40 protein-coding genes are annotated in these 40,403 nt (G+C 68.5%); 25 read left to right on the top strand and 15 right to left on the bottom strand.

Annotation, left to right across the window (positions count from 1 at the left end):
* The 4 genes from HGG74_RS09575 to HGG74_RS09560 form a co-directional block, all read right to left on the bottom strand.
* Positions 1-977, bottom strand: a 977-nt coding sequence (locus HGG74_RS09575) for an NAD(P)/FAD-dependent oxidoreductase (RefSeq protein WP_168486123.1), incomplete at its 3' end; no start/stop codon positions are given.
* Between the two features lie 2 nt (positions 978-979).
* A complete protein-coding gene (locus HGG74_RS09570; RefSeq protein WP_168486122.1) occupies positions 980-1,300 on the bottom strand; it encodes a 2Fe-2S iron-sulfur cluster-binding protein in 321 nt (106 codons plus the stop codon).
* Positions 1,301-1,742: 442 nt separating this feature from the next.
* Positions 1,743-2,534, bottom strand: coding sequence for a 3-hydroxybutyrate dehydrogenase (locus tag HGG74_RS09565; protein WP_168486121.1), 792 nt, complete (start codon positions 2,532-2,534; stop codon positions 1,743-1,745).
* Entirely contained in the window at positions 2,531-3,952 is a 1,422-nt protein-coding gene (locus HGG74_RS09560) for an MFS transporter (protein WP_168486120.1), read from the bottom strand. The genes HGG74_RS09565 and HGG74_RS09560 overlap by 4 nt, the downstream gene beginning before the upstream one ends.
* 170 nt (positions 3,953-4,122) lie before the next feature.
* Here HGG74_RS09560 and HGG74_RS09555 point away from each other — a divergent pair, with 170 nt between their 5' ends.
* Positions 4,123-5,061: a LysR family transcriptional regulator gene (locus tag HGG74_RS09555; RefSeq protein ID WP_168486119.1), complete on the top strand. Its 939-nt coding sequence runs from the start codon at positions 4,123-4,125 to the stop codon at positions 5,059-5,061.
* 60 nt (positions 5,062-5,121) lie between these two features.
* Here the strand turns inward: HGG74_RS09555 and HGG74_RS21165 are convergent, their stop codons facing one another.
* The 3 genes from HGG74_RS21165 to HGG74_RS09540 all read right to left on the bottom strand — a co-directional run bounded on the left by HGG74_RS21165 (position 5,122) and on the right by HGG74_RS09540 (position 7,388).
* Complete coding sequence (locus HGG74_RS21165; protein WP_205761648.1) at positions 5,122-5,562, bottom strand: hypothetical protein; 441 nt, start codon at positions 5,560-5,562, stop codon at positions 5,122-5,124.
* Positions 5,559-6,491: a ParA family protein gene (locus HGG74_RS09545; protein ID WP_168486118.1), complete on the bottom strand. Its 933-nt coding sequence runs from the start codon at positions 6,489-6,491 to the stop codon at positions 5,559-5,561. Before HGG74_RS09545 ends, HGG74_RS21165 begins: the two co-directional genes overlap by 4 nt.
* Before the next feature lie 117 nt (positions 6,492-6,608).
* Positions 6,609-7,388, bottom strand: coding sequence for a TIGR03084 family metal-binding protein (locus HGG74_RS09540; RefSeq protein ID WP_168486117.1), 780 nt, complete (start codon positions 7,386-7,388; stop codon positions 6,609-6,611).
* A gap of 55 nt (positions 7,389-7,443) precedes the next feature.
* On the opposite strand from HGG74_RS09540, the gene HGG74_RS09535 reads away from it, so the two are divergent.
* On the top strand, positions 7,444-8,130 hold the full coding sequence (locus HGG74_RS09535; RefSeq protein WP_168486116.1) for a LysE family translocator: 687 nt from the start codon (positions 7,444-7,446) through the stop codon (positions 8,128-8,130).
* Between the two features lie 372 nt (positions 8,131-8,502).
* Here the strand turns inward: HGG74_RS09535 and HGG74_RS09530 are convergent, their stop codons facing one another.
* Both HGG74_RS09530 and pdxA read right to left on the bottom strand, forming a co-directional pair.
* A complete protein-coding gene (locus HGG74_RS09530) occupies positions 8,503-9,303 on the bottom strand; it encodes a DeoR/GlpR family DNA-binding transcription regulator (protein ID WP_168486115.1) in 801 nt (266 codons plus the stop codon).
* 19 nt (positions 9,304-9,322) lie between these two features.
* Complete coding sequence (gene pdxA, locus HGG74_RS09525) at positions 9,323-11,584, bottom strand: 4-hydroxythreonine-4-phosphate dehydrogenase PdxA (protein ID WP_168486114.1); 2,262 nt, start codon at positions 11,582-11,584, stop codon at positions 9,323-9,325.
* Positions 11,585-11,854: 270 nt separating this feature from the next.
* Between pdxA and HGG74_RS09520 the strand changes: the two genes are divergently transcribed.
* The 10 genes from HGG74_RS09520 to HGG74_RS09475 all read left to right on the top strand — a co-directional run bounded on the left by HGG74_RS09520 (position 11,855) and on the right by HGG74_RS09475 (position 21,588).
* Positions 11,855-13,429, top strand: a complete 1,575-nt coding sequence (locus tag HGG74_RS09520; RefSeq protein ID WP_205761647.1) for an ABC transporter substrate-binding protein — start codon at positions 11,855-11,857, stop codon at positions 13,427-13,429.
* Between the two features lie 3 nt (positions 13,430-13,432).
* Positions 13,433-14,368 (top strand): ABC transporter permease, encoded by a 936-nt coding sequence (locus HGG74_RS09515; RefSeq protein WP_168486113.1) that lies wholly within the window; start codon positions 13,433-13,435, stop codon positions 14,366-14,368.
* The gene (locus HGG74_RS09510; protein ID WP_168486112.1) at positions 14,365-15,273 is read left to right on the top strand and encodes an ABC transporter permease; all 909 of its coding nucleotides are present in this window, start codon (positions 14,365-14,367) and stop codon (positions 15,271-15,273) included. Before HGG74_RS09515 ends, HGG74_RS09510 begins: the two co-directional genes overlap by 4 nt.
* A gap of 1 nt (position 15,274) precedes the next feature.
* Positions 15,275-16,165: an ABC transporter ATP-binding protein gene (locus tag HGG74_RS09505; protein ID WP_168486111.1), complete on the top strand. Its 891-nt coding sequence runs from the start codon at positions 15,275-15,277 to the stop codon at positions 16,163-16,165.
* Positions 16,158-16,988: an ABC transporter ATP-binding protein gene (locus HGG74_RS09500; RefSeq protein WP_168486110.1), complete on the top strand. Its 831-nt coding sequence runs from the start codon at positions 16,158-16,160 to the stop codon at positions 16,986-16,988. Before HGG74_RS09505 ends, HGG74_RS09500 begins: the two co-directional genes overlap by 8 nt.
* A 17-nt stretch (positions 16,989-17,005) precedes the next feature.
* Positions 17,006-17,995 (top strand): aldo/keto reductase, encoded by a 990-nt coding sequence (locus tag HGG74_RS09495; RefSeq protein ID WP_168486109.1) that lies wholly within the window; start codon positions 17,006-17,008, stop codon positions 17,993-17,995.
* An 81-nt stretch (positions 17,996-18,076) separates the two neighbouring features.
* Positions 18,077-18,850, top strand: a complete 774-nt coding sequence (locus HGG74_RS09490) for an HpcH/HpaI aldolase family protein (protein ID WP_168486108.1) — start codon at positions 18,077-18,079, stop codon at positions 18,848-18,850.
* A gap of 20 nt (positions 18,851-18,870) precedes the next feature.
* A complete protein-coding gene (locus tag HGG74_RS09485; protein ID WP_168486107.1) occupies positions 18,871-20,070 on the top strand; it encodes a sialidase family protein in 1,200 nt (399 codons plus the stop codon).
* Positions 20,070-20,753 carry an SDR family NAD(P)-dependent oxidoreductase gene (locus HGG74_RS09480; RefSeq protein ID WP_168486106.1) on the top strand — a complete coding sequence of 228 codons (684 nt, stop codon included), beginning with the start codon at positions 20,070-20,072 and terminating at the stop codon, positions 20,751-20,753. The genes HGG74_RS09485 and HGG74_RS09480 overlap by 1 nt, the downstream gene beginning before the upstream one ends.
* 121 nt (positions 20,754-20,874) lie before the next feature.
* Positions 20,875-21,588, top strand: a complete 714-nt coding sequence (locus HGG74_RS09475) for a sulfite exporter TauE/SafE family protein (protein ID WP_168486105.1) — start codon at positions 20,875-20,877, stop codon at positions 21,586-21,588.
* 994 nt (positions 21,589-22,582) lie between these two features.
* Here HGG74_RS09475 and HGG74_RS09465 read toward each other — a convergent pair.
* The 4 genes from HGG74_RS09465 to HGG74_RS09450 are packed head-to-tail and all read right to left on the bottom strand — an operon-like array spanning position 22,583 to position 26,120.
* Positions 22,583-22,981 carry a universal stress protein gene (locus HGG74_RS09465; protein ID WP_168486104.1) on the bottom strand — a complete coding sequence of 133 codons (399 nt, stop codon included), beginning with the start codon at positions 22,979-22,981 and terminating at the stop codon, positions 22,583-22,585.
* Positions 22,978-24,606: a tripartite tricarboxylate transporter permease gene (locus tag HGG74_RS09460; RefSeq protein WP_246262785.1), complete on the bottom strand. Its 1,629-nt coding sequence runs from the start codon at positions 24,604-24,606 to the stop codon at positions 22,978-22,980. The genes HGG74_RS09465 and HGG74_RS09460 overlap by 4 nt, the downstream gene beginning before the upstream one ends.
* The gene (locus HGG74_RS09455) at positions 24,607-25,110 is read right to left on the bottom strand and encodes a tripartite tricarboxylate transporter TctB family protein (protein WP_168486103.1); all 504 of its coding nucleotides are present in this window, start codon (positions 25,108-25,110) and stop codon (positions 24,607-24,609) included.
* Positions 25,107-26,120, bottom strand: coding sequence for a Bug family tripartite tricarboxylate transporter substrate binding protein (locus tag HGG74_RS09450; protein WP_168486102.1), 1,014 nt, complete (start codon positions 26,118-26,120; stop codon positions 25,107-25,109). Before HGG74_RS09450 ends, HGG74_RS09455 begins: the two co-directional genes overlap by 4 nt.
* Positions 26,121-26,362: 242 nt before the next feature.
* Between HGG74_RS09450 and HGG74_RS09445 the strand changes: the two genes are divergently transcribed.
* The 7 genes from HGG74_RS09445 to HGG74_RS09415 all read left to right on the top strand — a co-directional run bounded on the left by HGG74_RS09445 (position 26,363) and on the right by HGG74_RS09415 (position 32,999).
* Positions 26,363-27,937, top strand: coding sequence for a sensor histidine kinase (locus HGG74_RS09445; protein WP_168486182.1), 1,575 nt, complete (start codon positions 26,363-26,365; stop codon positions 27,935-27,937).
* Positions 27,937-28,611 carry a response regulator gene (locus HGG74_RS09440; RefSeq protein WP_168486101.1) on the top strand — a complete coding sequence of 225 codons (675 nt, stop codon included), beginning with the start codon at positions 27,937-27,939 and terminating at the stop codon, positions 28,609-28,611. Before HGG74_RS09445 ends, HGG74_RS09440 begins: the two co-directional genes overlap by 1 nt.
* Positions 28,612-28,766: 155 nt before the next feature.
* Positions 28,767-29,432 (top strand): fasciclin domain-containing protein, encoded by a 666-nt coding sequence (locus HGG74_RS09435; protein WP_168486100.1) that lies wholly within the window; start codon positions 28,767-28,769, stop codon positions 29,430-29,432.
* 35 nt (positions 29,433-29,467) lie between these two features.
* The gene (gene sigK, locus HGG74_RS09430; RefSeq protein ID WP_376766129.1) at positions 29,468-30,079 is read left to right on the top strand and encodes an ECF RNA polymerase sigma factor SigK; all 612 of its coding nucleotides are present in this window, start codon (positions 29,468-29,470) and stop codon (positions 30,077-30,079) included.
* Positions 30,079-30,864 (top strand): anti-sigma factor, encoded by a 786-nt coding sequence (locus tag HGG74_RS09425; protein WP_168486099.1) that lies wholly within the window; start codon positions 30,079-30,081, stop codon positions 30,862-30,864. The genes sigK and HGG74_RS09425 overlap by 1 nt, the downstream gene beginning before the upstream one ends.
* A 95-nt stretch (positions 30,865-30,959) precedes the next feature.
* Entirely contained in the window at positions 30,960-31,400 is a 441-nt protein-coding gene (locus HGG74_RS09420) for a DUF4383 domain-containing protein (protein ID WP_168486098.1), read from the top strand.
* A 33-nt stretch (positions 31,401-31,433) separates the two neighbouring features.
* Positions 31,434-32,999: a molybdopterin-dependent oxidoreductase gene (locus tag HGG74_RS09415; RefSeq protein WP_168486097.1), complete on the top strand. Its 1,566-nt coding sequence runs from the start codon at positions 31,434-31,436 to the stop codon at positions 32,997-32,999.
* Positions 33,000-33,018: 19 nt separating this feature from the next.
* Here HGG74_RS09415 and HGG74_RS09410 read toward each other — a convergent pair whose 3' ends face one another.
* A complete protein-coding gene (locus tag HGG74_RS09410) occupies positions 33,019-33,948 on the bottom strand; it encodes an AraC family transcriptional regulator (RefSeq protein ID WP_168486096.1) in 930 nt (309 codons plus the stop codon).
* A gap of 178 nt (positions 33,949-34,126) precedes the next feature.
* Between HGG74_RS09410 and HGG74_RS09405 the strand changes: the two genes are divergently transcribed.
* The gene (locus tag HGG74_RS09405; protein WP_168486095.1) at positions 34,127-35,134 is read left to right on the top strand and encodes a carbon-nitrogen hydrolase family protein; all 1,008 of its coding nucleotides are present in this window, start codon (positions 34,127-34,129) and stop codon (positions 35,132-35,134) included.
* Between the two features lie 228 nt (positions 35,135-35,362).
* Positions 35,363-36,433 carry an alcohol dehydrogenase catalytic domain-containing protein gene (locus HGG74_RS09400; protein WP_168486094.1) on the top strand — a complete coding sequence of 357 codons (1,071 nt, stop codon included), beginning with the start codon at positions 35,363-35,365 and terminating at the stop codon, positions 36,431-36,433.
* A gap of 15 nt (positions 36,434-36,448) precedes the next feature.
* Here the strand turns inward: HGG74_RS09400 and HGG74_RS09395 are convergent, their stop codons facing one another.
* Positions 36,449-37,237 carry an IclR family transcriptional regulator gene (locus HGG74_RS09395; RefSeq protein WP_168486093.1) on the bottom strand — a complete coding sequence of 263 codons (789 nt, stop codon included), beginning with the start codon at positions 37,235-37,237 and terminating at the stop codon, positions 36,449-36,451.
* A gap of 178 nt (positions 37,238-37,415) precedes the next feature.
* Between HGG74_RS09395 and HGG74_RS09390 the strand changes: the two genes are divergently transcribed.
* From HGG74_RS09390 to HGG74_RS09375, 4 genes are all read left to right on the top strand, one after another.
* Positions 37,416-38,132 (top strand): CoA transferase subunit A, encoded by a 717-nt coding sequence (locus HGG74_RS09390; protein ID WP_168486092.1) that lies wholly within the window; start codon positions 37,416-37,418, stop codon positions 38,130-38,132.
* Between the two features lie 27 nt (positions 38,133-38,159).
* Positions 38,160-38,813 (top strand): CoA transferase subunit B, encoded by a 654-nt coding sequence (locus tag HGG74_RS09385; RefSeq protein ID WP_168486091.1) that lies wholly within the window; start codon positions 38,160-38,162, stop codon positions 38,811-38,813.
* Positions 38,810-39,979 carry an acetyl-CoA C-acyltransferase gene (locus HGG74_RS09380; protein ID WP_168486090.1) on the top strand — a complete coding sequence of 390 codons (1,170 nt, stop codon included), beginning with the start codon at positions 38,810-38,812 and terminating at the stop codon, positions 39,977-39,979. The genes HGG74_RS09385 and HGG74_RS09380 overlap by 4 nt, the downstream gene beginning before the upstream one ends.
* A 66-nt stretch (positions 39,980-40,045) precedes the next feature.
* The coding region (locus HGG74_RS09375; protein ID WP_168486180.1) for a transposase at positions 40,046-40,403 on the top strand (358 nt) is incomplete at its 3' end.

Here is a 40,403-nt window from a genome sequence, read left to right as displayed (position 1 = left end):
TCGACCGCGTTCTGCACGCTCTCCAGCCGGATCCGCCCGGCGCCGTAATCCCGCACAAACGGGTTGGGCATGTTCGCGCAGTCCCCGGCGGCCACGGTCAGCCCGTCCGAGGCCAGCGTGCGGGAATCGACCACGATCCCGTTCTCCACCGCCAGGCCCAGCTGCCCGGCCAGTTCGGTGCGCGGAACCGCGCCCACGCCCACCAGCACCACCTCGGCCGGCACCACCGTCCCGTCCGCCAGCTCCACCCCGGTCACCCTGTCGTGCCGGCCGGTGATCCGCCCGACGGCGGCACCCAGGATCACCTCGGTGCCGCGGCGCCGGTGCGCGTCCAGGTAGAAGCCGCTGGTGGCCTCGGACACCGCCCGCCCGATCAGCCGGGGCGCCGCCTCGATCACCGTCACGTTCCTGCCCTCGGCCCGGGCGCCGGCGGCGACCTCCAGGCCGATGAACCCGCCGCCGACCACGGCCACGTGCCGGGCACCGCGCAGCTGCCCGGCCAGGATCCCGGCCTCGTCGGCGCCGCGCAGGTAGCTCACGCCCTCGAACTCGGACCCCTCGAAGGGGATCTTCCGCGCCGCCGCCCCGGTGGTCAGCGCGAGCCGTTTGAACGGGAACACCCGCCCGGACTCGGCCACGGCCTCACCGCCGCCGTCATCCCGGGCGACCTGGACGATCCGTTCGCGCACGGCCAGCCCGATGCCCTTATCCGCGTACCACTGGTGGGTGCGGAAGGTGAGCATATCGGCCCCCGCCTCCCCCTTGAGGTACTCCTTGGACAGCGGCGGACGCTGGTACGGGGCGTGCGGCTCCTCCCCCACCAGCACCACCTGCTCCGTATCCCCCAGCTCCCGCAGGCTCGTGGCCAGCTGCACCCCCGCCTGGCAGGCACCAATGATGAGCGTGCCACGGGGTTCGGGGTGTCCCCCCAGGGCAGCATCTTCATCCGGAACTCCCGGGAAAGTCTCGCTGGCCATGGTCAAATCTGCGTTTCCGGCGTCTGCACGTGCAGGTCCACGCCATCCTTGAGCTTGATCTGACAGGACAACCGCGAGTTCTCCTGGCGGTCCACGGCCGCGCCGTAGAGCATGTCGTCTTCGACCTCCCCCATCGGGTCCACTGCGTCCTGGCTTTCCGGAGAGACGAAGACGTGGCAGGTGGCGCAGGCCAGGTTGCCGCCGCATTCGGCAACGATCCCGGGAACGCCATTGCGGACCGCCGTCTCCATGACTGAGTCCCCGGCAAAGCCTTCGACGGTGATTTCGCTGCCGTCGAAGGCCGTGAACGTGACGCTGGGCATGGTGCCCACCTCCCTAAGCTCTCCTTCGGCAGTCTGCCGGCAGACCGCGAGCCTTGGAACTATCTAACGCATGACCGGTCGGTATGCCAAGGCTTGGGTTCCGCAGGACTCACTCCGGAAACACCCCTGCCCGGCTGGCGTGGAGCTGCCGGTCAGCAGCGTAGTGGAGCCCCCGGCCGCCGGGACCGCGGGTTGCCAATGACGAAGCCGAGCAGCATCAGCAGGGTGGGGCCCAGCCGGAATGGTGACAATGTGCAGCGCATTGGCAATGCCAAACGTGAGAAAGGTAGCAAAGCTGCTGATCGCAACATCCCGGCCGATGCCGGGACCGAGGTCTTGGTCGTTGCCGTGCCTTCCGTGCTGAGCCTCATCCCGCACAAGGGAGGTGGTCCTTCCCAGTTGGGAAGGACCACCTCCCTTGTGCATCCGGCAGGACCGCGGGTCAGTGCGCTGTCCAGCCGCCGTCCATCGTGTAGCTGGCCCCGGTGACCATCGCGGCGTCGTCGGAGGCCAGCCAGGCAATCAGCGAGGCGACCTCCTCCGGCTCCACCAGGCGCTTGATCGCGTTGCCGGTCAGCATGATCCTGCCGAGCACCTCGGCTTCGGGGATGCCGTGGACGGCGGCCTGCTCCGCGATCTGCTTCTCCACCAGCGGGGTGCGCACGTAGCCGGGATTAACGCAGTTGCTGGTCACCCCGTGCTCCCCGCCTTCCAGGGCGGTGACCTTGGACAGCCCTTCGAGCCCGTGCTTGGCCGAGACGTACGCGCTCTTGAAGGCGGACGCCCGCAGGCCGTGGACGGAGGAGACGTTGATGATGCGGCCGAAATTGTTCGCGTACATCCCCGGCAGGGCGGCGCGGATCAGCAGGAACGGGACCTCGAGCATCAGCGTGAGGATGCGGCGGAAGTCCTGCGGATCGAAGTCCTCGATGGGGCTGACCCGCTGGAACCCGGCGTTGTTGACCAGGATGTCCACGCCGTCCAGGGCCTCCGTGAGCCGGGCCGGCTCCAGCTGGGCCGGGTCCAGCAGGTCGACCTCCCAGCTGGAGCCGCCCACCTCCCCGGCCACCGCGGCGGCCGCAGCCCCGTCCAGGTCGGCGACGACGACGTCGGCTCCGCGCGCTGCGAGCGTCCGGGCCGTCGCGGCGCCGATGCCGCCGGCGCCTCCGGTGACCAGGGCACGCCGGCCCTTCAGCGGCAGGTGCTGCTCGCCCACGGATGGTGCGCCGGTCATGCGTTCCCCCGGGCGGCCGGCGCCAGGCCGTGCCGCCGCGCGTCCGCGGCGTCGACGTCGTGCAGCGAGATGCCCCGGGTCTCCTTCAGGGTGAGGACGGCGACGAGGGTGACGACGCAGGCAGCCACCAGGTAGAGGGCCACCGGCACCCAGGACCCGGACTGCTGCAGCAGCGCCGTCGCGATGATCGGGGCCAGCGAACCGGCCAGGATGGACGTCACCTGGTAGCCCAGCGAGACCCCGGAGTAGCGCATGCGGGTGGGGAACATCTCGGACATGATGGCCGGCTGGCCGGCGTACATCAGGGCGTGGAAGCACAGGCCGATGGTGACTGCCAGGATGATGATCACGGGCTGACGGGTATCGAACATCGGGAAGGCGAAGAACGCCCACACCGCGCCCAGGACCGCTCCGGCCAGGTAGACGGGCCGGCGGCCGAAGCTGTCCGAGAGCCGTCCCACCAGCGGGATGACGGCGAAGTGGACCACGTGCGCGATCAGCAGGGCGAGCAGCAGCTGGCTGGTGTCGTACTGGTGCACGGTCTTCAGGTAGACGATCGAGAAGCTGACGATGATGTAGTACAGGATGTTCTCGGCAAAGCGCAGGCCCATCGCCCCCAGCACGCCGCGGGGGTACTTCCTGACCACCTCGAGCACGCCGTAGCTGACGGCCTTCTCCGCCTCGACCTGGGCGCGCGCTTCCAGGAAGATCGGCGCCTCGGACACGTGGGTGCGGATGTAGTAGCCGACGATCACGATCACTGCCGAGACCCAGAAGGCGACCCGCCAGCCCCAGCCGAGGAACTGGTCCGCCGGCAGGATCCAGGACATGCTCAGCAGCACCAGCGTGGCGAGCAGGTTGCCGACCGGCACCGCGGCCTGCGGCCAGCTGGACCAGAAGCCGCGGGCGTTCTTCGGGCTGTGCTCGGCCACGAGGAGCACCGCGCCGCCCCATTCGCCGCCGACGGCGAAGCCCTGGATGAAGCGCAGGATTACCAGCAGGGCCGGCGCCCAGTAGCCGATGGAGTTGAAGCCGGGCAGGCAGCCCATCAGGAAGGTGGCGACACCGACCAGGATGATGGTCACCTGCAGCGTGTGCTTGCGGCCGAGCTTGTCGCCGATCTGGCCGAAGACGATGCCGCCGAGGGGCCGGGCCACGAACCCGACGGCGTAGGTCAGGAACGCGGCGATGATGCCGTCCAGTTCGGTGCCGGCGTCCGGGAAGAAGAACTGGCCGAACACCAGGCTGGCCGCGGTCGCATAGAGGAAGAACTCGTACCACTCCACCACCGTGCCGACCATGGAGGCGGCGACGATCTTCCGCAGCCCGGTCGGTTCTGCCCCTGCCGGCTCCCGGCCTGCCGCGGCGCGGCCCGGCCCGGCGGTGCCGCCCGCATCGTTGCGTTGATTGACACTCATGGCTCTCCTTCGCGGCGTCCACAGCGACGCCTGACATGACATTCCGTTGCTGCCCACCTGCGGTTCAGCGTATGTGACCGGCAACACGGCCGGGCTCCCCCGAGTATGTCCGGCCGGCTGCCTGTGCATCAATGGCCACTTGTGCACGGAAGGAGTGCACAATTGCAGATATGAGCCTTCCCAGCATTCCGCCGGCCCAGCTGCCCCACCCCGACGACCTGCTCGTGCTCCTGGCCGTGTCCCGTACCGGAAGGTTTACGACGGCGGCGGAGAGCCTTGGCCTGAACCACACCACCGTCTCGCGGCGTATCGCCGCCCTGGAGAAAACGCTCGGCGGCCGGGTGCTGGCCCGGACCGTCGGCGGCTGGGAGCTGACCGATCTGGGGCGCCGGGCGGTCCACGCGGCGGAGGGCGTGGAGGCTGCCGTGGCGCTGCTGAACCGGCAGGAGGAAAAGGCAGACGCCATCTCCGGAGTCGTCCGGATGTCGGCCACGGACGGCTTCAGCGCCTATATCGTGGCCCCGGCGGTCGCAGCCCTGCAGCGTGAGCATCCGCGGCTGAGCGTGGAGATCGTGACCGTCACGCGCCGGGCGCTGCAGCACCGCTCCGGCCTGGACATCGAGGTGGTGGTGGGCGAACCGCAGGTGCACCGGGCGGAGGCATTCCAGCTCGGCTCCTACGTGCTGGGCATGTACGCTTCGCGGGACTACCTGGCCGCGCGGGGGACGCCGGCCACGGTGAAGGAACTCGTGCAGCATCCGCTGGTGTATTTCGTGGACTCCATGCTCCAGGTGGACGACCTCGACGCCCCGCGCCGGCTGGTGCCCTCCATGCGCGACGGCCTGAGCTGCACCAACGTCTTCGTCCACGTGGAAGCGACCCGCGCGGGCGCCGGGATCGGCTTCCTGCCGTGCTTCATGGCGGACCGCCACCCCGACCTGGTGCGGCTGCTGCCGGACGACTTCGCCGAAGAGCTCCCGTACTGGATGGTGCTGCGCCCGGATTCGCTCCGCCAGCCCGCCGTCGCCGCGGTAGCCCAGGCGCTGCGCCGGCAGACCGCCGCCATGCAGCCCACCCTTTTGGGCCAGAAGCCGCCGTCGGACGGGTGACACGTGCCGGCAGCGGCCGGCTTCCCGCGGGGAAGCCGGCCGCCGTTACTGCAGGTTCCGCTACGTGCCGGGCGTCCTCGGTTCCAGGCCCAGGCTGGCCGCCAGTTCTTCCTCGGTGGTCCCCTCGAGCTCGTCCGCCCGGGTGAGCAGCAGGTCGATGGCCAGCCGCAGCAGGGTGTTGTCGGTGATCCTCTCCCCCGTGGTTTTTCCGCCGGGCAGGCGCCTGCCGTTGTTCAGGCGCCGGGCGAGCACGGTGAGCGCGTCGGCCTGGTCGTCGTAGACCCGGGCTTCCCGGCGCCGCAGCTGCAGGTACTTCGGCACTCTGTCAGTCGCGGACTCTGCCGGCTCCGCGGTGGGCAATCCCCCCGCGGGCATCCCGGTGTCAGATGCTGGTTCCGGCGCGGCGTCCTCCCGGTTGGCCCGGATGAGCCGGCTGAGGCCCTTATCCCCCGCCGTCCGCGGCGCCAGCCCGGTCAAGGTGCGGCGTGCCGGCGCGGTCATCGAGCTGCCCCCGCCTTGGCAGGGGCCGCTGCGGGCGCTGCGGCTTCACTGGCGGTAATGCGCGCAATGATCTCTTCACCCAGGGCCTGGAAGTCCTCGGCCACGCCGACGGCGCTTTTGGACCGCGGCCCGTCGTGCTGGACGTTGTTGCGCCGCAGCTCCCACCACTTGGGTGCGGCCAGGAGGGCTTCTTCGAGTTCGAAGGCGAGCAGTCCGCGCTCCCGGCTCTCCTGCGCGGCGGCCTCGGCGTGCCGGATGGTCGCCGAAAGAATGGGCGCGCCCTGGCCCAGGTCCTCCTGGATGCCGTCCCGTGCGGCCTCCACCACGCGGTGCGCCGAGCGGTTGACACCGAAGAGGACCACGCCCAGGAGGTCCAGGTTGGGGTTGATGTCGATGACCGCGTCCAGCCGGCGGGCCACGTCCCGCAGCCCCTTCCGGGAGGAGGCATCCGTCTTCACCGGGATCAGGGCCCACCGCGCGGCTGCGAGCGCGGCCTGCTGCAGAGTTTCCTGGCCGGGCGGGCAATCGACGAAGATGAGGTCGTAGTTGGCAGCCAGCGGAGCGAGCGCGTTGGCCAGGGCCGACTTGGCAGCGGACGGATCCTTGCGGGCCTTCATGGTCAGCCCTGCCGCGGCCTTGTCCAGGTGGGCTCCGCCCATGAGCACGTCGAGGTTCCCGCGGATGCCGGTTGCGGGCTTCGCGGCGCTGCCGGAGGCCAGGGTGCGCGACAGCGCCAGTCCGTCGTCGTTGACGGGCTTGTTCGTGTAGCCGAGTTCCTCGGCGAGGTTGCCCTGCGGGTCCATGTCCACCAGCAGGACCCGGTAGCCGCTGGCGGCCAGCATGCCGCCGATGTTGGCGGTAATGGTTGTCTTGCCGACCCCGCCCTTGCCGTTGACGACGGCGACGACGCGTTCAAGGCCCTGTCTCATGATCCCTCCTCGGTCATGAGCGTTACCTTTTCACGCGTTTGGCCGGAATTGCCGGAGGCGCGCCGGAAGTCTGTTAGTTGGTGATTGTGCCACTTCCGGACTCTGGAAGTCTGCGGGTCAGTGGCTGCCAAGCGGCCGGCGTCCCGGCCCGGGATCGCCCGCGTAGGCTTGGGCGATCTCCAGCCAGCGCTGCGCGTCCGCTCCCCGGGCCTCGAGCCGGCAGTCGGCGCGGTGGCGCCGGCGCGTGGCCAGCAGCGCGAAGTCCAGCGCCTGGCCCGCCACGCGCTGCGCCGCGTCCTCCGGCCCCCAGCCCCAGGATTCGCCGTCGTACGCCAACTCGATCCGGAACGGTTCGGCCGGTGCCGGCAGTCCGCGCCCGCGAAAGGAGAAGTCCCGCGCGGCGACGGCCAGGTGCGCCACGTGCCTCAGCCGCGGCGAGGCAACCGGCGGCAGCCCGAGCGCGTCGCGGATGTCCTGCCCATGGGCGAAGGTCTCCATGATCCGGGCACTGGCAGCCATGGCGGCCCCCATGGGCGGGCCGATCCAGGGGATCCGCCGCCCCGGCGGATGTCCGGCCAGCGCCGCGGCGAGCACTTGCCGGCCGGCGGCCCAGCGGGCCAGCAGCGCGGGCACCGGGACAGCCCCGCCCTCGTGCGCCGCAGTGTCTATGAGAGCCGGATCGGCGGCGGCGAGCCGGGCAAAGCGCTCCGGCTCGCGCAGCGCGGCCAGCAGCGCCTCATCCGTCCAGTCCAGGTGGGCGACCTGGTGGCGTACGGTCCAGTCAGGGGCGGGGGTGGGCAGGTCCCACTCCCTGGGCCCGATCCCCCGGAGCACGGCCTCCAGCCCGGTGCTCTCCTGTTCCAGGTCCCGGAGCAACTCCTGCAGGTCAACGGCCACTGGATCCCACCTTCCATCGTTAGATCTTGAGGAGTCGGACTCTTACTATGTCTCAGTGACCGTACTTGATGCCGTGCCGGCCTTCGCCGTGGTGGCCGGGGTGCTGACTCTCGTGCCGGGGCTGGACACCGCCTTGGTCCTGCGGTCCTCCTTCACCCGCACCCGCACCTATGCGTGGGCCACCGCCACCGGGATAGCCACCGGAGCCATGGTCTGGGGCATCGCTGCAGCCGGGGGAGTTTCGGCCCTGCTGACCGCTTCGGAGACTGCCTATCGGATCCTCACCACTGCCGGAGCAGGGTACATGCTCTGGCTCGGGGTGTCGATGACCTGGAAATCCTTCCGGGGCCGGCGGCAGCTGGACGCCCCTGTCGACGCGCCCCCGCCGGCATTGGCCGGTTCGGCCCGGCAGGGGTGGTTGACCGGAGTCTTTACCAACCTGCTCAATCCCAAGGTCGGCGTCTTCTACATCGCCACCATCCCGCAGTTCCTGCCCACCGGGACCTCACCTTTGTTGATGGGAGCGGTACTGGCCGGGGTGCACTGCCTGCTGACCCTGGCGTGGTTCGCAGTGCTGATTCTCGGCGGGAGCTACGCCAAACGCTGGATGGGCAATCCGCGGGCACTGGCAGTGATCGACCGGCTGACCGGGTTGGTCCTGGTTGGCTTCGGCGGCAAGCTCATCACTGAGTCATTGCCGGCCGGGCCAGTGGCCTTCCCGACGGCGCCCCGCCTGGCTTGACCTCGCAACGGCACCTGCTGTCCTGACGGCTACAGCTGCTGCCAGGATGTCCTGCTGGTGTCGGGCTACACCCGGGAACTGCCCGTTCCGGACATAGTCACGGTTATCGGCAGATAAGGGTCGACGGGCCGTTCGGCTTCGCCAGCCGCATCTAGAGATGTACGGTCCGCTGGCGGATGTCCGTGGCGTTTACCTCAATCTCGACCTTATCTGCGGGGCATCAAAGACAGAATTCAAGACAGGACTTTCCCGGGTGCCTGTCAGAGTCGGCATTGCCCGGCTCCTGCCCGATGAAGCATCACGATCTTTTCGGGCAGCCTCGCCCACGAAGAGGATGTCCTGCAGCGTCCGCGACACGCTGCTGTCTTGTCCTCAGGCGACTTCGTCCGAGGCGCGGCCCGTCCATTCAGCCAGGCGGACGTCAACGCCTGCGTCAAGGAACGGACGCAGCGACTCCTGGGCGGCGCCCGGGTCGGTTACCAAGATCCAGCCGGCGGGCAATCGCGCCCAGGCATGGAAGGGGGCGCGGCCCAGCTTGGACGCGTCTGCCAGGACAACGACCTCCCGGGCCCGGCGGCACATGAGTTCCTTGAGCCGGGTTTGCTGCAGGTCGGCTTCGCAGATGGCGCCGTCGGCTGTAACGCCGTCAGCCCCAAGGAAGACGCGGTCGTAGGTCATGCGCTCAAGAGCCGCCTCGGTCAAGGGTCCGACGAATCCCTGGCTGGGGTGCCGCAGAGTGCCGCCCAGGCATTCCACGTGCACTCCGTCAGCCTCTGCAAGTTCCTCCAGCACGGCCAGCGAGGTCGTGGCGACGGTCAGGGAGATGTCCTCCCGTAATTCGTGCGCCAGGGCTGCCACTGTGGACCCGGCGTCCAGAAGCACTGTTTCGCCGTCGTGGACCAGTGTGCGGGCATAGCGGGCGATTGCGCGCTTCGCCTCGGCGGCTTCCTGGTGCCGTTGCCGGAAGGTCGGTTCGGGTATCTGGGCGTTGATCGCCATGGCCCCGCCGTAGGTCCGTGCGATCTTGCCTTCGCTGGTCAGACGGGCAAGGTCCCGCCGGATGGTGGAGGCGGTCACCTCGAAGCGGCGGGAGAGTTCCTCGACGCTGGCCAGGCCACTGGTATGGGCCAGCAGGACGATTTCGCTCCGGCGCTCCCGTGCACTGGCGGTCATGGCATCCTCCCTGATGGTCCTAGGCAGCCGGGCTGGGAGACATTTCCACGGCCTGGCGCAGTGCTTCAATCATGCTACCGATCTCCACGGTGCCTTTGCCCGCGATGTCGAAGGCCGTGCCGTGGTCCACCGATGTGCGGATCACCGGCAGTCCTACGGTGATGTTGACGCCGGCCTCGATACCGAGCACCTTGACCGGTCCGTGACCCTGGTCGTGGTACATCGCCACGATCAGGTCATAGTCTCCCCGGCCGGCCAGGAAGAAGGCCGTGTCCGCGGGCAGCGGTCCGACGGCGTTGATTCCGTCGGCGCGGAGTTTCTCCAGGGCGGGAATAATCTTTTCCTCTTCCTCCCCGTGGCCGAAAAGCCCGTTCTCCCCGGCATGCGGGTTGATGGCGCAGACGCCGATTTTCGGATCAGGTACCCCGGCCCGCTGCAGCGCTTCATATCCGCGGCGCACGGTCCGCTCCACCAGGCCCGGGTTGATCTTGGCGATGGCATCAATCAGCCCGATATGGGTAGTGACGTGGATGACCTTCACCTTCGGGGTGGAGAGCATCATGGACACTTCCTCTACGCCCATGAAGTGGGCGAGCAGTTCAGTGTGGCCCGGATAGATGTGGCCGGCTTTGTGCAGGGCAGCTTTGTTCAGCGGGGCGGTGCAGATCCCTTGGACTTTTCCTGCCATCCCGAGTTCGCAGGCTATGCGGATGTAGTGGTAGGCGGCGTTGCCTGCGGCGGCGGACTCCTGTCCCCAGGGCAGGTCTTCGGGCAGCAGTTTCGGGTCGATGACGTTAATGCGGCCCGGCTCGAAGACTGCCTCGGAGACGTCGCCGATTTCCACAATCCTGGCGGTGACGCCGAGGACGGCTGCTGCTAGTTGCAGCCGGTGGACGTCACCGATGACCACGGGCCGGCCTGCCCGGTACGCGGCGCTGTCCAGCAGCGCGCCGACGGTGACCTCGGGTCCGACGCCGGCGCCGTCCCCCATGGTGACGGCGATATAGGGGCGGGTGTCGGAGGGATTGTTCATGGAGGCTCCAGTTTCTTGGGTGGCGGATTCCATGCTGCGCATTCTGCGCAGCATGGTGGTCAGTTCAAGCAGGACGGCTGGCGTGCCGAAGCTGCCGGGTTTGGAAGCGATGAGCCGGCCGTCCGACGCCAGGCTGACGACGGCGCCGTGCTGGACCTGGCCCAGAGGTCGCAGGAAGGTAAGGCCGAGGCGGTCCAGCACCTCGCGGGCCGTTTCCCCGCCGGTCAGGACCAGGTCTGTCGACGGAACACCGGACAGCACGGCCGCGGCGGTGTCAGCCAGACGGGCGACCACGAGGGCGGGATCCGCCTGCACACCGGGCTGGACGGTCAGAGCCGCGGTGCTGCCGCCGCGCAGCGTGTGCTGAATCTCCTGCACCGTCTCTGGTCCCGTTTCCGCCGTCTGGACGTCGAAGACTGCAACGGATGCTCCGCGCAGCTGCCCTACCTGTTCCACGGCGGCACCGGAGGCGGACCCGACGACCACAAGAACAGGCCGGGGTCCCGTGCCTTGCACGCCGCGGGCAGGAATCTGCGGAGCAGCCTCCGGCCGGCAGGCAGCCGGTGCCAGCTGGGCTGCCAGCGCCCCGGCCAGGGCACCGGTTCCCACCAGGACCAGGCGGTCCCCGCCGGCACGAAATCCGAGCTGCCGGACGGCGGCCGCGACCGCCGCAAGATCCTGCTCCGTTTCCCCGTCGACGATGACCGCCTCGGCTGTCTCCAGCGCTTCACGCAGTGCCGGAGCCAGGCCCTCTTGCCTGACCTTCTGCAACGGCAGGACTGCGGTGCTCAAGCCGGGCAACAGGTCGGAGATGCTTTGTGGGGCGCCTGCCGGTTCCAGCGCCCAGGTTCCTGACTGCCCCAGCGGGACTCCGTCCACGTAGGGGGCACCGCCGGAGACCGTACGCCGCAGCGGCGGAAGGGCACCGGCAATGACCGGGCGCCATCCGGCTTCCCGCAGGGCCAGCAGTTCCGGGCCGATGTTGCCGCGCCAGAGGGAATCGATTTTCTTGAACAGCATGGTTTTGGCGTCTGCATTCCGGCTAATGGCCCTTGCAACGGCGGCCTTGGCGCGCTCGGCCGGGAGGTTGCGGCTGTGCGTATCCCGCACGATCACCTCGACGCTCCCGCCCGCGAACTGTCCGTCTTCCCCTGTAAGGATCGCGGTGGCCAGGCCGTGTCGCCGGAACTGTTCGGCAACTTCGGCGGCACCGGAAAAATCATCGGCGAGGACGCTGATGCGGTTCATGATCGTGTTGCTTCCATAACGGGAAACTCCTGGCATTGCAGGTTCGGCGCTGCGTTACGCGGACCGGCTCGGTAAGGGAAGAGTATTCGGGGGTCTGCCACTATGGTGCCACGGTTGCGCGAAATGCGCTAGGAGCGTTGCGCGAAACGCGCATCTATGGGAGAGTGATCCACACAACATCAGTCGAGCCGTAGTGGTCCAGCCTGCTCAATGCGCCCGCTCTTGCCGGACCTGCTGATCCGCTACGAACCATCAATCGAAAGGTCGATGATGACCGCTCCTTTCGCAGGGCACGAGATTTCCCGCCGGAGCCTGCTGCAGTTCGGAGCTGCCGCCGGGTTCCTGCTGGGTACCGGTGCGCTGACAGGCTGCGCCGGCCCCACCGGACTTCCCGGGGCGGATACGCTGACCCTGGCGCTGAACCGCTCGCTGGTCAGCCTGGACAACAAGCTGAACCAGTTCGACGCCGCCGTCACCGTCCAGCGGGCCGTGCGGCAGGCACTAACCGCCATCGGGCCCGAGATCAAGCCCGTGCCGGTGCTGGCGGACCGGTTCGAAATGACCGGAGATACGCAGTGGACCGTGCGTCTGCGCGAAGGCATCCGGTACTCCGACGGGTCCCCCGTAACCATCGAGGATGTCTCAACTGCGCTGAAGATGTACCGGCAGGTACAGGGTTCCTTCGTGGCAGGCTTTTTCCCGGAGTTCCCCACTGTCGTCCCGGTGGACGGACGTACCTTCACCCTCGAGTCCGAAAAGCCCATCCCCATCCTCGATGCTTTGATGAGCATGATCCTGATTACGCCGGCGGCGCAGAACAAGCCGGAGGAACTGCAGACCGGTGTCGGGACCGGACCCTACGTGGTGAAGAAGTTCAACCGCGGCGCCGGCACTTACAGCCTGCAGCGCAATCCCAACTACTGGGGCGAACCGGCAGCCATCGAAAACGTTGAGGTGCGCTTCCTGCCGGAGGAGTCCAGCCGTGTCATCGCGCTGCGCAGCGGCGAAGTGGATGTCATCGACACCATTACGCCCGATTCACGCGAACAGCTTGCGGGACTGCCCGGCGTTGTCCTGAAAGAGGCTTCCAGCCTGCGGTTGAACCAGATCTTCTACAACTTCCGCAAGCCGGCCGGCCACCCGCTCAGCGACGTGCGCGTGCGCCAGGCACTCAGCCATGCGGTCAACGGTGAAGCCCTGGTCAAGGACGTCATGGTGGATTCAGTAACCCAGGCGGAGGGGGTGACTCCCTCCAGCCTGTTCGGTTACACCAGGACCGGAAGCTATGTTTACAATCCGGCCAAAGCCAAGCAGATGCTCAAAGAGGCCGGCGTCACCGACCTCAAACTCAAAATCATCTGGGAAACGGGTGAATTTCCCAGCGACACCTCCGTCATGGAGGCACTCGTCGAGATGTTCGGCGACATCGGAGTAGCGGCCGAACTCCAGCAGTTCGAGCCCGGCGGCAATATCCTGGCCTGGCGCCAGGGCAAGGCCGGGGACTGGGATCTGCTCGGCAACGGTTTCCCCAGCCCGACGGGTCTGGCGATCACCATGCTCCAGGGCATGTACGCGGGTACCGCCGAGAAGGAAAAAACGCGGGACACCTACCAGGGTTACGTCGTGCCCTCAGTGACGGCCAAAATCACGGCCGCTTCGTCCGAAGTAGACCCGGTCCGCCGCGAAAAGCTCCTGGCCGAGGCCCAACAGGCAGTGTGGGATACCTGGCCGTGTGCCTGGGCCTTCGTCCCCAAGTCGGTGCTCGCCCACACGGACCGGGTCCAGGGGCTGACCCTGTCCGCAAACAATTCCTATCCCTTGGCCGATGTTCGGTTGGAGAGCTGATCAATGACCACTTACCTGATCAAACGCCTGGGCCAGGGACTGCTGACGGTCTTCCTCACGGTCTCCACCGTCTTCATCCTCATCCGCCTGGCTCCCGGCGACCCGGCCGTCGCCTACGCCGGCCCGCTGGCCACCACCGAGCAGCTTGCCAAGGTGCGCCAGCAGTTCGGCCTCGACCTGCCCGTGCTGGAACAGTACTGGATCTTCCTCCAGCAGCTCTTCACCGGCAACCTGGGCACTTCCTACTCCTTCCAGGCCCCGGCACTGCAAGTAGTCCTCGAACGCATGCCCTACACCCTGACCCTGGCCACGTCCGCGATTCTCGTGGCGGCCATCGTCTCGATCCCCTTGGGCGTCTGGATGGCAAAGCGCACCGACACCGGGAAGGAACTGGGCGCCAACATCCTCACCATCGCCGGCCAGTCCATGCCGGACTTTTGGACCGGAATCATGCTGCTGACCGCCTTCGCCGTGCTGATTCCGGTCTTCCCTGCCTCCGGCTTCGCAACCTGGGGCGGGCTGGTCCTGCCAACCATCACCATCGCCATCCTCCAGGTCGCACTGATCTCCCGGATGGTCCGGCGGGAGATGGCCTCGAACTTCGCCGCCCCCTACCTGACGGTGGCGCGCTCCCGGGGCGTATCTGAACGAACCCTGACCTGGCGCTACGCAATGGGGAATTCCGCCATACCGGTGTTCACGGCCCTGGGCACCCGATTCGCAGCGATGCTCAATGGCGTCGTCGTCGTCGAGGTTGTCTTCGCCTGGCCCGGCGTCGGTTCACTCATCGTCCGAGCATTGGAAACCCGGGACTACCCGCTGATCCAGGCCACGGTCCTGGTCACCGCGCTGCTGGCCGTTCTTGTCCAGCTGCTCATCGATCTGGCCTATCCCCTGCTGGATCCCCGCGTCCGACTTGGAAAGGCAGGCTCCGCATGAGCACCACCAACACCCTCCCCCCGGCCGCCCTCCGGCCTTCGGCGGTAACGCCCCGCGACATCGCGCGCTCGGCTGCTGTCCGCCGGGAACGGGCTGCCAAACTGAAGCTGTGGATAGGCGCTGCCTGCACCCTCCTCGTGGTTCTGCCCATAGCCCTGGCCCAGGTCCTGCCGCTGGCGGATGCCAATGCCCAGGACCTGTCGCAGCGGCGATTGGCTCCGCTGGTGGCCGGGCACCTCTTCGGCACCGACCAGTTGGGCCGGGACCTGCTCTCCCGGGTGTTGCACGGAGGCCAGGTCTCCCTCACCATTGGCCTGCTGGCGGTTCTGGTTTCCGGCGCCATCGGCATCATCCTCGGGGCCGCCGCCGGCTTCTACGGCAAATGGATCGACACCATCGTCTCCCGCCTGCTCGAAGCACAGATGTCGCTGCCCCTGTTGATGATGCTGCTCCTGGTGGTCGCGCTCTTCGGTCCGTCCATTCCGGTGATCACCTTCGTCATCGCCATTGCCCAGTGGCCCGAAGTTGCACGGCTGACCCGTTCCCTGGTCCTGGTCGAACGCGAGAAGCCCTACGTGGCTGCCGCCCGGGTGCTCGGCCTTCACAGGATCAACATTCTGCTCCGCCATGTCATCCCGAATGTGTTCAAGCAGGCCAGCCTGGTAGTGCTGCTGCTTCTGGCCCAAGCCGTACTGCTTGAAAGCGCACTCAGCTTCCTTGGCGCCGGCCCGCAAAGGCCCTTCGCCACCTGGGGCCGGATCATTTCCGACGGCCAGGATTACATCACCACCTCGTGGTGGATGGTCACATTGCCCGGCCTGTTCATCGTTCTGCTGGTGATCGGCGTGAACCTTTTGGGTGACGGCCTGCGGGACCGTTCCCGCCGCAAGAAGAAGGAAGCCTGAGATGACCCTGACAGACCAGGCGGCTGCCCGCCGAAGCAGCGCAGCGCCTCTGCTGCACGTCGAAGACCTTCAGATTGAACTGATCACCCCGAACGGCATCGTCCGGGCGGTCGACGGCGTCTCGTTCAGCATCGGACGAGGTGAGACCGTGACCATCATCGGCGAATCCGGTTCCGGTAAGTCGACGACGGCGATGGGCGTGCTCCAGCTGCTACCGCCGGACCTGGCCGTGCTCTCCGGGCATGTCTCCATCGCCGGCCGCGACGTCCTGTCCGACCGCAAGGCCATCACCTCCGTCCGTGGGCGCAGCATCGCCCTGATCCCGCAGGACCCGATGACGGCCCTGAGCCCCGTGCATTCGATCGGACGGCAGATGACCGAGGCCATCCGCATTGCCGGCGCCGCCGACTCCACCCAGGCTGCCCGGGAGCGCGCGGTCCTCCTCCTGCAGCAGGTCCATATCCCGGACCCGGCCTCTCAACTGAAGAAGTATCCACATCAGCTCTCCGGCGGCATGCTGCAGCGGGTGCTCATAGCCATCGCCCTGGCCAGCGAACCGGAACTTCTGGTGGCAGATGAACCCACGTCCGCCCTGGACGTCACGGTTCAGGCAGGCATCCTGGACCTGCTGCTGGAACTGCAGGAACAGCGCGGTATCGGAATCCTCATGATCACGCACGACCTCGGAGTCGCCAGGCTGGTCTCGGACCGGATCCACGTCATGAAGAACGGCGTCTTCGTCGAATCCGGGGACGTGCGCCAGATCGTGGACGCACCGCAACAGGACTACACCCGCAAGCTGCTCGCCGCCGTACCCACCCTCGGGGAATGGGACGAGACCGATTCCCCCACGGTGCCGGAGGCAGCCGGAAAGGACCCGCGCCATGTCTGAACCATTCCTCTCCGTACAGAACCTGGTCGTGGAATACCACGTCCACGGCGGCAGCGTTCGCGCCGTGAACGACGTCTCCTTCACCGCGGACCGGGGCAGCACACTGGCCATCGTCGGCGAGTCAGGCTGCGGCAAATCCACCGTCGCCAAAGCCCTTATGCGCCTGCTCCAGCCCGCGGGCGGAAAAATCCTCCTCGACGGCACAGACCTCGCATCCCTGCCCGAGTCCCGGCTGCGCCCCCTGCGCCACAAATTCCAGATGGTCTTCCAGGACCCGTACGGATCCCTCGACCCCCACCTGTCCGCGCAGGACATCGTGGCCGAACCCCTCAAGCTGCGCGGCGTCAGATCCAAGACCGAGCGCAGCAAGGAAGCCGCCCGCCTCATCGACCGCGTCGGCCTGCCCTCCTCCGCCCTGGACCGCCGCCCGGCAGAGTTCTCCGGCGGTCAGCGCCAGCGTATCGGCATCGCACGCGCACTCGCCTCCAGGCCTCAACTGCTGGTCTGTGACGAAGCCACCAGTGCCCTGGACGTCTCAGTCCAGGCCCAGGTTCTGGAACTCCTCCGTGAAATCCAGGCGGACACGGGCATCACCTATGTCTTCATCTCCCACAACCTGGGAGTCGTTCAGGAGATCAGCGACCATGTCCTGGTCATGCGCCGCGGGGAGGTAGTCGAGAACGGCACCACATCGCAGGTCCTCACCAGGCCGCAGGCTGACTACACGCGCCGGCTGCGCCGGGCCGCCCTGGACCCTGCAACCATGCACGGGATCAAACCCCGCCACGTCGTATCCTCGCTCGCCCTCAAGACCCCGGCCTAAGCCAGACAAGGACACTCATGACCATCCCACTCAACCAGACCGCCCCGTCACGGCAGCTGCCGGGGATCTCCAAGCTCGTCCTGGGCACCATGACGTTCGGAGACACCGCCGACGAAGCCACCGCCGCCGAGATGCTCGACACCGCCCTCGCCGCCGGCATCACCGCCGTCGACACCGCCAACGCCTACGTGGGCGGAGCCACCGAGGACATGCTCGGACGCCTGCTCCGGGGCCGCAGGGACAGCGTATTCCTTGCATCCAAGGCAGGCATGCCGCACGCCGATGCAGGCGGCCGGCCCTTGCTGTCCGCCCCGGCATTGCGCGCCTCGGTGGAAGGCAGCCTCCGGCGGCTGCAGACCGACCGGCTGGACCTGTTCTACCTCCACCAGCCGGACCGCCAGACTCCCCTGGAGGAAACCCTCGGCACCGTCGCGGAACTGGCCGCGGAGGGCAAGATCCTGGCACTTGGCGTATCCAATTACGCCGCCTGGCAGATCGCTGACGTGGAGCACACCGCCGCCGCCGTCGGAGCCCCCCGTCCCGTCGTGGCCCAACAGCTCTACAACCTCGTCGCCCGCCGCGTCGAAGAGGAATACCTGGAATTTGCCGCCCGCCACAGCCTGCACACCATGGTCTACAACCCGCTCGGAGGAGGGCTGCTCACCGGCCGCCACAACTTCAATGAGAAACCTGCAGAGGGCCGTTTCGGCGACTCCAAGCTGGCCGCCATGTACACCCAGCGCTACTGGGACCGTCAGCTGTTTGACGCCGTCGAACAGCTGACCCGGATCGCCGGCGAAGCCGGCGTCAGCCTCGTCGAACTGGCCCTGCGGTGGCTGGCCCACCGTCCGGGCGTCGATTCCATGCTTCTGGGCGGCTCCAGGGCGGCACAGCTGCAGGCCAACCTGGAGGCCGTGGCGAAGGGACCCCTCGCCCAGGACATCGTCGCTGCCTGCGATGAGGTCGGCTCCGCGCTGCGCGGCCCGATGCCCGCCTACAACCGCTAACCCCGTGTCAAACTTCAGGCGGCTCCCAGAGTTTGCCGTCCTGTTCCAGTACCGGACCGATCCGAGAAGAAAGCAGCACTGATGACATCCCCCGTAGCTCTGGAATTTGCCCGAAAGATCCGTGCCCGTGAACACGCCGTCGGATACTGGATTGTCATGGACGCGCCGGTGGCAACCGAACGCATTGCCCGGCTGGGCTATGACTACGTCGCCGTGGATGCCCAGCACGGCCTGCTGGGCTACTCCGGCGTACTCAACGGCATGCTCGCCATTGACGCCGGGAACACGTCAGCGGGAGTCGTCCGCGTCGAATCCAACGACCTGACGGCCATCGGCAAAGCCCTTGACGCCGGCGCCGCGGGCATCATCGTGCCCCTCGTGAACACTGCAGCCGACGCCGCGGCAGCGGTCTCGGCCGCGAAATACCCGCCGCTCGGCGGCCGCTCCTACGGCCCCATGCGGTCCGCCTTGCGAATCGGGCCGGTCCCGGCAGAAGCCAACGACACAACGCTGGTTTTCGCGATGATCGAAACCCCCGACGGACTGGCAAACGTAGAGCAGATTGCCGCGACCCCGGGACTCGACGGCGTCTACGTGGGCCCCTCCGACCTGACCCTGGCGGTCGGCGGCGCCTTCCCAGGCGACCCGGCCGTAGCCGGCGAATTCGAAGAGGCGCTGGAGAAGGTGGCAAAAGCCGCCGAAGCCGCCGGCATCGCCGCCGGCATCCACACCGCCGACGGCGCCCTGGCCAGCAAGCGGCTCAGGCAGGGCTACACGTTCGCCACCGTCGCCTCCGACCTTGTCCACCTGGAAGCCGTAGCACGGCAGCACCTCAACGCCGCACTCGAAGACTGAACCCGGAGACCGTCCTGACCATGAACTCCTATGACACCATCACCCCTGACGGCAAGCTTCACAATGACGGGGACCTGGCCTACGCCTACCTTCCGGCACCCACGGTGCAAAGCCATGCCGCGAACCTGATGACCCTGCCGGACGGCCGCCTTGGCTGCGTCTGGTTCGGCGGCACGCAGGAAGGCGTCCCCGACATCTCCGTCTGGTTCTCCACCCTCTCCCCCGGCAGCGCGGCCTGGTCAGAACCGGTCCGCCTCTCCGACGACCCCGCCCGGTCCGAGCAGAACCCCATACTCTTCAACGCCCCCGACGGACGGGTCTGGCTGCTTTACACCGCCCAACTGGCCGGAAACCAGGACACAGCCGAGGTGCGCCGCCGCATCTCAGAGGACAGCGGAGCCACCTGGGGCCCTGTCGAAACCCTCTTCCCCGCGAACGAAGACGGCGGAATCTTCGTCCGCCAGCCACCGGTCGTCCTCTCCTCCGGCCGTTGGATCATTCCCGTTTTCCGGTGCCTCACCACGCCCGGGGAGAAATGGGTGGGCAACAATGACGACAGCGCCATAATGGTCTCCGACGACGCCGGCACTACCTGGTCCCAGCAGGTACTGCCCGGCAGCACTGGCTGCGTTCACATGGACATCCAGGAGCTTGAAGACGGATCCCTGCTCGCCCTGTTCCGCAGCCGCTGGGCCGATAGCATCTACGAATCCCGCTCGACCGACGGCGGCGGCACCTGGAACGAGCCCGTGCCCACCGAACTGCCGAACAACAACTCATCCATCCAGTACATCCGGCTCCGTGACGGCCGTCTGGCACTCGTCTATAACCACAGCCGGGCCGACGCGCATACCGAGCGCCGGCTCTCCCTGTACGACGAGATCGACGACAACGGCCTGGCCGCAGAGCAGGCAATCCTGTCCGAGCCCGATCCCGCCGCGCGTGGCGGGCGTACGGCGTTCTGGGGCACCCCCCGGGCACCAATGACCCTGGCCATCTCGGAAGACGGCGGACGCAGCTGGCCTGTCCGTCGGGACCTGGACGTCGGCGACGGATACTGCCTCTCCAATAACTCCAGGGACGGGTTGAACCGGGAATTCTCGTATCCAAGCATCCACGAAGGCCCTGACGGAAAGCTGCATATCGCCTACACATACTTCCGCCAAGCCATCAAGTATGTGCGCGTCGATCCGCAATGGGCCTACCAGGGCACCCGGTGATGACAGCAGCGCATCCGCACGCTCTCGTCACCGGGTGCAGCTCCGGCATCGGGCTCGCCATCACCCGGCACCTTCTCGACAACGGCTGGCAGGTCACAGGGCTCAGCCGGACCCGCCCGCAACTGGAGGCAGGGTTCGAGTGGCTCCAGGCGGACCTGTCCAAGCCACAGGAACTCCCCGCCGCCGTCAAAGACGTCGGGAACATCCGCGCCTTCGTTCATGCAGCCGGTTTCCAACGTGCCGAAATACTCGGCCGGTTGGACGGAAACGCCTTGAGGGAGATGTTCGCAGTCCACGTCGACGCCGCCGCAACCCTGGCAGATGCCTTGGTGGAACGGCTCGAAAACAACGGCCGCATCCTGCTCATCGGCAGCCGCACCATGTCCGGCAACCCCGGCAAGAGTCAGTACGCGGCGACCAAAGCAGCCCTCGTCGGACTCGGCCGCAGCTGGGCCATGGAACTGGCACCCCGGGGAATCACCGTAAACATCATCGCCCCCGGCCCCACGGACACGCCAATGCTCTCCGATCCAGGACGTGCGTCGGTGCCTCCCCGTATCCCGCCGCTGGGATCGCTGGTCGATCCAAGGGACGTGACAGCGCTGGCAGGGCTAGTCCTGGGTCCTCACGGGAAGTCCATCACTGGCCAGCAGCTGACTATCTGCGGGGGCGCATCCCTGTAGCCCGCCGTGACACCGCCGGCCCGCGTGCCTCATGCCGCGGGGCCCGGCGGGCTTCCTGCCCAGCGCCTCAAGGAAGCAAGCCCGACCCGAGTTACCGTATCCAGCCTGAGAAAGTGCAAACGTGAGTGGAGCAGAGCTTGTCATCATCGCGACGGTGATCGTTGTTGCCTCATGCTTGCAGGGAGCAATCGGATTCGGGCTGGGGCTGATGGCAGCCCCGGTGATCGCACTGATCGACCCCACACTGCTTCCAGGGTCCCTCGTGCTGCTCGCTGCCGGTGCCACCACGCTCGGTGTCATTCGTGATCGCACCACCATAAACTTCGCCGGGGCCGGCTGGGCTCTCCTAGGACGCGTCCCGGGAACGGCGCTCGGCGCTCTATTGGTCGTTATCCTGCCCGCCCGCGGACTGGCGCTGACACTTGCAGGCGCTGTGCTTTTCGGAGTCATGCTCAGCATCTGCGGTTGGCGCCCAAAGCCCCGCCCCCTCACTGTTGCAGCCGCGGGTGCGGCTTCAGGGATCCTCGGGACAGCCACATCCATCGGCGGTCCCCCAATGGCCCTGGTATGGCATGGCTCGTCGAAGTCCCAAATGCGAGGCACCATGAGCGCCTTCTTCCTGGTGGGTGCCATCATGTCCCTGACCGCCCTTGCCTGGGTGGGCGCGTTGGACCACCGCACGCTGATATTCGCCGCGCTGCTGGCGCCGGCAATGATTTTGGGATTCGCCCTATCGCGCATACTCAACCGGCGTTTGAACCGACGCCGCATCCGGCACGTAGCCTTGAGCGCGTCCACACTGGGAGCCATCCTCGTTCTTCTCCAAGCGCTGTAAAAGCACAGTGCCCGCGCGGACGACTCCTCCGATGCTTAATTGGCTGAGTCACGTCCATGCACCGACGTGTTCGGGAGTGCAGACGCCGACGGCGACCCACGGCAGAGCTGGTGTGAGGCTCTTTCCCAAGGCTCAATGCGTGAGCCCTGCTACCCCACACGGTTCCATCTACTGTCCGGATGCTGAAGGCACGCCTGTCGCATAAGCCGGGTGCTCCACCGACTCGCTAAGATCTGAAAGTTTATGCATGCGGCGGAATGACGGCTGCTCCTTAAACCAAAGCTCTATCGCAGCTCGTTCGTTCCGCCTCATGCTGATAGAGCATCGCTTTTATTCAGTCATCCACACAACTGATTGTCATGGTCACGGTTATCGGCGAAACAGTAGCCCGCCAGAAAGCGGTCTTATTCACCTGCGAGGTGATTGCCAAGAGCATGAGGACGCAGTTTTCATGGTCGAGATCTTTCCCTTGGAGGACCGAGTGCACTTCTAGGAGCAGGGACTGGCCAAGATTGAACTTTTGAAGTGCCTGGTCATCTGCAAAGGCCTCGGGTGGAGCGGGTGTAGCTCCACCCGCGACAGTTACTTGCGCACGATGACCTTAGGGCATCACGTCGCCGAGTTCGGTCCCAGGGTTTGGCCGACGTACAAGTTCCCGTCCGGGTCGCTGGCCAGCAGGACCGCTGTGGGTGCCATCTCGTCCGGATTGCCGAACCGCCCCAACGGCAGCTCAACAGCCTTTTGGGTTTTCCACGCGTCGCTCATCCGCTGGGTCAGTGGGGGTATTGATCGGTCCCGGGGCGATGGCGTTGACCAGCACGCCGTGCCTTGACACTTCAAATGGCCGTGATGCACTTGTTTGACCCGAAAACGTCCGCAAGCCTGGTGGACCGCTGCTTGCCCGGTGCCTTGGGAAAGGCGCCGGACGGTTCGGCGGCGGCCCCGTTATGGAGTACCGCCGCCGAACCGTCCGGGGTGGGCCGTTGCGGGCCGGTCAGCCGGCCGCGGCCTTGACGGCCAGGACCGGGCATTCTGCCTGCAGCAGGATCCGCTGCGCCGTGCTGCCCATGATCAGCTTGCCCACCGGGGTGCGCCGGCGCAGGCCGATCACGATGAGCCCGGCACCGTGGGATTCGGCCGCGTCCAGGACTTCGTCCGCGGCGTCGTGGCCGCGCAGCGGCTGCAGCAGCACATGGTCGACCCCTGCCGCTTCCAGCCGGCGGGCCAGGGCCTCGGCCCCGTCGGCCTGGACGAACCGCTGGTCCACATAGGCGTCGCCGCGGGAGGAATTGATGACCACCAGCCTGTCCTGCCTGTTCCGCGCTTCCGCGATGGCCCGTTCCAGGGCGGCTTCGCCCTCGGGGGTGGGGATGTATCCGACGACGACGCTCATGGCCTCTCCTTAATGCGCTCGTCAACGTGCTCGTCCTGAGGGGAAGCAACAGGGCGCAGGTTCTGCCCGCCGGCAGGGGCATCCAGGTCCGTGCCGGGCACTGCCGCGGGCTGATCCGCAGCCGCCGTTTCCGGACGCGGACCACGGGTTTTCCGCAGCACGAAGGCGAGCAGCGGCCAGGCCAGGACCAGCGCCGCAACGATGTAGACACCGACGGCGATGGGCTCACTCCACAGGCCGGACACGTCCCCGCCGCTGAGCTGCAGGGCCTTGCGCAGCTGCTCCTCGGCGCGCGGGCCGAGGATGACGCCGATGATCAGCGGCAGCACGGGCAGCCCGTAGCGGCGCATGGCGAAGCCGAGCAGGCCGAGCACCAGCAGGATGACCAGGTCGAACGCCTGCAGGTTCACCGCGTAGGCACCCAGCGTGGCGAAGAACAGGATGCCGGCGTAGAGGTACGGCCGCGGCAGCTGCAGCAGCTTGGCCCAGACCGGCGCCAGCGGCAGGTTGATCAGCAGCAGCAAGGTGTTGCCGATGAACAGGCTGGCGATCAGCGCCCACACCAGTTCCGGCTCGTTGTCGAACAGCAGCGGCCCGGGCTGGATGCCGTACTGGACGAAGGCGGCCAGCATTACGGCGGCGGTGGCGTTGGTGGGCAGGCCGAGGGCGAGCATCGGGGTCAGGGTGCCGGCGGCCGCCGCATTGTTGGCCGCTTCCGGCCCGGCAACGCCCTCGATGGCGCCGTGGCCGAATTCCTCCGGGTGCTTGGAGAGCTTCTTCTCGGTCACGTAGGAGAGGAAGGTCGGGACCTCCGCGCCGCCGGCCGGCAGGGCGCCGAACGGGTAGCCGTAGGCGGTGCCGCGCAGCCATGGCTTCCAGGACCGCTTCCAGTCCTGCTTGCCCATCCAGGGCCGGCCCACCGGAATGGTCGACAGCGGCTTGCGCCGCAGGTGGGCGGCGATCCAGAGCGCCTCGCCGACGGCGAAGATCGCGACGGCGACGACGACGATGTCCAGCCCGTCCACCAGCAGCGGCTGGCCGAAGACCAGGCGCTGCTGTCCGGTCACCTTGTCCAGGCCGACCAGGCCAATGGCCAGGCCCAGGCCCAGGGAGGCGAAGCCGCGCAGCTTGGAGGAGCCCAGCACGGCGGTCACGGCGAGCAGTGCCAGGACCATGATGGCCAGGTAGCTGGGGGCGCCGAGGCTGACGGCGAAGTCCACCACCATCGGCGTGAACGTCACGAGCAGTGCGGTGCCGATGGTGCCGGCGACGAAGGAGCCGATGGCCGCCGTCGCCAGGGCCTGCGCGGCCCGGCCGGCCTTGGCCATCCGGTGGCCCTCGATGGCCGTGATGACGGTGGCGGACTCGCCCGGGGTGTTCAGCAGGATGGAGGTGGTCGACCCGCCGTACATGCCGCCGTAGTAGATGCCGGCGAACATGATGAACGCGCTGGTCGGCTCCAGTCCGTAGGTCACCGGCAGCAGCAGGGCCACGGCCATGGCCGGGCCGATGCCGGGCAGCACGCCCACGGCGGTGCCCAGCAGCACGCCGATGAAGGCGTAGAGCAGGTTAAGGGGAGTTGCCGCCGTCGAAAATCCCTGCATCAGCAGGTCGAACGTCTCCATTTAGAGCACTCCTTGCAGCAGTCCGGCCGGCAGGCTGATGCCCAGGCCGAGGTAGAAACCGTAGAACGTGCCCAGGGCCAGGACGACGGCGATGATCGCGTCCCGGAGGTAGCGGCGGCTGCCCAGGGCCCAGGCGCTGCCCCAGAACAGCAGGGTTCCGGAGATCACCCAGCCGACGGTGTCGACCAGGACGATATTGAGCACGAACGCGCCGATCAGCGGGACCACGGTCCGCCAGTCGGTGGGATGGGACAGGTCCACGTCTTCGCCGCTCTCGGCCTCGCCCTGGCCGCCGCGCAGCACGTTGACGGCCAGCAGCACCGCGCAGACCAGCAGCAGACCGCCGACGATGAACGGCATGGTCTTCGGTCCGACCGGGTCGGCCTGCGAATACGGGACGGACAGCGAGAGCCCGTCGAGGATGACGGCCGCGCCGACCACCCCGAGCAGGGCCGCGAGGCCCAGCTCGGAGCGGCCTTTCAGCCGGGAAACCAGCTGATTCACGCAAGCCCCAGCTCAGACAGGACACTGGCCACGCGCTCGTCCTGCTCCTTCAGGAAGGAGGTGAACTCATCGCCGGTGACGAAGGCATCGCTCCAGCCGTTGTCCGCGAGGGCCTTCTGCCATTCGGGAGTGCCGTGCATCTTCTCCAGCGCGTCAATCCACTTCTGCTTGTCTTCCTCGCTGGTCTGGGGCGGGGCAACGATGCCGCGCCAGTTGGTGAACACGAGGTCGATGTTGGATTCCTTCAGGGTCGGCGCGTCGACGCCCTCGAGGCGCTCTTCGCCGCTGGTGGCCAGCACGCGGATCTCGCCCTTCTTGATCTGGTCGATGTACTCCCCGGCACCGGAAGCCGCGAAGCCGAGCTTGTTGCCCAGGATGGCCGGCAGCAGGTCGCCGCCGCCGTCGTAGGACACGAAGTTCACGTCCTTCGGATCAATCCCCACGGCCTGGGCCAGCTGCATCGGCAGCAGGTGGTCCGGGCCGCCCGGCGAGGAGCCGCCGCCGACGCTGACCTTGCCCGGGTTTTCCTTCCAGGCCTTCACCAGGTCGTCAATAGTCTTGTAGGGCGAGTCCTTGGACACCATGATGGCGCCGGGTTCCTGGACCAGGCGGGCCAGCGGGGTGGTTTCGGTCAGCTTCGCCTCGGAGTCGTTGGTGTAGCTCGCACCGACCACGCCCAGGCCCATCAGCATGGCCAGGTCGCCGTTGCCCTTTTCGTTGACTGTGCGGGCCAGGCCCACCGTGCCGCCGGCACCGGCCAGGTTGAAGACCTCGATATTGGAGGCGATGTCGGTCTCCTCCATGACCTTCGCGGCCACGCGGGCGGTGGTGTCGTACCCGCCGCCGGGCGTATTCGGAACCATGATGCGCAGGTCGCTGACGGGGCCCCCGGCAGCAGCCGAGTTGCCGGCGTCGCTGCCGCTGCCCGATCCGGTGACGCCGCAGCCGCTCATGGCCAATGCCAGGCCGGCAGCAGCGGCGGCCAGGCGGAACACGTTGTTTCTACGCATGGAAATCCTCTTCTCAAAAGTGGTGGAGTTCACTCACCGTAAAACGGGATGTGACCCAGGGCACGTTTGCGTTCTCAAAGAAAATTGAGTTCATTGTGTTCACGCCCGGATGCCCGTCCTGCCGGGGCAGAGGATATAGTTCACCCGACAAACAGGTGGCCCCGGCGGCGAGTCCGGGTCCAGCAGGAGGGATCAGAGTGGATCAGCATGCCGGCGGCCGCGCGAATAAACGGCGCCGCGGCCTGACGCTGGCCGGGCAGTACCTTGTCCTGCAGCTGCTGATCGTCACCGTGGTGCTGATCGGCGTCGTCGCCCTCTCCCTGGCGCAGTCCGCCCAGGCGTTCGAACGGGTGGAAGGCCGCAGGGCCCTCTCCGCCGCCGAATCCCTGGCTGCCACACCGGTGGTCCGCGCGCTCCTGCCGGATGCCAAACCCGGCTTCGGCGCGGCCCTGCCCGCCGTGGCCGAATCCGTGCGCACCGTCTCCGGTTCCCGGTTCGTCATCCTGGCCAAGTCCGACCGGACCATCCTGACCTCGCCCGACCCGGCCCAGCTCGGTTCCAAGCTGCCGCTGGGCGGCAGCCGCGTCCTGTCCGGAAGGGCCTGGACGGGGCCGGTGGCCGTGGGCGGCCGAACCTACCTCGCCGCCCATGTGCCGGTGCTGGACAACAGCGGAAAGATGGTCGGCATTGCCGCAGTCGGACGCGAATACCCTTCGGTCCTCGAACGGCTCGGCGAGGCCGCCCCGAACCTGCTGACCTACCTGGGGGTTTCCCTCGCCCTGGGCGGCACCGGCTCCGTGCTGCTGGCCCGCAGGGTGAAACGGCAGACCCTGGGCATGGAACCGGACGAAATCGCCGGCCTCGTCGAGCACCGTGAAGCCATCGTGCACGGGGTGAAGGAAGGCGTCATCGCCCTGGACCCCGAGGATCGCGTCACCCTGGCCAACGAGAGCGCACGCCGTCTGCTCGACCTCCCGCCCGACTGCCTCGGCCGCAGCCTGGACGAACTCGGCATCCAGCCGCAGCTGCGCGAGGTCCTGACCACCGACCAGCCGGACCCCGACCGCCTGGTCCTCGTGGGCGAGCGCGTGGTGGTCTCCAACCGCATGCCGCTGCGCTCGCACGGCAAGATCATCGGCTCCGTCACCACGCTGCGCGACCGCACCGAGCTCTCGTCCCTGGAAAAGGAGCTGGGCACCACCCGCGCGACTACGGATATGCTGCGTGCCCAGACGCACGAATTCGCCAACCAGCTGCACACTATTTCCGGCCTCATCCAGCTGCGCGAGTATGACGAAGTGGTCAATTTCGTCAACGGGGTCAGCCTGAGCCGGACCCGGCTCTACGACGACGTCACCCACCGGATCCACGATCCGGCGCTGGCCGCGCTGCTCATCGCCAAGGCCAGCCTCGCCTCCGAGCGCAACGTGGCCCTGCAGCTGACAGAAGGTTCGGCCCTGGACCGCGTGGACGAGGGCCTCTCCCGGGACCTGACCACGGTGGCCGGGAACCTCATCGACAACGCCATGGACGCCGTCGGCGGTACCGCGGACCCCAAGGTGCGGATCACGGTCACCGATGACGCGGACCAGATAGTCGTCATGGTGCACGATTCGGGCCCGGGGATCGCCGCCGGACGAATGGATGACATCTTCCGGCAGGGGTTCACCACCAAGACCTCCGCCAACGACGGCGGCAGAGGATTCGGCCTGGCCCTCACCCGGCTAATATGTCTCAGGCGCGACGGCGAGGTAACCGTCCACAACGACAACGGCGCGGTGTTTACCGCCCGGATGAAGAAGCAGAGCCACCGCTGATGATCAAGGTCCTGATAATCGATGACGACTTCATGGTCGCCAAAGTGCATGCCGGATTCGTCCGGCAAATGCCCGGCTTCACAGTCGCCGGCGTGGCCCACACCGGCGCCCAGGCCCTCGAGGCGGTCCGGCGCCTGCACCCGGACCTGGTGCTGCTCGATATCCACCTGCCCGACATCAGCGGCCTGGACCTGCTGCAGCAGCTGCGCGAGGCGGCGCCCGAACTGGACGTGCTGATCATCAGCGCCGCCCGGGAAATGGACACCGTGCGCCGGGCGCTGCGCGGGGGCATCGTGCACTACCTGATGAAGCCGTTCTCCCAGGAGGACCTGCGCGAACGGCTCGAACACTACCAGCAGGCCTACCGGCCGCTCGCCGCCGCGAAAAGCACCGCCGACCAGTCGGACGTGAACCGGGTGTTCGGCGTCAGCCGCACCGAACGCCCGCTGCCCAAGGGCTGCAGCGTGGAGACCCTGCAACTGGTCGAGCAGCTGCTGCGGAAGACCGAAACGGACCTCTCGGCGACCGAAGCCGCCGAGCTGCTGGGCACGTCCCGGGTCAGCGCACGCCGCTATCTGGAGTACCTGAGCGAGGAGGGCCGTGTGGAGGTCCGCCTGCGCTACGGCGGGGTGGGCCGGCCCGAACGCCGCTACGCCTGGCGGCAGGCCGGCTGAACCCGCCCAGCCGTACGGCGGCGGGCATGGCTTCCAAACTGTTTCAATCCGATCAGTCCTCGGCTCCGAAGTACTCCTGACAGCCCGCGCCGCCTAAGACGGCAGGGACCACAGCGGCGGCCCGCACAGGCCGCCGGAGGACAGGAGATGCCACCATGCTGGCTACCCAGAAGAAACTGACCGCAGTGCTTGGCCTGGCCGCCGCCGCAACCTTCGGGCTCACCGCCTGCAGTTCCGGCGGGTCCGGAGCTGCGGAAAATGCCCCGGACGAAACGTCGATGAGCTCGCCCACCGCGGAGAGCAGCCAGGCGGCCATGGACCCGGCGGCCAACCTGGTGGGCCCGGGCTGCGCCGACTACGCCGCGCAGGTGCCGGACGGGGCCGGCTCGGTCGAAGGCATGGCCCAGGACCCGGTGGCCGTGGCTGCCGCGAACAATCCGCTGCTGACCACCCTCACGGCCGCGGTGTCCGGCAAGCTGAACCCGGACGTGAATCTGGTGGACACCCTCAACGGCGGCGAGTTCACTGTCTTCGCCCCGGTGGACGAGGCCTTCAAGGCTATCCCGGAAAAGACCATCGAGTCTCTGAAGACGGATTCGGACACGCTGACCACGATCCTGACCTACCACGTGGTGCCGGGCCAGCTGTCCCCGGACGAGATGGCCGGCGAGCACGAGACCGCCCAAGGTGCCGCAGTGCAGGTCTCCGGCAGCGGGGACGGACTGAAGGTCAATGATGCCAACGTGATCTGCGGCGGCGTGAAGACCGCCAATGCCACGGTGTACCTGGTCGACTCGGTCCTGATGCCTCCGGCCAAGTAACGGCTTCGGCACAGGTGCGGCGGGGAGGGTGACCAATGGCGGGCGGCCATGAGAACGTTGAGCATATGCGCCTACCGTGGCTGCGCGCCGTGGCACCGGCCCCGCCGCCAACCCATGAAGACCTCATCCGCCGCGTCGCCCTCGGTGACGAGGCGGCCTTCGAGGCACTTTACGATGCCGTCTCCCCGACGGTGTTCGGCCTGGTCCGCCGGATTGTCCGCGACCCGGCCCAAAGCGAGGAAGTGACCCAGGAGATTTTCGTGGAAGTGTGGCAGCAGGCCACGCGCTTCGACGCCGACCGGGGCAGGGCGCTGTCCTGGATCCTGGTGATGGCCCACCGCCGCGCGGTGGACCGTGTGCGGGCCAGCCAGGCCAGCACCGAGCGGGACCTGCGCCAGGGCATCAAGGAGTACCAGGACAGCTATGACGATGTCCAGGAGAGCGTCGAAACCAAGCTCGAAGCCGAACGGGTACTGAAGGCGATGGAAAGCCTGACCGCCGCACAGCAGGAGGCGATCCGGCTGGCCTACTACGGCGGCTATACGCACCAGGAGGTGGCGAACCTGCTGCGGGTGCCGGTGGGAACGGTCAAGACGCGCATCCGGGATGGCATGATCAGGCTTCGGGACAAGTTGGGAGTGGCGTGATGGACGAACAGCTGCACCTGCTGACCGGCGCCTATGCGCTCAATGCCGTGGACGACGTCGAACGTGCCGCCTTCGAACGGCACGCGCTGGAATCCGAGTCCACGCTGGAGGAAGTGCGCAGCCTGAGCGAAACCGCTGCGCTGCTCGCCTACGGCACCGAGGCTGTCCAGCCGCCGGCCCGGGTCAAGGACAATGTCATGGCCGCCATCCGGAACACCCGGCAGCTGCCGGCCCCGGCGGTCGTACGCGACCTGCCGGCCACCGGCACCTCGGCCCGGTCCCGCGCCCGGAGGCGCGCGCTGCCGGCCGGCGCCGTGCGCGCCCTGGCCGCAGCCGCGGCCGTGCTCCTGCTGGCCGTCGCCGGCCTGGGCGGCTGGGTGCTCGGCCAGGCCGCCCAGCAGCGGCAGCTGCAGCAGCAGCTGGCGGCGGCGTCGCGGGAGCAGGCGGCGATGATGCAGATTATCTCGGCCAAGGACGCGCGGCTGGCCACCCAGCGCATGGACGGCGCGGTGGTCACCGTCGCCTATTCCGGCTCGGCGGACCAAGCTGCGGTCATGGCCCACGGCCTGCCACAGCTGCCGGAAGACAAGGGCTACGAGCTCTGGATCATTTCCGGTGACGACGCGGTGCCGGCCGGGATGCTGACCGCTCCGGCCGCCGATGCGCCGCGGATGAAGGTCCTGGAGGGCGGTCTGGCCGGCGCCACGCACGTGGGGATCACCATCGAACCGGCGGCCGGGTCGGCCAAGCCAACCAGCCCGCCGATCATGCTGCAGGAACTTTAAGTGTTCCAATCCGGATGACCGTCCGGCTCCGAAGTACCGGTGCAGGAGAACCTGCGGGCCGCCGGGCCCGCAGGTACCGGATTAAGGAGAGAACCATGACCGCTTCGAATATCGCCCAGCGCCGGCGCACCGCAGTGCAAACCGCAGCAGCGGCTGTCGGCGCCGCCTTCCTGCTGGTCGGCGTCCTCGGGTTCATCCCGGGCGTCACCAGCAACTACGGCGAACTGTCCTTCGCCGGGCACGAATCCGGGGCCCTGCTGCTGGGCATTTTCCAGGTCTCCGTGCTGCACAACATCGTCCACCTGCTCTTCGGCATCGGCGGCCTCGCCCTGGCCAGGAGCGCAGCCGGCGCCAAGGGGTACCTGCTCTTCGGCGGCGCGGTGTACCTGGTGCTGTGGCTGTACGGGATGCTGATCGGCCACGGCACGCCGGCCAACTTCGTCCCGGTGAACACCGCGGACAACTGGCTGCACTTCGTCCTGGGCGCCGCCATGATCGTGCTCGGCAGCGTGCTGGGCCGCCGCGTGGTGCGCTGAGGCCGGGCGCTGCCCGGAAAGGAACTGATCCCGATGGAAACGGTGGAACGACGGCGGACGGCCAGCCGGTGGCCGGGAGTCCTGGCCGGGGTGGTGGCAGCGGCTGTCCTGTTCGGGACGGCACAGCTGGCCGCGGCCTTCTTCGGCCCGGCGGCCATGCCGCTGGCCGCCGTCGGCTCCACCTTCATCGACTTCACCCCACCGTGGCTGAAGGACTTCGCGATCGCGACCTTCGGCACCGCGGACAAGCTGGTGCTGTTCATCGCCATGGGCGTGGTGGCCGCACTGCTGGCAGGCCTGGCCGGGCTGCTGGCCCGGCGCCGCTGGAGCCTCGGCGCCGGGCTGGTGGTGGTGCTGTCCGTGGTGATCGGCGCCTGCGTGGCAACCCGTTCCGGTGCCTCGGCCCTTGACCTGGTCCCGACGGTCCTGGGCACTGCCGCCGGGCTGGCCGCCCTGCGGCTGCTGGCCGGCAGGGCCGCGGCTGCCGACAGCGCGCCGGCCGACGGCGGCCCGGAATCCTCCCAGGCGGTGGGCCGGCGCAGGTTCCTGGCGAGCGCGGCGCTGCTGGCCGGTGCCGCCGCCGTCGTGGGCGCCGGCGGCAGCGTCCTGTCCGGCGTCCGCAATGCGGCGCGGGCGGTGCGTGAGGCGCTGCGGCTGCCGGCCGCTGCCTCCCCCGCTGCCCCGCTGCCGGCCGGCGTGCAGGCCCCGGTCCCCGGCGTCGTCGATTTCGTGACGCCGAACCCGCAGTTCTACCGCATCGACACGGCACTGATCGTGCCGGAAGTCGACCCGGCCGGCTGGAGCCTGCGCGTGCACGGGATGGTGGAGGAAGAATTCACGCTGCGCTTCCAGGACCTGCTGGAGGCCGAGCTGACCGAGGCATACGTGACCCTGACCTGCGTTTCCAACGTGGTCGGCGGCGACCTGGCCGGCAACGCGAAGTGGCTGGGCTACCCGCTGCGGCAGGTGCTGGCCCGGGCGAAGCCGCTGCCCGGGGCGGACATGGTGCTCTCCACCAGCATCGACGGCTTCAGCGCCTCCACGCCGCTGGACGTGCTGCAGGACGACCGGGACGCGCTGCTGGCCATCGGCATGAACGGGGAACCGCTGCCGCTGGAGCATGGCTTCCCGGTCCGGATGGTGGTCCCGGGGCTGTACGGCTACGTGTCCGCCACCAAATGGGTGGTGGACCTGGAAGTGACGCGGTTCCAGGACAAGGCCGCCTACTGGACCACCCGCGGCTGGTCCGCGCGCGGGCCGGTCAAGACGGCCTCGCGGATCGAGGTGCCCAGACCGCTGGCCCGGGTGCCCGCCGGCCGGGTGGCCCTGGGCGGGACTGCATGGGCGCAGCACCGCGGGATCTCGCGGGTGCAGGTGCAGCTGGACAACGGCGGCTGGCGTGACGCGGAGCTGGCGGCCGAGGCCTCGGTGGATACCTGGCGCCAGTGGTTCTACGTGTGGGAGGACGCCCGGCCGGGCAGCCACCAGGCCCGGGTGCGTGCCTGGGACGGCCGGGGCGAACTGCAGACGGCCGAACAGGCCCCGCCCGTCCCCGACGGGGCCAGCGGCTGGCACACGCTCACGTTCACCGTGGAGTAAGCGGGCCGGCGCGGCTTCGTCAGTTCGTCCCGGGTTCCCATCTCGACGGCGCGCAGCCGAATTCGCGGGTGAAGGCGCGGTTGAAGGTGGCCGGGTCGCCGAAGCCGCAGGCCGCCGCGACCGCGGCGATGGACTGGCCGGTGGCCGCCCGGGCCGGCAGCAGGGCGGCGGCCCGCTGCAGCCGCTGGGTCCGGACGAAGGCCGCCGGGGTCTGGCCGCCGGCCGAGAAGAGGGCATGGATCTTGCGCACCGACACGTGATGGGCGCGGGCCAGGTCCTCCACGGACAGCCCGGGGTCGGCCAGATGCTCCCTGATGTAGGAATGCACCGCCGCCAGCAGCACCTGGTCGCTGTCCCAGCCGGCATGTCCGAGGCCGGCGAACGAGCGGAGCACCATCGAGAGCAGGTCCGCTGCCGTCCCGCCCAGCTCCTGCCGCGTCCCGGCGCCGGATACGGCGTCCTCGGACAGCAGGCCGCGCAGGTAGCCGGCAAAGGCTGCCATGCCGGGCACCCGCCGGTCCAGGGTCCGGCCGCAGGCGTCGGCAATCAGCCGGTCCCGCACGCCCAGGCGCCGCCGGCCGATGCGCAGGACCGCCAGGTCCTGCCCGTGGTGCGGATGGTCCAGGACATAGGGCCGGTTGGTCTCGTAGAGGGCGGCAGCGCCCGGTGCGATCCTGGCGGTCCGCCCGTGCTGGCTGACCGTGCCGGAGGAGCCCAGCTGCAGCGACAGCAGCACGTCATCGCCGTCGTCGCGGCGCGTCAGGCGGTCCGTACGTTCCACCCGCACCGGCCCGGAGCCGATCCGGCACACGGACACATCCGGGGCGAGCGTGACGGGGGAAAGGGTGGCGGTGAAGGTGCTGCCCGGCGTCGTGCAGCGCAGCGGCACGAAGTGCCGGCCGGCGATCTGCTGCCAGGTGCCGATGTCGGCAGCGGAGATGACTGCCACCCATGCCTCCTCGATCCGCGGTCGGTCCGCCGGCGGGCCATACGGCCGCCGGGTTCCCGGAACTTTAGCAGGGCCTGCAGGAAACGCCCCGCCGTGTGCAGAAAACGTCAAGGACAGGCCTGTGACCTGAAACATACCGTGGAAACAATCCATTCCCACCCAGAAGAAGGAGTACCCAATGGCACCGACAGTGCGCGTGGCCGCCGTGCAGGCCGAACCGGTGTGGCTGGACATCGAGGGCACCACTGCCAAGACCGTGGAGCTGATCCGGGAAGCCGCAGCGGGCGGGGCGGACCTGATGGCCTTCCCGGAGACCTGGATCCCAGGCTACCCCGTGTTCCTGTGGTCCTACCCGGTGTACGAGCAGATGGAATTCGTGGCCCGCTACCACGCCAACTCCCCCACCTTGGACGGGGAGCACCTGCGCCGGATCCGCGAGGCCGCCCGGGACAACTCCGTCACCGTGGTCCTGGGCTTCAGCGAAAAGGACGGCGGCTCGCTGTACATGGCCCAGGCGGTCATCGGCCCGGACGGGCAGATCCTGCTGCACCGGCGCAAGCTCAAGCCCACCCACGCGGAGCGGACACTTTTCGGCGAAAGCGACGGTTCCGGCATCAAGGTCATCGACACCCCGGCCGGCCGGGTCGGGGCACTGAACTGCTTCGAGCACCTGCAGCCGCTGACCAAGTACGCCATGTACGCCCAGAACGAGCAGATCCACGTGGCCGGCTGGCCCTGCCTGGGCATCCTGGGCAAGGTGCCGGCGCTCAGCCCCGAGCCCATCATGGCCGCCTCGCAGACCTACGCCCTGGAGGGCAGCGCCTTCGTCATCACCGCCACCCAGATCATGTCCGAGGCCGGCGCCCGCCAGTTCCCCACCGCCGACGGCGGCCCCACGCCGGTCTACACCGGCGGCGGTGGATACGCCCGGGTCTACGGACCGGATTCGGCCCTGCTCACCGAGCCGCTGGACCCGGCCACCGAAGGCATCGTCTACGCCGACCTGGACCTGGCCCGGATCGACCTGGCCAAGAACACCGTGGACCCGGCCGGGCACTACGCCCGCCCGGACGTGACCCGGCTGCTCTTCGACGACCGCGCCCGCACGCCCATGGTCCGTCCCGGCGAACTCGACGGGGAGCTGTTCGCCCCGCTGCCCGAGCCTGAGCCGGCGCCCGCCGGCTGACCGTTTCCGCTCGGCGGAACGGCACCGGCAGGTGGGCGAGCTCTGGTAGACGCACTCGCCGAAGTGATGGCCGAAGGCACCCGCTGGAACCGGCTCACCGGGGCGCAGCCATCCTGGGCGAGCTGTTCCGCCAGGCCGCCGCAGCCCGCTGAAACTGGCAATTCTGCCGTTCCCCCACCCGTGGCTCCGGATAGGATCGGAACCAGGGATTCGAGGGAGGGATGGTCCATGACGGCAGGTGTTCCGGGCAGGCGCCGCACCGGCGTTGGCCGGGAGGTTCCGGCCCTGGCGCGCACTGCCGTGGAAGCCGGCGGCGTGGGCCTGGTCGACCATCCGCTGGCCGCCTTGGGGCCGGAGGACGTGGAGCTGAGCATTACGCTGTGCGGCCTGTGCGGGGCCGACGTCGTGGTCTACCAGGCGGATCCTGTCGTCGACTGGGTCGCTCCCGGAACCGTCCTGGGCCAGGAGGCCGTCGGCGTGGTCACCGCGACCGGGCTGCTGGTCCCGGACTGGCCGTCCCACGGCGACCGGGTGGTCCCGCAGGCAGTCGTCGGCTGCGGCCGCTGCGAGGCGTGCGTGGCGGACCGGCCGGAAGATTGCCCGCGGGGCAGCTCACTCGGCCTTGGCCGCAATGGCACGGCCGCCGGCCGCGCCATTGTCCCCTGGCGAAGCCTGCTCCCGGTGCCCGAAGGCCTGCCGGATACGACGGCGGTGCTCACCGAGCCCGCCTCCATCGCCTGGCGCGCCGCCGCCGTCGTCGGCCGGATCAGTCCCGGGGACCGGGTCGCAGTCTCGACCACGCGCGCGATCGGCCTGATCGCCGCGCTGGTGGCCAAGAGCCTGGGCGCCGACGTCGTGATGGTGGGCCGGGAGGGTCCGCTGCACGAGCGCCGGCAGATGCTGGCCGACAGCCTCGGCCTGCGGACCATCACCGATCCGGACCCGGACAGCGTCGACGTGTGGCTGGAGGCCTCCGGCTCCGGCAAGCAGCTCACGACCGCTGTGCAGGCCCTGAAGCCCGGCGGCAGGCTGGTCCTGGTAGCGGTCTATGCGACCGGAACCCAGCAGAGCGTCAAGACCATCCCGGGGAAGAAGCTCGAGGCGCTGATCAGCTACGCCTCGGGCCGGAAGGACTATGAGGCAGCCCTGCAGTTCCTGACTACCGTGCCTTGGCTGGGCGAAAAGCTGGTCAGGGTCTATCCCATGGACCAGGCGGTCCATGCGCTGCACCACTCGGCCGAGGGAACGGACGCAGAGGGCAATCTGCTGCTCAAGGCAGTACTGCGTCCGAACGGCTGAGCGCTGCGGCAGCGACTACCGTCCGGCCGGCTGCCGGCGCAGCTGCTGGGTGATCTTGTGGGCCTCCTCCAGCAGCAGCCGGCCCAGGAACTCCTGCCGCTCCGGGCGGAACCGCTGTTCGATCCCGGTCAGCGACAAGGCCCAGGCCGGCCTGTCGTTGCGGTCGAAGATGGCCGCGCCCATCCCCCAGCTGCCTTCCAGGATCAGGCCCGGGTTGACGGTGTACCCGGTCCTGCGGGTGGCTTCCAGGTTGGCCCGGATATTGCCGGCGCTGTGCGCGGGACCGAACCTTCCTTCCCGGGGCCCGGTGTCCGCGAGCAGCCGCTCCACCTCGTCCTCCGGCAGGAAGGCCATGATGGCCAGCCCGGCCGAGGCCACGCCGAGCGGGAAGCGCACCCCCTCGTGCAGCACGAAGGAGCGGACCGGGAAGCTGCCCTCCTCGCGGACCAGGCACACCGTTTCGTCGCCGCGGCGGATGGACAGGAACGCGCTTTCCCCGGTCTCGTCCGCGAGCCGGCGCAGGCTGGGGCGGGCCAGGTCCTCGATGGCAAAGCGGTTCGCGGCCACCGCGCCCATGACATACAGCTCGGGCCCCAGATGCCAGGTTCCGGTGTCGGCGCTGTGGTCCAGCAGGCCCTCGGCCGCGAGCGAAGTCAGCAGCCGGTGCACCGTGGGACGGGTCAGCCCCGAGGCCCGGACGATGTCCGGCAGCGCCGCCCCGCCGTCGGCTGCCCGCGCCACAATCCGCAGCAGCTGCGCCACCCGGCCCACCACCTGCGCTCCCTGCACCGGCTCTCCTGCCATCAGGTACTTCCTTCCCACCATGTCCTATCCACAATATGGACAGTTTACGGCACGCGGTCCACACTATGAGGGCCAATTTTCGGCGTTGTTGACGCACCGTCGGCACCGTGGCTAGTCTTCCGTGACATTGGATCGTCCACAAAGTGGACAGACACGGAACGACGGCAAGGGGCAGCAGATGTCAAAGCTTTGCGCAGACCCGGCGGCAGCACTGTGGGATGTGCTCGCAGACGGGATGACCGTCGCGGTGGGCGGTTTTGGTCTTTCGGGCATTCCGGCGGATTTGATCGACGCGGTGCGGGAGTCGGGGGTGCGGGACCTGACCATCGTGTCGAACAACATGGGGGTGGACGGCAAGGGCCTGGGCGTGCTGATTGAGTCCGGGCAGGTGGCCAAGGTGCTGGCCTCCTACGTGGGCGAGAACAAGCTGTTCGCCGAGCAGTTCCTGGCCGGGACGCTCGAGGTGGAGTTCAACCCGCAGGGGACCCTGGCCGAACGGCTGCGCGCCGGCGGTGCCGGCATCCCCGCCTTCTACACGAGGACCGGCGTCGGCACCCAGGTGGCCGAGGGCAAGCCGCACGCCGAATTCGACGGCGAACTGTACGTACAGGAGCGCGGCATCACGGCCGACCTCGCCCTGGTCCACGCGCACACCGCCGACACCGAGGGCAACCTGATCTACCGGTACACCGCCCGGAACTTCAACCCGGTGGTGGCCACCGCCGGGAAGGTGACCATCGCCGAGGCCGAGGTCATCGTGGCGCCCGGGGAACTGCACCCGGACCACATCGTGACCCCCGGGGTCTATGTCCAGCGCCTGGTGCAGGCCTCGAACCGCACCAAGGACATCGAGCAACGCACCGTCCGCCCCCGCCCCGCCGCCGTCGGCGCCTGACCCAACCGCTTTCAGAAGGAGAGAGACATGGCCTGGACCCGTGACGAAATGGCGGCCATTGCCGCCGCGGAACTGAACGACGGCGACTACGTGAACCTGGGCATCGGCATTCCCACGCTGGTGGCCAACAACCTGCCCGAGGGCGTGCGGGTGACCCTGCAGAGCGAAAACGGGCTGCTGGGCATGGGCCCGTTCCCCTACGAGGGCGAGGAGGATGCGGACCTGATCAATGCCGGCAAGCAGACCGTGACCATCCTGGACGGCGGGTCGGTCTTCGATTCGGCCACCTCCTTCGGCATGATCCGCGGCGGCCACGTCAAGGTCGCCATCCTCGGCGCCATGCAGGTCTCCGCGGCCGGGGACCTGGCCAACTGGACCATCCCCGGCAAGATGGTCAAGGGCATGGGCGGGGCCATGGACCTGGTCGCCGGCACCCCGCGTGTGGTGGTGCTCACCGAGCACACGGCCAAGGACGGCTCGGCGAAGATCGTCGAACAGTGCACCCTGCCGCTGACCGGCGTCGCCGTGGTGGACCGGATCGTCACCGACCTGGCGGTATTCGACATCACCAATTCTGCCCTGGTGCTGCGCCGCACCGCTCCCGGGCACGACGTCGATCAGATCCGCGCCCTGACCGGTGCCCCGTTCAGTGTGCAGCTCGAGGCGGGGGTGCCGGCATGAGCGCGCTGATCGCCGGGTATGCCCGGACGCCGTTCGCGCGTTTCAACGGCCGGCTCGCTTCCGTGCCCGCCACCGCGCTCGGGGCCCACGCGGCCACGGCCGCGCTGCGCCGGGCCGGGATCGCGCCCCAGGAGGTCCAGCGGGTCATCGCCGGGCACGTCCTGCAGGCCGGGGCCGGACAGAATCCGGCCCGGCAGACCGCCGTCGCTGCCGGCATCCCCCTGACGGTGCCGGCGCTGACGCTGAACGCGGTGTGCCTCTCCGGCATGGAAGCCGTCGTCGAGGCCGAGCGCCTGATCACCGGCGGAGAGGCCGACATCGTCCTGGCCGTCGGCCAGGAGTCCATGTCCCTGGCCCCGCACGTACTCGGTGCCCGCGCCGGCCAAAAGTACGGGGCAATGGAGCTGATCGACACGCTTGAGTTCGACGGGCTGACCGACGCGTTCGAGTGCCGCTCCATGGGGGCCTCCACCGAGGACGGCAACATCGAGCTCGGCCTGGACCGTGACGGCCAGGACGCCTGGGCCGCAGCCTCCCACCAGCGTGCTGCCGCGCACGCCGCCTTCCACACCGGCGAGATCGAGCCCTACACCATCACCTCGCGCCACGGCGGGACCGTGGTGGCCGACGACGACGGCGTGCGCGCCGACACAACCGCCCAAACGCTGGCCGGGCTGCGCCCGGCGTTCAGCACGGACGGCACGATCACCGCCGGCAACTCCTCGCAGATCACCGACGGGGCCGCCGCGCTGGTGCTCGCCAGCCCGGCCGCCGTCGAACGGCTGGGCCTGTCCCCGCTCGCCGCCGTCGAGTCGCACGCGCTGGTGGCCGGCCCGGACGTCCGGCTGCACAACCAGCCGGCGAACGCGATCCTCGCCGCCTTGGAGAAGGCCGGCGCCGCGCCGGCAGACCTCGCGGCGGTGGAGATCAACGAGGCGTTCGCCGCCGTTGCCGTGCAGTCGCTGCGCACCCTGGGCCTGGACGGCGGCACCGTCAATGCGCGCGGCGGGGCCATCGCCCTCGGCCACCCCATCGGAGCATCCGGGGCCCGCATCGTCGGGACCCTGGCCCGGCAACTGGCCGAACAGGGCCCCGGCACCCTCGGCGCGGCGGGCATCTGCGGCGGCGGCGGCCAGGGCAGCGCGGTCGTGCTCCGGTCCCTCTAACTAAGTGTTGGGAAAGTGTCCTGCGGGTGGTTGACTCTGACAGCCGGAGGAGGCCAGCGTGAAGGTATGGCAGGTTCTTCGCCTCGTCCCCACCCCTCGGATCTGACTGGCGAGCAGTGGGCCCTGATCGGGCCGCTGGTCCCGGCCAAGACCGGTGGCCGCCCCGCAAGGCATTCCCGGCGGCGGATCGTGGACGCGATCCTGTACGTGGACCGTACCGGGTGCGCCTGGCGGATGATGCCGCATGACTTCCCGCCTTGGGGCACCGTCTACTGGTACTTCCAGCGCTCGAACGCCGATGGCACGACCGGCGGGTCCACGACGCGCTGCGCGGGGCGGTCCGGCAGGCGGCCGGACGGGAACCTGCGGCCCGGGCGAAAATGCCCTTCCATCGTGCAGGTGTGGGCCGACGGCGGCTACGCCG

Source organism: Arthrobacter mobilis (assembly GCF_012395835.1).
Taxonomy (GTDB): Bacteria; Actinomycetota; Actinomycetes; order Actinomycetales; family Micrococcaceae; genus Crystallibacter; species Crystallibacter mobilis.
Note: the sequence above shows the minus strand (reverse complement) of the source record. Positions and strands in the feature narration are given on the sequence as shown.

What these genes read in the sequence shown, in the direction of transcription:
- HGG74_RS09570 (WP_168486122.1), bottom strand. Translation starts at nt 1,300, where the DNA reads ATGCCCAGCGTCACGTTCACGGCCTTCGACGGCAGCGAAATCACCGTC.
- HGG74_RS09565 (WP_168486121.1), bottom strand. Translation starts at nt 2,534, where the DNA reads ATGACCGGCGCACCATCCGTGGGCGAGCAGCACCTGCCGCTGAAGGGC.
- HGG74_RS09560 (WP_168486120.1), bottom strand. Translation starts at nt 3,952, where the DNA reads ATGAGTGTCAATCAACGCAACGATGCGGGCGGCACCGCCGGGCCGGGC.
- HGG74_RS09555 (WP_168486119.1), top strand. Translation starts at nt 4,123, where the DNA reads ATGAGCCTTCCCAGCATTCCGCCGGCCCAGCTGCCCCACCCCGACGAC.
- HGG74_RS21165 (WP_205761648.1), bottom strand. Translation starts at nt 5,562, where the DNA reads ATGACCGCGCCGGCACGCCGCACCTTGACCGGGCTGGCGCCGCGGACG.
- HGG74_RS09545 (WP_168486118.1), bottom strand. Translation starts at nt 6,491, where the DNA reads ATGAGACAGGGCCTTGAACGCGTCGTCGCCGTCGTCAACGGCAAGGGC.
- HGG74_RS09530 (WP_168486115.1), bottom strand. Translation starts at nt 9,303, where the DNA reads ATGACCGCCAGTGCACGGGAGCGCCGGAGCGAAATCGTCCTGCTGGCC.
- pdxA (WP_168486114.1), bottom strand. Translation starts at nt 11,584, where the DNA reads ATGAACCGCATCAGCGTCCTCGCCGATGATTTTTCCGGTGCCGCCGAA.
- HGG74_RS09520 (WP_205761647.1), top strand. Translation starts at nt 11,855, where the DNA reads ATGACCGCTCCTTTCGCAGGGCACGAGATTTCCCGCCGGAGCCTGCTG.
- HGG74_RS09515 (WP_168486113.1), top strand. Translation starts at nt 13,433, where the DNA reads ATGACCACTTACCTGATCAAACGCCTGGGCCAGGGACTGCTGACGGTC.
- HGG74_RS09510 (WP_168486112.1), top strand. Translation starts at nt 14,365, where the DNA reads ATGAGCACCACCAACACCCTCCCCCCGGCCGCCCTCCGGCCTTCGGCG.
- HGG74_RS09505 (WP_168486111.1), top strand. Translation starts at nt 15,275, where the DNA reads ATGACCCTGACAGACCAGGCGGCTGCCCGCCGAAGCAGCGCAGCGCCT.
- HGG74_RS09500 (WP_168486110.1), top strand. Translation starts at nt 16,158, where the DNA reads ATGTCTGAACCATTCCTCTCCGTACAGAACCTGGTCGTGGAATACCAC.
- HGG74_RS09495 (WP_168486109.1), top strand. Translation starts at nt 17,006, where the DNA reads ATGACCATCCCACTCAACCAGACCGCCCCGTCACGGCAGCTGCCGGGG.
- HGG74_RS09490 (WP_168486108.1), top strand. Translation starts at nt 18,077, where the DNA reads ATGACATCCCCCGTAGCTCTGGAATTTGCCCGAAAGATCCGTGCCCGT.
- HGG74_RS09485 (WP_168486107.1), top strand. Translation starts at nt 18,871, where the DNA reads ATGAACTCCTATGACACCATCACCCCTGACGGCAAGCTTCACAATGAC.
- HGG74_RS09480 (WP_168486106.1), top strand. Translation starts at nt 20,070, where the DNA reads ATGACAGCAGCGCATCCGCACGCTCTCGTCACCGGGTGCAGCTCCGGC.
- HGG74_RS09465 (WP_168486104.1), bottom strand. Translation starts at nt 22,981, where the DNA reads ATGAGCGTCGTCGTCGGATACATCCCCACCCCCGAGGGCGAAGCCGCC.
- HGG74_RS09460 (WP_246262785.1), bottom strand. Translation starts at nt 24,606, where the DNA reads ATGGAGACGTTCGACCTGCTGATGCAGGGATTTTCGACGGCGGCAACT.
- HGG74_RS09450 (WP_168486102.1), bottom strand. Translation starts at nt 26,120, where the DNA reads ATGCGTAGAAACAACGTGTTCCGCCTGGCCGCCGCTGCTGCCGGCCTG.
- HGG74_RS09440 (WP_168486101.1), top strand. Translation starts at nt 27,937, where the DNA reads ATGATCAAGGTCCTGATAATCGATGACGACTTCATGGTCGCCAAAGTG.
- HGG74_RS09435 (WP_168486100.1), top strand. Translation starts at nt 28,767, where the DNA reads ATGCTGGCTACCCAGAAGAAACTGACCGCAGTGCTTGGCCTGGCCGCC.
- sigK (WP_376766129.1), top strand. Translation starts at nt 29,468, where the DNA reads ATGGCGGGCGGCCATGAGAACGTTGAGCATATGCGCCTACCGTGGCTG.
- HGG74_RS09425 (WP_168486099.1), top strand. Translation starts at nt 30,079, where the DNA reads ATGGACGAACAGCTGCACCTGCTGACCGGCGCCTATGCGCTCAATGCC.
- HGG74_RS09420 (WP_168486098.1), top strand. Translation starts at nt 30,960, where the DNA reads ATGACCGCTTCGAATATCGCCCAGCGCCGGCGCACCGCAGTGCAAACC.
- HGG74_RS09415 (WP_168486097.1), top strand. Translation starts at nt 31,434, where the DNA reads ATGGAAACGGTGGAACGACGGCGGACGGCCAGCCGGTGGCCGGGAGTC.
- HGG74_RS09405 (WP_168486095.1), top strand. Translation starts at nt 34,127, where the DNA reads ATGGCACCGACAGTGCGCGTGGCCGCCGTGCAGGCCGAACCGGTGTGG.
- HGG74_RS09400 (WP_168486094.1), top strand. Translation starts at nt 35,363, where the DNA reads ATGACGGCAGGTGTTCCGGGCAGGCGCCGCACCGGCGTTGGCCGGGAG.
- HGG74_RS09395 (WP_168486093.1), bottom strand. Translation starts at nt 37,237, where the DNA reads ATGGCAGGAGAGCCGGTGCAGGGAGCGCAGGTGGTGGGCCGGGTGGCG.
- HGG74_RS09390 (WP_168486092.1), top strand. Translation starts at nt 37,416, where the DNA reads ATGTCAAAGCTTTGCGCAGACCCGGCGGCAGCACTGTGGGATGTGCTC.
- HGG74_RS09385 (WP_168486091.1), top strand. Translation starts at nt 38,160, where the DNA reads ATGGCCTGGACCCGTGACGAAATGGCGGCCATTGCCGCCGCGGAACTG.
- HGG74_RS09380 (WP_168486090.1), top strand. Translation starts at nt 38,810, where the DNA reads ATGAGCGCGCTGATCGCCGGGTATGCCCGGACGCCGTTCGCGCGTTTC.